Consider the following 57,671-nt stretch of genomic DNA (forward strand, 5'->3'; position numbering starts at 1 on the left):
CCAGGGCTATACCTTTGATGCTGGCATTCACTACATCTTTGGCACAGGGGAGGGGCAACCCTTCTACGAGCTGTGGCGCGAGTTGGGAGCCTTTGAGGGCGTCGAGTTTACCAACCAGACCGAGTTCATGCAGATCCACGGTGGCCAGGGGGAGGTGCTGCGAGTACACAGCCAGCCCGATAAGCTAGAGGCGCATCTGCGAGAGCTGGCTCCAGAGGATGCCAAGCTGATTGCAGGCTTCTGCAACGGCGTGCGCAAGTTCAAAGAGTTTGACCTGTCGATGCTGCAACAAAAGCCCAAGTCGCTGATGACGGCGGCAGACTGGGCGCGGATGGGCAAGCAGGTGCTGCCATTTATGGGGGTGCTGGGCAAGTGGAGCCAGCTCTCGCTAAGCGACCTGGCAGGGCAGGCAAAGAACCCCTTTCTGCGGAGGGCGATGCCCCACATGTTCGCCTGGCCCGATGTGCCGGTGATGGTGGGCATGTCGCTACTGGCTTATTTGGATAACGGCAATGCGGGCTCGCCGGTAGGGGGGGCGATCGCCTTTGCCCGCGCCATTGAGCAGCGCTATCTGGAGCTGGGCGGCGAAATCCACTATGCAGCGCCTGTGGATCGGGTGCTGGTGGAGAATGGGCAGGCTGTGGGGGTGCGCCTGGTCAACAGCGACGAGCACCGGGCAGATCGGGTGATCTCTGCCTGCGATGGTCGCCGCACCATCTTTGACTTGCTCAAGGGTGAGTATATCAACCGCAGAATTGAGAAGCTCTACGACGGGCACCTGCCCATGCACTCGCAGTTTCAGGTGTCGCTGGGGGTAAATATGGATTTTTCCCATCGGCCCCACTGGGTGACGCATTTGTTGGAGGAGTCGATCGCGATCGCCAACCAGCCCCACGCCGAAATTGGCGTCAAACACTATGGCTTTGATCCATCCTTGGCTCCTGCCGGCAAGTCAGTCGTGAGCTTTATGGTGACCACCCACTACAGCGATTGGCAAGGGAGCCATGCGGCCCATCCAAACCAAGCGGCGGAAATGCTAATTGGGCGCATGGAAGAGTTTTACACAGGTTTGGGGGCAGCTGTGGAAAACATGGAGGTAACCACCCCTCTCAGCTACGAAAAACTCACCGGCAACTGGCAGGGTGCTAGCTGCGGCTGGCTGCTGACCAAAGATACCCTGCCGCTGATGATCAAAGGCGTGCCCAAGCGCCTCCCCGGCCTAGACAGCTTCTACATGGTCAGCCAGTGGACTGAGCCCGGTGGCAGCCTGCCCATCGTGGCGCTGTCGGGCCGCAACATGATCTTTGAAATCTGCCGCGAAGATGGACGTGCCTTTGAAACCACCATGCCCAGCTAAGCCTGCGTGAGTGTTGAGATCCGAGTCATCAATAGCCCATTACACTCCCCCATCCTCTTCATCTCCCAACGCCCCGACGCTCGCCAGACTTCTCTCTGGCAGAAGGTAATGAAATGCGATCGCACATCAAGCTTCATTTCAGTCCTTCGCCCATCCTAAAACCCCGCAGGACAATGGAATTAAGGGAACCGGTTGCCAAGAACCATCCCTAAAGGTGCCACGCATCGGGGGGATCGGCCCATGCTATTCCTAGCTCTGAACTACCACGACACGTTATATCTCGCAACCGAACTCGGTGCCCTGGTGCTAGTGCTCTTTTTCTGCTGGCTAACACCCCACCTAGAGCACCATCGACCGCCGCCCTAGGTCACCTTGACCCACACCTAATCTGCTTCAGCGATCGGGAGGACACCCCATGTACAGCAAAATTTTAGTTGCCCTAGACAACAGCCCTACCAGCAACGCCTTATTTGACCAAGCCCTTGAGCTAGCCCAGGCCACTGATGGCGCACTCCTGCTGGTGCACAGCCTGTCAAATCAAGACGAAAGCAGCCCCCTGCCCATGTCGGCCCAGCTCGACAATATCTACTGGGCTCCTGGCACCGAGCTTGACCTAGAGGCCTGGCGACTAGCCTGGACACGCTACGAAAATGAGAGCCTCGATCGCCTGCGTCACTATGCCGCCACCGCCAATACGGCGGGAGTCCCCACCGAGTTTCGGCAGTTGATTGGCAACCCTGCCACTGTGATCTGCAAAGCCGCCCAAGAATGGGGAGCAGACTTGATTCTAATCGGCAACCGAGGCCGCACTGGCCTATCAGAACTGGTGCTCGGCAGCGTCAGCAACCACGTCATGCACCGCGCCACCTGCTCTGTACTGGTGATGAAAGCCAAAACCCCCAGCCCCACCAATACACCTATCACCGCAGGCGTCGCCTAACTCAAATTCCCTCGTAGTAGGAAGGTATCCTACACAGACATCGTGAGTTCCATGGACATACATCCGGGTGCCTCTACCAGGAAAGACTCCTACCTCCATGCAAGGTGCTTACGAAAAACTGTTCTGGCAGGTGTTTGGGATCCCATTTAGCTAAGAAATCTCTTCCCATCTCTAGCGAAAAGTGTAGGATTGCCTTACGGCAGCTATTTGGGATCCCATTTAGTCAATAGGAACTTCCATTCCTCAATAAAAGGTGTAGGATTATCTTAAAGAAGACGTTTGGGATCCCAATTGGCCCAAAAACCTCTTTCCATATTTAGACAAAAGGTGTAGGATTGCCTTACAGCAACCAAATGGGATCCCATTAGCCCATAAAAGTGTCCCATCCCCCAATAAAAGGTGTAGGATTATCTTAAAGCAGACGTTTGGGATCCCATTTGGCTAAGAAATCTCTTCCCATCTCTAGCCAAAAGGTGTAAGCTAGCCTCAAGCAGATATTTGGGATCCCAAGAGAGGCACAGTCTGAAGAAAATGTAACAATTTGTGATCATTTTCTTCAATATCCTTGGGGAAAACAGTGCAGAAACTGTGGAAAACCCTGTCTTTAAAGGGGATAACCTCTCGCTCTTGGTGGATATTGATGCAGTGGCTTCCAAGGGTGTGGAAACCTTAGATCTTTTTCCAGGCTTTTTCCCCAGCGAAGTTAGCAATGCAACCCATAGTTGCCAGACTTTTCAAAGGTTATCCACAGTTTTCACAGGCTCTACTACTACTACTACTATCTTTTAAATTTTCTTCTTCCGGAAGGCAGACCTTACTTAACAGGGGCCACACTGAGGGGAACAAAAAAGGGTGGTAGGATGAACGCCCAATCAAAAAGTATCTGCTTTCAAAAACGCTATAAAGCTTTTAGGCAAAGGGATCCAGCCCTTCAAAATTTTGTAAAAAGAACGGTTTAACCGGGAATCTATTGCAAAGGTGAGATACTGCTAGTACGGAATCAGTCCACCCTCGCAGATGAATCTTCTCGGGTGGCATTCCGCTCCAGTTGCGTTTCTTTTTTCCGTTGCCATGAAGTTTATCTGCCCCCAGAACGAGCTGAGTGCCCAGCTGTCGTCGGTGAGCCGTGCGGTGTCATCTCGCCCTAGTCGCCCTGTGCTAGCCAATATTTTGGTCAAGGCCGATATTGAGAGTCAGTCGGTTACCCTGGTGGGCTTTGACGAGGTGCTGGGCATTGAAAGCCGCTTTAGCGCCCAAGTCGAAGAACCCGGCACACTCACTCTGCCCTCTAAACTCTGGGGCGATATTGTTTCTCGCCTGGCCAATGAAGACATCACTCTAGAATCTGAGGGCGATAGCACTACCGTGACGCTTACCTCATCCTCGGGCCGTTATGAGGTGCGAGGCCTGAGTGCTGAAGACTACCCCTCGCTGCCCACGGTGGAAGAGGGCGAAGCGATTTCGCTTTCGGCTGATGCGCTGCTCAGTGGCCTACGCGGCTCGCTTTTTGCCACTAGCGGCGACGAAACCAAACAGGTGCTCACCGGCGTGCACCTGCTCTCTGAAACCGATGCCCTAGAGTTTGCCGCCACCGATGGCCACCGTCTGGCCGTGGTGCAAACCACCGACGAATCGGCTACCGATACGCCAGTGATGGATGTCACTGTGCCTGCTAAGGCGCTGCGCGAGCTAGAGCGCATGATTCAGGGCTATACCTCTAATGAGCCGGTGGCCCTACGGCTCGATGAAACTCAGGTGTTGTTTGACCTGGGGGCACAGCGTCTCACTACCCGTCTGCTCGAAGGGCAGTACCCCAACTACCGCCAGCTGCTGCCGAAGCAGTTTGCCCGTCAGGTGACAGTCGATCGCAAAGGGTTGATGTCGAGTCTGGAGCGTATTGCCGTGCTGGCCAGCCAGAAAAATGACATCATTAAAATCACCCTCAACCCTGGTGATCAGAGCATTGCTCTCTCGGTCGAAGCGCAGGAAGTCGGCAGCGGGCGCGAAGAATTGCCCGCCCAGGTGAGCGGTGACGAGCTGGATATCGCCTTTAATGTGCGCTATCTGCTGGATGGTTTGAAGGCGTTTGACACTACTGAGGTGCAAATGCAGTGCAATGCGGCGACTAGCCCGGCGGTGTTTGTGCCCCTGGGGGAAACTAAGATTACCTACCTGGTCATGCCCGTGCAAATTCGGGGGTAGTGGTTCATCCCTGAACCCCTTAGTGCAATGGTGGTAATGAGTGCCAGAATGGAACTATTTCGGTTGCATTCCAACTTTTCTATGCCTACCAACCTGACTTTAAAGAACATTCCTGATGGAGTGTATGAACGCTTAAAGGCCTCTGCTGAACGGCATCGCCGCAGCTTAAACAGTGAGGCCATTGTTTGCCTAGAGTCTGTGCTGTTGCCGAGCAAAATTTCGACCAGTGAACGGTTAGCCCGTGCCCGTGCGCTACGTAACGCATTACCGCAAAGTGAGTTTCGTGCCGAAGATATTGATGCAGCCAAGCGGCTTGACCGACCATGATCGTTGTTGATTCAAATGTGCTTGCTTACTTGTACTTGCCCTGCGAATATACGGCAGCAGCCGAGCAACTGCTGGAACGTGACTCTGAGTGGGCAGCGCCCATCCTTTGGCGCAGCGAGTTCCGCAATATCTTGGCTGGTTACTTGAGGCGAAAGATTATTACCTTTGAGCAGGCGAATGACTTGCAGGCTGAGGCTGAGTCACTGATGCAGGGTGCCGAATTTGAAGTAGATTCGCGATCGGTGCTGGAGCTCGTGCGTGATAGTGATTGCTCTGCCTACGACTGTGAGTTTATTGCGCTAGCCATACAGCTTGATACCAAGGTAGTGTCGATGGACAAGAAGCTAGTGAGAGCGTTTCCGAGCCGTGCAGTGGCTTTGTCTGGGGCATAACGTGCGGGCTATGCCTCAGGTGTTTACTCTCATTCGCTGCTGTGCTTAGCAATTAGGTGGTTGAGGTCGTGCTGCATTTTGTGGTGAACCTGCCAGTAACAGGTATCGACGTAGGTGCGATCGCGCGCCGCCTCTGCCCCATAACGCTCAAAATAGATCGGTGCGCCGACATAGGTGTCAATGGGGCGGGGCCAGGGAATATTGGGCAGCGGCCCAAAGGCAATGCCCCAAGGCAGCCCTAGGTAGATGGGGAACACCTCCGGATCGATGCCCAGTAGCCAGGGCATGCCCAACTCGTGGAGGCGTTCGACGAGGGGATAGATGTCGGCTAGCACCAGCAGCGTTTCGTGGGCACCCCAGGAGACCACCGGCACGATGGGAATCTGGCGCTGAATGGCGATTTTGACAAACCCCTTGCGATCGCCCAACTGAACTTGATCGCGCTGATAAAACGGACGAAACACATCCTGCGCCCCGCCGGGATATACCAAAATGCTGGCACCGCGATCGAGGGCGGCTAGGGCAGTTTTGGGGTGGGCGGCGATCGCCCCCGCCCGTTCTGCCAGCCAGGCCGCAGGGGGAGACGCCTGCCACACCTTAGGGTGCATCAGACCGTAGACCAGGCGATCGGTGCCAAAGCGCCGCACCCAGTCGTAGACCATCATAAACATGTCAGGTGCCGACAACCCGCCATTGTGAGAGCCCACCAGCATCACCTGACCCTCAGGAATCTGCTCCCACCCCGCGGTCTGAACGTGAAAGTAATGCTCGTATAGCCAGGCCCAAAGCGGCTGAAAGGCTTCAATAAATCGAGGATCGCGACGATCGAGTGACCAGCCTGGTTTCTGCATCGTCTTAGGGCCGTAATTCCTCATTTAATCGGTGTTTCCTGACCGGATCTAGGCGAATGCATTGTATTACTAAACGCTAGTCCAGAACTAGTACGGAGCCTCAATCGCTTCAAACATCATGTCATTGAAATCAAATAACATGGTTTCCTTTGTTAAGCCGTGTTTGCAGACTTGGGCCGCGTGAAGCTGGCCTGCGCTGGCCCAGACCAGCCGTTTATTGTCTAACTCGGCCCACTCCCAGTCTGGACAGGCTATGGCTATGGCTGAGCCAGGGCCAATCAGCTCATGCTCATCCCAATAGCAGCCTTTACCCACCGGAGCACCAACTTCGGCGTGGGCAATCTTGCGCAGTGTCCAGCCTTGACCAATGGGTTTCTCAAAGATATCTTTGTCTTGCCACTGTCTAACCTTGATGCGATCGACCCAAGTCCAACCGTCACGCAGTAGGCGAGGGTAATAGACGCTCAAGCATTCGCCGCCGCAGCCGCCCTTGGGCTGATACTGGGTGTCTCGCTGCAAAGACGATGGGTTAGATAATCCTGTATGGCCATAGCCGTCATTTAGCCAATATTTCGTCTTTCCCGTCCACAGGCCGCCACCGTGCCAGCAGTCGCCCTTCGGGAGAAATGCGATCGCCTTCAGATACGGCACCTGCGAAATCGCCGTCCACGCTCCCCGCGACTCCGACTGCCATTGGCCGTTCATCGCGAAATAGATGACATGCTTGCCATCGGGCGAGATGTCACTGCGACGCTCATAGATGCGGCCTTTCATCCATTGGCCAAGGTGAAAGGTGTCGCGATCGCGATTCCAGAGCATCGTCGCAACGCGCTTCGATGGCCCCCTGCGAATCACCAATCCAACGGGTGCCTGACTGGCCAACAGAACGTGAATACGAGGCGGGAACTGTGACACTGGGAACCACCGCAATTACTCTGGGTTGCTTCTTTTATGATGAGCTATAGATCGGCTTGCAAAATAGGCATACGCTATGGCCAGCCTTTATGAAACAGATTTCTATGCCTGGACTCAGCAGCAAACCCAACTGCTAGAGCAAAACCTGTGGGATAAGCTCGATTTGCCCCACCTTGTAGAGGAACTCGAAGACTTGGGACGGCGGGAACGGCAAGAATTGAGAAATCGGCTGAGTGTGCTGCTGGGGCATCTGCTGAAGTGGCACTATCAACCGGAGCGTCGGGGAAATAGCTGGCGGGCCCACCATTCGGGAACAGCGTACCCAAGTGCAGCTAGGGTTGAGTGACAACCCTAGTCTGAAGCCGTATTTGGCGGAGGCGCTGGCGTTGGCGAAGCCTCTCCCTTGGAGAATCGCCTATCAACTCGGCCAAGATTTAGCCGTGCAAGACACCGGCCTTGACTACAGCACTTTTCCGACTGACTGCCCCTACACCCTGGCTCAAATTCTCGACCCAACTTTCTTTCTCAATTTCTAGTTGAACACATGAAGATACCATCTGCCATAAGCTACAGTTCTGCCGCTAGCTTTGCCTTAGGTGAACTAACTCAGACCCAGGGTCAAACCCATCAGCGAGTAACCCCGCCTCGATCAATCTTCGAAGAGTCTGGTTTTTTGACTCCCCAGACTTGCTTACTGTCTCGATTCGGCGAACCGTATCAGCGTCAAATCGAAAGCAAAGGTGACTGCCCCGTGTCCCTGCCATTCCATAGGATTGACGGGCAGAGATTTTCGATAGATTGGGATAATTGAGGCCAAGCTCAATCAGTTGGTTAACGACTTTAAGATTGTAACGGTTGTTAGGGCCATCTTTAGGAAAGTACCACCGTTCGCCGTCACTACCGTTGGCAGTAGCCCACCGATCAATAGCAGTGTCTAGGGCGGCTGTAGTCTTGCACTGCCACTGCTTCCCGCTCGGGGGAGTGGCAATAGGATAGATACTCCAATGGCTAACAAAGGTACCTCTCTTAGCTAGCAGCTCAGAGATTTCCGCCGCCTCCTTGCCCTGCTCACGCCAAGCTATAATTTCCTGACGAGTAGCAGAGTCAAGTCCCTCTCGGCCCCCAGTATTGACAGTTAGCAGCGCCTCAATACCATGTTCCTCATAGTCGTTCAGCCACTTACTGGCACTTGACCAGGAAATGTCTACCATCTTTTGAGCAGCACTGGCACTCTTGGCAGCCCCAGTCTTTAGCAGTAGCAGAAGATTAAGACGCTTTTCGATTAAACGATTGGGCACGTCATCGCCATGCTTGTTTATAAGCTCTCGCAACTCATCAGGGGTTTCTTTTATATCGTCAGCCTTCCAGCGCCGACCCGGCGTTTTTTTAATGCCACTTTCATTTGCTGAAGTCATAAAGGAATGTGCTACAGAAAATATCATTCGACTCTGTAACCCAGAATTCCCACGCACCAGTTGACAAACACAGCAGTTCAATCTGCAACAAAAAACGCCCCAAAATTCTGGGGCGTTTCATACCTTCATTCGACCTGTTCACAGGATGGGCGAGGCGCTAACCCCGCCCCAGTTTCATAACCTAGCCGTTGATTACAGGAGCCTGTAGTGCAACGGGGGTGGCCTCACCGGCAGAAGCTAGGTCGAGGGGGAAGTTGTGAGCATTGCGCTCGTGCATCACTTCCATACCCAGGTTCGCCCGGTTGATCACGTCAGCCCAGGTGCCAATCACACGACCCTGTGAGTCAAGGATGGACTGGTTGAAGTTGAACCCGTTCAGGTTGAACGCCATGGTGCTGATGCCCAAGGAGGTGAACCAGATGCCAATCACTGGCCACGCACCCAGGAAGAAGTGCAGTGAGCGAGAGTTGTTGAAGCTGGCGTATTGGAAGATGAGACGACCGAAGTAGCCGTGGGCCGCAACGATGTTGTAGGTCTCTTCTTCTTGACCAAACTTGTAGCCGTAGTTCTGCGACTCGGTCTCGGTGGTCTCACGCACCAGTGACGAGGTCACCAGCGAACCGTGCATGGCGGAGAACAGGGAGCCACCGAACACACCCGCCACACCCAACATGTGGAAGGGGTGCATCAGAATGTTGTGCTCAGCCTGGAACACCAGCATGAAGTTGAAGGTACCGGAGATACCCAGAGGCATGCCGTCGGAGAAGGAGCCTTGACCCAGGGGGTAAATCAGGAACACGGCGGTCGCAGCAGACACAGGAGCGCTGTAAGCGACGCAGATCCAGGGGCGCATGCCCAGGCGGTAGGAGAGTTCCCACTGACGACCCATGTAGCAGAAGACGCCGATGAGGAAGTGGAAAATCACCAACTGGTAAGGGCCACCGTTGTACAGCCACTCATCGAGGGAAGCGGCTTCCCAGATGGGGTAGAAGTGCAGGCCAATGGCGTTAGACGAGGGCACAACCGCACCAGAGATGATGTTGTTGCCGTACATCAAAGAGCCAGCTACAGGCTCACGGATGCCGTCAATATCGACCGCTGGGGCCGCGATAAAGGCAATGACGAAGCAGATGGTTGCAGTAAGCAGCGTGGGGATCATCAGTACGCCGAACCAGCCCACATACAGGCGGTTCTCGGTGCTGGTAATCCACTGACAAAACTGCTCCCAAGCTCCCGCACTATCGCGGGCGCGAAGAGAAGTAGTCATAGTAAGAGTCCAATAAATAACAACGAAAAATGGATGATGGATGCGCCGCTAGAGGCCAAGTCCAGAAGTAAAAGATATCTGCGGGAAACTAAAGTCCCGAACTGGACTTGGTTAGAGTGACTCACCCATATGCAGTGTAAAGTTTCTCTTTTCTACAGAAAATGCTGAGAAAAGAAAGTTTATTTCGTTGCACAAAAGTAAATAACCTAGCCCGGCGGCCAATCTAGGCTACGTCCGCCAAGCAGGTGCAAGTGTAGGTGAAAAACGGTTTGCCCACCGTCGCTGCCGGTGTTGATCACTACTCGGTAGCCGTTCTCGGTTAAACCAGCTTGATCGGCCACCTGCTTAACAGTTAGCAATAGATGGCCCAACAGTTCTTTATCTTCAGCGCTTGCATCCGATAGCTTGGGAATGGGCTTTTTGGGGATGACCAGAATGTGGGTAGGCGCTTGGGGCGTGATGTCAGTAAAGGCGAGGCAGAGATCATCTTCGTAGACAATATTGGCTGGAATCTCTTTACGGATGATTTTGCCAAAGATAGTGTCGCCACTCATAGGAAAAGCTGGGCTAAAAGATGCCGCTATTGTCGCACGGGCCTGGGTGGGCTGGGGCGTCGTCTCAGCAGGGTTGTAGGGGCAATGGGCCGATTAGTTACAGGCTTTCTGCGCTAGTGGTTTGACGGTGGGGCTATGGAGAATCTGGCCGTCGCAGCTAAAGCGGGAGCCGTGGCAGGGGCAATCCCAGCTTTTCTCAGCCTGGTTCCAGGCAACGATGCAGCCTAGGTGGGGGCACACAGCAGAAACGGTGTGCAGCTGACCGTTGTCGTCGCGGTAGGCGGCGACTTTGGCCCCTTTGTGGGTGACGAGTTTGCCTTCTCCAGAGGTGACGCTATCGGTGGAATCAAACAGGCCTTTGAAGCGATCGCCCACCCAGTGCGACCCGACATCCAGATTTTGCTGAACTGAGGTCTTGGTGACTAAGGGCGTTGGGCGGGTGGCGTCGTAGAGGTCTGCCCAGGGATGCTTCTGACCCAAAATGGCGTCAGAGAGTACCATGCCTGCAATGACTGACTTGGTCATGCCCCAGAGGCTAAAGCCAGTGGCGACGTAGGTGTGCTGGTGGGCTAGGGTGAGCTTGCCAATGTAGGGCAGCTGGTCGAAGGATTTATAGTCTTGGCTTGACCAGCGATAGGCGGGTTCGACCCCAAAGTGGTGGCGCAAAAAGTCTTCTAAACGCTGGTAGCGTTCGTCGGTGGCATTGTCTTGGCCAACTTTGTGGCCCTCACCGCCGACTAGCAGCAGCAGCCTGCCGTCGTCGGTAGGGGCAGTGCGAATGGAGCGGTAGCCCTCGCCTACGCCAATGTACATGCCCTGGGGTGCGCGGTTAGCGTCGATGTGCCCCCCAACTAGGTAAGACCGCTGGGGATAGCTCTTGGCAAAGAAAAGCCCAATATCCAGGATGGACGGGTTGGTGGCAACTACCACGTCTTGAGCGATCACCGTAGGCCCGTTTTGGGTGATTACACGGCAGGGGTCTTCGTCTTTAACGGTATTTACTCGGGTTTGCTCAAAGACATAGCTGCCGTTACCGGGTAGGGTGGCTGCGATCGCCAGCATGAACTTGTGCGGGTGAAACTGCGCCTGATCAGGCAGCATGACGGCCCCAGTCACCGACAGGGGCAGGTCTACGCTCTCAACAAAGGTAACGGGAAGACCTAAACTCTGGGCCGCTTCTAGTTCATCTTTGATCTGTTCGAGCCCCGCTTGATCGGTGGCGAAGGTGTAATTGGCTTTACGTTCAAAGTCGCAGTCGATGTTTTCAGCGGCGATTAACTCGGCTAGGCGGGCGATCGCGGCCTGGTTTGATGCTCCATAGAGCCGTGCTTTCTCGGTGCCGTGCTGGGCAACCAGATCGGCATAGATTAGCTGTTGCAGGGCAGATACTTTGGCGGTGGTGTGGCCCGATGTGCCTTGGCCGATGCGATCGGCTTCAATCAGTGCCACAGTCTTTCCAGCCTGCTTGAGCAGCTTAGCGGTGATTACCCCCGCTAGTCCAGCGCCCACAATGGCTACATCCACCGTCACATCCTGGTTCAGAGCCGGGTAAGTAGAAGGCAATGTCGAATCAATCCAGTAAGAAACATGCCTTCCGGGGCGAGTCATAACAGAAAACCAGGATTGGGGAGATCACTGATCTTCTTAGACTTCGGTGTTATGCCCCTCATTCCCAGGGGGTAGATCAGACTGCGCCTGTTAACAGATGACTCCATCCTTTGACCGAGGCGATTAGAAGCGTATGACGAATCAGCAACCCACCGCTAAAACGCCTGTCGCAACTGTCCTAGCAGCACCCGTAACTGCTCCAGATTGTCCGCATCTAAATGCTCAAAACGCGCTTTCAGGTGAGCAACATGGGCTGGAAACACATTTTCAAAGACCCGGTTTCCCTCAGGCGTTAGCTGCACAATGACGCTGCGCCGATTGTCTGCGGGGGTCGATCGCTGCACTAGCTGCTTCTGCACTAAGCGATCGACCACCCCGGTCAGAGTACCCTTCGTGATCAGCGTTTTTTCGCCAATGTCGCCCATGGTCATGCCCTGGGTGTTACCCAGGGTAGCAATGACATCAAACTGGGCAGGAGTCAGGTCAAACTGCCGCACATGGGCGTTAGAGTAGGCCGAAAACGCCTGGTAGGACCGCGCCAGCTCCCGGATCACCGCAATAAAAGGCTCCTGAGCGGCTTGAGCAGGGGAAGCAGAGGCCATCGGCAGTAACCCATACAGTTCTAATTAGGTTAATTCTAACCTTGAGCTTCCTCTGAACTGTGGTCTGGGCCAAAGTAGTGGGGCACAAAGTTGCCGTGCAGACCGTAGGGGACGTGGTGGGGCAGCTTGAGCCGGGCCATAGGGCCAGCGGCAATGTCGCGCCCCTCTAAAATCACCAGGTCAGAGCAGCCGCGCTCGGCGTTATACATCAGCACCAGCACCCAGCCGTCATCGTCCCCCCGGCCCTGGGGGCGGGGCACAAACAGCGGCTCACCCATAAACCCGCGCGGGGCAGCGCTCCATAGCTGGGTTTCACCTGTGTGGGTATCGAGCTTGAGCAGGGCTTGCAGCGGTGCGTTGCCCTTAGACCCATGGGCTGTCCCTATAAATAGATGTCGGTAGGGCTGCCCCACAGCGTCGGGGTGCAGGGTGGGAAATTCCACACAGCGGGAAACCAGTGTGTCGACCTGGGTAGTACCTGCCGCCACATCCACTGTAAAGCGCCAGAGCTGCCCAGCCGGCACATGGTCAAAGTCAACCTCAAGAAAGTCGCTGCCGTCTAGAGAGGGGAAATTTTCGTAGCAGACGGAGTCGATCACCACCTGACCGTTTTGTTCAAAGGCATTGGCATGGTGAAACACAAAGCAAGGATCGGTCTCTATCACCTGCATAGGGTCGCCATTGCGGGGCACCAGCAGAATTTTGGTGGGCTGCTTGGGGTTGAAGCTAATGCATTCTGCCGCCCCTTTGAACCCGAGCAAGAAGGGCACTGGCCCAAAGCTCACCGGGTTTTGGAAGAAGATGGCGTAGTTGGGGGTCAGAGCAAAGTCGTGGATGAACGCGAAGCCAGGAATGCTGTGGCTGTGCTGACTGAGGGCATTGCCCTGGGCGTCGAGTTCGTAGAGGGTAATGGTGCTAGAAAGGCCGGTTTTAACCGAGAAACCCACCAGCCTCTGGTCGCCGTGGTGGCCAGGGTCAAGTTTAGGGTGGGCCGTGAAGGAGCCACCGGGGGCAATCAGGCCGTTCAGGTAGTCCAGCCCCAGGGTGTCGAGGGTAGCGGGATCTAGCCGATGGGGTTCGGCGGCTTCCCACAGGGCCAGCAGCTTGTCGGCCCAGTAGACAATGTTAGTGTTGGCGATGTTCTTCAGCTTCAGGTCAAAGGCGTTGGCCAAGGGGCCACCGGGCTTTTGGGTGCCAAAAACGCCTCTGTAAAGCGGTTTTTGGGCCTGCTGCTCGGCTACGTAGCCCGCCGTGCGCACAAAGCGGTTGCGAAAGTAGGCCCGTCCATTCTGAATGGCGATGCTGCTGATCATGCCGTCGCCATCGAAGGGGTGCTTGACGGGGTGGCCGTGGACATCGAGCAGGCCAGGGCCATTGCGAAATAAAGTGCCCTCTAGATCGGCGGGAATGGTGCCCTCGATGTCGTCGATCCAGTAGCTGTACTCGTGGGGTTGGGAGCGGTAGCCGCTGCCCCAGTCTTCGACAGAAAAGGTGGCGGCGGTGGGACGGGGTTGGGTCGCGGTCATGGTGGGGTAGTTAGGAAAGTAAAGGAGACGGAGAAAATAAGGCGGTAAAGGAGCTGGGGAAAAAACTGTGGAAAACTTTAGGGTTCATTCGCGCAGCGATGCAACATGTCTATCGATCACTCTTGTTTCGCGTAACGTTCTGATCCAGAATCGCCCACGGTTACTGGGTGCTCGGTTACATGGGTTGAGAATAAACTGGTTGAACCCACGGGGGGTTCTGCCGGGGGAAGGGTTTCGGCGTGTTCTTCGTTGCGATCGCCCACTCCCTGGGATGAGGTATTGGGCAGCAAAAACAGCAGGGGCAAGGGCAGCAGCGTGGTGAGATTGGTGATCAGTACCAGTTCCCACAGGTTGTCGAAGTTGGTTTCGGTGACGCTAAGCCAGTGGGTCAGCACCGCTCCCAGTTCGTGGGAGAGCAGCCCGGCTAAATTCACCACCGACATCAGCAGCGCAAATAGGGTGGCCTCTACGCCGGGGGGGCAGAGCCGCGCCGAGAGCACCAGCACCGGCATGAAGGCAATTTCGCCCATCACGGTGAGCACTAAACTGTCGCCGAGGCTAAACCACTCGTCGCCAATGCCCAGGTTGCGGTTGGCGTGGGTAACCAGCAGCAGCATGCTCATGCCGAGCACGCTGGAAAGCACCGTAGACCAAGCAAAAATGGTGCGAAAGGGCACTGTGCGCAAAAACCGCTGAAAGACCCAGATACCCAGGAGGGCGGCCAGACTAGTGACTAATCGCACCCGCCCCAAAAACTCGGGCTGAAAGCCTAAATCGTTGGTCGTGAAGAAAAAGAAGGCGGCATCAGCGGTGGGAGTAGCCTGCCAGAGAAATAAGAATAGAGCAGGCATCCAGATCGCCCGCTGGCGAACGGCCTGCCAGAGCTGTTTGACCTGGTTACCCACCACCGCCCAGCTAGGAGAATCGACTGGGTCTTCGATGATCAGCACCGCGACTAGCGACACAATCAGCGGAAAAGTGGCGGTGATGCCAAATACGGCGCGGGTGCTGATGTGCTGAAGCAGCGCGCCGCCTAAATAAGCGGTGAGAACTCCCCCTACCGCCGAGGTACCCCAGGCGAGGGATTGCAGCGTGCCAGCGTTGCCGAGGGATTCGCCCCTCGCCCGCTCTACCACAAGAGAATCCACAATTACGTCGCTAACGGCAACGGAGAGGGAACTGAGGGTGATGGCTGCGATCGCCGCCCATCCCGTCTGCACCACCGTAGCTAGCGCTAGCCACGCTCCCGCACCCAACAGTCCAGAAAGGATCAGGTAGGGCCGCCGTCGATAGCCGAAGATCGGCAGTCCATCCGACAGCAGGCCAAACACGGGCTTAATCGTCCAGGGCAGAGTGGCGATACCGCTGAGGGCAGCTACCTCGGCAGGGGTTAGGCCTAGGTCATCTTTGAGAAAAAAGCTCACCGCTAGCCGCGCCAGGCCCAAGATGCCCTGTACGAAGTACACCAGCAAAATGGCAGCCAGTTCTGAGGTTAGAGGCTGGCCCAGCAGAAGGCGCTGCTCCACAAAACCCTTGATGCCGCTAGAAGTGGGGGAAGAAGCCGTCATGAATAAATCAGTCTTGCTAAATAATCGTGCTGAAATTTGTTAAGAAATGTCAATGGTTTTCCCCATGATAACCCGCTGGTTGCGGGTGGGTAGGGTGGTAGGCGTTCCTAGCAGGTTGAGCAATGGGGCGAAAACCCGGTGCAGCAGCAACCTGAATGGAGCCACGATGTGCCTTGGCGCAGCCTTCGGCAGGAACCTTTTGGTTAGGAAATAAACGGCACAGATGAGACAACAGAGAAAACTTTGTCGAATGATTTTTAGGGAAATTGCCAGACATAGGCTGTGAGGTCTGAGTTAGCCCATGCTGTCGGTTGGTTTGCAGCGTCTAGCGTCACACGGCTATTTCGAGCTGTTAAAGTAGCTGACTTTTCGCCATATTTGGGGATTTGGAGCCAATATTTGCCTTTAGCTGTCGCTGGCCCTCGACCATTGACTCCCCTGACGAATGCTGCAATAGTTGAGCGTAATTCTCGGGTACGCACCAAATCTGGGTCAATCAACGGGTTTTGCGAGACAGCATTCGCCTGTTGTGCCTATGGACTTGGTACATTTGCCTAGCCTCCCGTTCTTTGCCTCCCCCGCCAAGCGATGCAGTATTCAGTCAAGCTTCTCGTTGCCGCACTGTTTGCCCTAAGCCCAGCCGTCCATCCAGAGCTGAGGAATTTTGCCCTCGCCCAGGTGGCCCAGAGCCCGGTCTTTTCGCTGCCTGAAACTGTGCCCTCAGGAACTACCCTCTCGATTCAGAGTTCCCCAAACTTGGGCTTTGCAGCCGATGCCCTCAAGCAGGAGTTTGAAGCGGCCTACGACGGCACTGAAGTGGACGTGGAGGTGACCAACAGCGATGGGGCGATCGCGGCGCTAATCGACGGTGACACTGACCTGGCGGCGATCGGGCGTCCCCTGACGGAGGAAGAGCAGGCGCAGGACTTAACCACGGTTGCCCTAGACCGGGCCAAAATTGCCATTATTGTTGGCCCCGACAATCCCTTCAACGGCAGCCTGACCTTTGCGCAGTTTGCCGCTATGTTTCGCGGCGAAATCACCGACTGGGCTGAAGTCGGTGGAGAACCTGGCCCCATTCGCTTTGTCGATCGCCCCGAAGACAGCGACACTCGCCGTTCGCTGAGCCAGTACGAGGTTTTTCGCGGCGCTGCGTTTGAGGCTGGCCCTAGCACCGACACGGTGGCTGAAGATGACACGGCAGCGGTGATTCAGGCGTTGAACGATGACGGCATTAGCTATGCGATCGCGCCCCATGTCACCGATCAGCCGGCGGTCAAAATTGTGCCCATGCACCAGACCCTGCCCGATGATCCCCGCTACCCCTACTCGCAGCCCCGCTATTTTGTCTATAAAGGTGAACCCAGCCCCGCAATAGCCGCCTTCTTGGGCTATGCCACCTCATCCACTGGGCAATCGGCCCTATCCGCAGCTCAGGTGGCCGAAGTGGGAGCGGTGGCAGCAGGGGTAACCGCCCCAGGCACTCCCGCTGCCGAAGACATTCCAGCGGCGGCTCCTGCCCCTGGTGAGACAGACCCCGCTGCCGAAGCCCCCGCCGAAGCCCCCGCCGAAGCGGCCCCGGTAGCCGACAGCAACGCTGGATTTCCCTGGTGGTGGCTGCTGCTGCCCTTAGCGGCTCTGGGTGGCTTAGCCTGGGCGCTCGGTCGCAGCAGACGCGGTTTGGCCCCAGGCCCTGACACCTCTGTGGTTGCTCCTCCCTCCGCCGAGCCCCCTCTCCCAACGCCAGTTGCGCCTTCTGCAATGGAGCCTCCTGTTGCTCCTGCCCCGGTTGAGCCGATTGTGGTGCCGCCCGTAGTAGATGAGCCCGTAGCCGCTGCTGTGCCAGAAGCGTCCGCGCCGGTTGTCGATCTTCTCGAACCTGCTCCGGTCGTGCCGCCTGAAGCTGAGGTCACTGTGGATGAAGTGCCCGCTGCCCCCGAACCGACAGTAGCCCCCGCGGAGCCAGAACCATCCGTGCCCGCTGCTGTCCCCGTGACGCTCGGGATCGCAGGCTTGGCTGCTGGGGCCGCTGTGTCAGAAGCAACCGCGCCGGTTGACGATTTTCCTGAATCTGCTGCGATCGCGCCACCCGAACCTGAAATTGTCACTGTAGATGAAGTACCCCTGGCCCCCGAACCCGTAATAGTTCCTCAAGAGCCTGAACCGGTTGCTGTAGATGAAGTGCCCGCTGCCCCTGAGCCGACAGTAGCCCCCGCGGAGCCAGAACCATCCGTGCCCGCTGCTGTCCCCGTGACGCTCGGGATCGTAGGCTTGGCCGCTGGGGCCGCAGCATCTTTGGCCAGCACCGAAGATCAGTCTGCCGTTGAGGCCAGTAAATTTAACGTGATTGGTCGCCCCACCGAAGGCGAGCTAGATCTATCTACTATTGATGACGGGTTGCCGCCCCTGCCCGACGGCTATGGCGAAAGCCGCATTGTGCTGATGCCCCGCGACCCCCAGTGGGCCTACGCCTACTGGGATACGCCCCACACCCACAAAGAAGAGTTGCGTCGCCAGGGCGGTGAACACTTAGCCCTGCGCCTCTACGATGTCACCGGCATTAACCTAGATGACCAGGCCCCCCACAGCCTGCAACAGGTTAGCTGCGACGAGATGGCACGGGAATGGTATATGCAGATTCCGGTGAGCGATCGCGACTACCAGGTCGAGATTGGCTACCTGACAGGCGATGGTCGCTGGCTGGTGCTGGCCCGCTCCAACACCATTCGTATTCCCCCTGTCTATCCCTCCGACTGGACAGAAGAACATTTCCTCACCGTCACCTGGGACGAAAACCTGCGCGGCAAGACCATCATGACCCTGGTTGACCCTCGCGTTAGGGGAGCCGATGCCGGTGGCCAACTGCACGAGCAGCTCTATGCCTTGGCCCAAGGGGGCGAAGCCCTGCGCGTTGATGGTTCGCTATTTGGCTCAATGCAGCATGTAGCGGGGTCAATGGCACCGCCAATTAGCTCCTTTATCTTTCCCTCGGGGGCTGGGCTGGGTGCGGCAGCGATGGTGCCGGGTCTGCCGACCATGTCCGGCATTTCAGGGATGACGATGTCTGGCATCTCAGGCCTAACCCAGTCGGGAGCGGGCCTAGCGGGGCTGACAACTTCCGGAATTGGGGCGTTTACGATGTCAGGATTCTCTGGGCTGACCATGTCTGGGGTTGGTTTCGGTGCTCTAGCGCCTCGCAATTTTTGGCTAGTGGCCGATGCCGAGCTGATTGTGTATGGGGCCACCGAGCCCGATGCCACGGTGACCGTAGCTGGCGTCCCCATTGAGCTTTCTGAAGATGGCACTTTCCGGTTCCACCAGTCATTCCAGGATGGCGTCGTTGACTACCCGATCATGGCCGTAGCGGCAGACGGTGAGCAGAGCCGCAACGTGCATCTAACCTTTGAGCGGCGCACCCCCGATCGCAACACCAACACCAAAGACGAAGCCCAAGATGAATGGCCGAATTCTTAGTTTTGGGTTGGATCTAGGCCTGGCTGATGGGCAAGGATGTAAGGCTTAGAGCCTAGGGTTTGTGTTTGCTCCCAAAACCTTGCACCCTATTAAAGCACTCGCCCAGAGGCGCTGCGGGGAAGGTATTCACCCATGCCCGATCGCCCCAGCCACTCATCCCCATCGACAATACACTGGCCCCGCAAAAAGACCTTTTTGACCTTGCCCGTCACCTCGCGCCCCTCAAACAGCGAGTAATCCACCAGAGAGTGGTGGGTGCTGGCGCTGAGGGTGTGGGTTTCATTGGGGTCAAACAGCACCAGGTCGGCGTCGCTGCCGACGGCGATCGTGCCCTTGCGGGGAAACAGGCCAAACATTTTGGCCGGGGCGGTGGCGGTGAGCTGCACAAAGCGGTTGAGGTTGATGCGCCCCGCCCTCACGCCGCCGTCGTAGAGTAGGGTGAGCCGCAGTTCTACCCCAGGGGCACCGTTGGGGATGCGGTTAAAGTTATCCCGACCGAATTGCTTTGACTTAAGAATCCCTAGCGGGTTTTCATTCATGCAGAAGGGGCAGTGGTCGGTGGCCACTAGCTGCAAGTCATCGAATTGCAGGCCTCGCCACAGGGCGTGCTGGCAGTCATGGTTCCTCAAGGGCGGCGTCATCACGTACTTAGCGGCTTCAAAGCCGGGGGCGTCGTACTCCGACTCATCGAGAAATAGGTAGTGGGGGCAGGTTTCGGCAAAGGCGTGGATGCCGCGATCGCGCGCCTCCACCACTGCCTCCAAAGCCTCCTTTGCCGACAGGTGAACGATGTACACCGGCACCTCCGCCAGCTCCGCAATGCGAATTACTCGGTGGGCGGCTTCCCCTTCCATCAGGCTGGGGCGAGTGAGCTGGTGGTATTTAGGCGAAGTGTTGCCCTGCTCCAGCGCTTCTTCGATCAGCGCTTGAATCACCACCCCATTCTCAGCATGGAGGTTGACCATGCCGCCGTGGTCACCCGTGCGGCGCATCGTTCTAAAAATGTCGGCGTCGTCAACCATCAACACGCCGGGGTAGGCCATGTAGAGCTTAAAGCTAGACACCCCATCCTGGTTGATCAGGTCGGGTAGCTCGGCCAAAGAGCTGGGGTTGATGTCGGTGAGAATAACGTGAAAGGCGTAGTCAACGCAGCACTGGGGCTCAGCCGCCGCCAAGCGTCTATCCAACGCGGCCTTAGGGCTGTCGTTGTGGAACTGCTGGGCAAAGTCGATAATCGTGGTGGTGCCGCCGAAGGCTGCTGACTTGGTGCCCGTTTCAAAGGTGTCGCAGGTGTAGACATCGTTGCCCATTGGGGTTTCCATGTGTACGTGCGCGTCAATGCCGCCCGGCAGCACGAGCAACCCAGCGGCATCGTGGCATTCAGCGTTCTCTACCGAGAGCTGGCGACCAATGGCCTCAATGCGGCCATCTTGAATGAGAATGTCACCCTGATAGTCGTCTACCGCCGTGACAATGCGCCCACCTTGAATCAATACCGATGTCATAGCAAGCCTTTGCAGCGAAACGGCTGGCCAAATTGGCCGACTGCCCACCCCGCCGAGGGGAGCGCAGCGTTGCTATGACTATAGTGAGTGACCTAAAATTCGCCCATTAAATAAATGTGCAGTTGTCGGGGTGGGAAAAAGTTCAGGGTTCAGATGCAAAGAGCCGCTGTGAACCCTGTGCCTTAACCCCCAGTGCCCTAGTTGCGGTAGTGTAGCTCTTCGAGCCAGGTGCGTAGCTCGTCGGCAGAGGCGTGATCGATCGCCATCTGAGTCATGGGGTCGTAGGCATTCCACAGGGTTTGGCCAGAGGTATCACTAGCTTTCCACACACGGGGTTCACTGGTGGCTTCGAGGTGGGCCAGCAGGTTTTGCCAGAGGGCACCGAGCTGGGCAACCAGGCCAGTAGGGTTGCCATGGTTAATCGGCCAATAGCTGCTATTCATAGGTAGATCTCCTTTAGTAATGCGACAGGGTTTTCACCCACAACCTAAGAATAGATTTCTGTATCTAAAATTACAAAAGCTTTCTGTCATGGTAGGCATGAATAACTTTCATGGGCGATTCGCGGAGCGTTCTGGAACCGACTCGAAACGAGTATCTGTTCCAGAATCGCTGGCCAGAGCCGCGCATATGCTCTCTATGTAGAATTGTCAAAAGCTGATATTTCCAAAAAACAGTAGCGTATTATACAAATATCAAGATAAATCGTTCATCTCCTCTGATATTGACCGGGTGCATTCCCCCTCAGGCACCCCAGTTAGGAGACGGAAGTAGGGACACTCCCGAAGGAACGCGCCTCACTACGCATCGCTTCTAGGAGGCGGCATTATGAAACTCACCTATCGCGGCAACAGCTACGACGCTCTATCTCAGCCTGCGCCCAAAATGGGCGAAACCATTGACACCGGCAACTATCGAGGTGCGCCAATTACCTTTGAGGCGTTGGCCGAACTGCCCGCTCAGCCTGCTGCCGATTTGACCTGGCGCGGTGTGCCCCATCGCACGGGTATTGCTGCTCCGGTGGCGGCAATCGCCCCGGTGGTCATCGCCGCAGAGTTGCCCGCTGTGGCCGCAAGCCTCGTTGCCCCTGCGGTCGAATCTGAACCTGCGCCCGTCAACCTTTCTGACTTGGCGCGCAATCTGTTTATTCGCCGTCACCAGCGTAGCCGTCGCCGAGAACAGGGCATGATGGTTCGCCTAGCGGCTGAAGTCGGTATCTCTGTAGAAGACGCGGCCCACTACGAAAGCCACATTCAAGGCAAAATGCCCCACGATTTCTCTGGCTACGATCGCGGCTCAGCCGCCATGAGCTAGCTCTGAGACGATACGGCAGATGGCCCGGTGCTCTGGCACTCCGGGCCATTTTTTTTGGCCAGGGCGGCGATCGCTACCCATTCGCGCTCGGCTAGGGGTTGGGCAATGAGCTGGCAATCAAAACAGTTCTCTGCTGCCTGGGTTAGCGATTCAATTATTTTGGAGATGGTCAACCCCTGTCGTACGGCCAACTGAGCTTGATTCGCTGGTGGTGCTGGCGTTTGAAACACCTGCTGCCACAGCTCATCATCGGTCATCAGCCCCATCGATCCGTGCTGAAGCAGGCAAGAACCGCGCCGCAGTTGGGCGCTGCCGATCGCCTTATATCCTTGGGCATCGACTAAATCGGCACTGGTAGCTAGGGCAAAGCAGTTGTGCGAACGTCCGTAGTCTCGGCTAGGCTGTCCAAACGCGAGGGCCACACCCAGCTTTGCCCAGCCCGTAATTAAAAATTGGCACAAAAATCGATAGGCCTGGTCGCGGCTGCCATCAATATTTGAAGTCACTAAGCCATAGGTCAAATCGCCCTGGTGCAGCACCCCGCGCCCGCCGGTTGGTCGCTGCACCAGCTCCACCGGCTGCCCCTGCCAAACCAGATCTTGCCAGTGGTCGGGCATCTGCCGCCGCTGGCTTGCCCCCAGGGAAATTGCCGCCGGATTCCACGCATAGAACCGCAGGGTGGGCGGATGGCCATGGTGCAGATGCTGATCGAGCAGCCAGGTATCGATCGCCATCTGCACCGCACCAGGGGCCTCCAGCCGTGGAATTAGCCGCCAGATTGCCTGACTCAAGGCGCTTCCCCAGCGTGGTAAGAACTGCGTACTAATGGCCCAGAGCGCACGTGCTCGAAGCCAAGTTCATGGGCGATGTCTCCTAACCGGGTGAACTCTTCAGGAGTCCAGTAGCGATCGACCGGACGGTGATCGAGCGAAGGGCGCATGTATTGGCCGATGGTGAGGCGATCGCACCCCACCCCGCGCAAATCCTGCATCGCCTCAATCAGTTCTGCCTCAGTTTCGCCATGGCCCACCATCAGCCCCGATTTCGTCAGCATGGTGGGGTCAAATTCCTTCACCAGTGATAGAACGCGGAGGGAGCGATCGTACTTAGCCCCACGCCGCACCGGGTCTTGCAGCCGCTGCACGGTTTCAAGGTTGTGGTTATAGCAGGCGGGCTTTGCCGCTACTACGGTTTGAACGCGATCGGCCTGCCCCGCATCCCGCGCGGTGCCCCCCCAAAAGTCTGGAGTCAACACTTCAATTGCCGTCCCCGGATTCTCGTGACGAATCGCCTTCATCACAGTGACGAACCAGCTCGCCCCGTGGTCGGGCAAATCATCCCGCGCCACTGAGGTTAGCACCACGTAGCGTAGGCCCAGCAGACGCACGGATTCTGCGACTTTGTCGGGTTCGTGGGGGTCGAGGGTCATGGGTGCATGGCCCTTTTCTACCTGGCAAAATGAGCAGGCGCGGGTGCACACCGACCCCATCAGCAAAAAGGTGGCGGTGCGGTTGGCGTAGCATTCGCCCCGGTTGGGGCAGCGGCCCTCTTCGCAAATGGTGTGGATCTGCCGCTCTTTGACAATGCGCTGCACCGCCGAAATCTCGCTGGCGTTGCCGATGGGGCGACGCAGCCAGTCGGGCATGCGCTCCAGCTCAGCCCTGATCTGCTGCCGAGAATTAGAAGAAGAAGTCATGATCCACCCTAGGTGGGCAGTGCCCACCAAATACTTTGTTGTCAGCAGGATGAACCACCCTACAGCCCAGGAAAACAACCGTTCGTCCCTACTGGATTCTATCGCGGGTAATTTCTACCGCCACCTGGCCGGTGTAGTCGGGGATGGGCGGTGTGAGCTTGGTGACTTTGACCGTCACCCGTTGCAGACGTGGATCGGACTCTAGGGCAGAGGCGGCGATCGCCCCCGCCAGCCGCTCAATCAGCGCAAACTTGGCTTCACGAATGATTTGCTGGGTGCCCGCAATTACGGTGCGGTAGTCGTGGGTGTCGGCGAGGCGATCGCTCTGGGTAGCCTCAGCCAAATCCAAATACAGGGTGAGGTCGGCCTGAAACCACTGGCCCAGCACGTTTTCTTCGGGCAGCGCCCCCGTGTAGCCATAGGCGCGAATATTGCTTAAGTGAATAGCATCCATAAAGTACGAGATTTTTGATTGAGAAATGAACGTCGCTACAGATCTGCTCCCCTAGATATTTCGTGCAGACATATCAACTAAAACCCCCCTTATTTAAGAAGGGCAGGGGGGATCTCTGGAGAGACCTTTAACCGCTGCCATCCTAAACGCGGGGGGCGGGAGATTTGGAGATGTGTCCTACCGAACGGTGTTGAGCTACTTGAGCCAACCTTTGAGACGAGCGGCCACCTGGGGCCGCCGCAGCTTTCGCATCGCTTTGGTTTGAATCTGGCGCACCCGCTCTCGCGAGAGGTTAAAAATGCCGCCCACCTCTTCTAGGGTGTGAGTTTCGCCAGTAGCCAGCCCGTAGCGCAGCGTAATGATATCTTTTTCGCGTTCGGTCAGCACCTCGCCCAGCACGCTGGTGATTTCCTGGCGCATCATGTTTTCGCTAATTTTAGACTCCGGCGTCTGGGTGCTGCTGTCTTCGAGCAGTTCCATCAGTTCGGTGTCTTCGCCTTTGCCAACGCGGTGGTTTAAGGAAAGCGATCGCCGCCGCACCTGCTGCAAACTTCTCAGTTGCTCAACCGTTACGTCTAACGCGTCGGCCAGTTCTTGCTCGCTGGGATTGCGCTGCAAATCGCGCCGCAAATCACGGTGCGCTTTCTTAAGCTTGTTTAACTTTTCCACGATGTGGATCGGCAGGCGAATCGTGCGGGCATCGTTGGCGATGGTGCGGGTAATGCCCTGGCGAATCCACCAGTAGGCGTAGGTTGAAAATTTGTAGCCCTTATCGGGATCAAATTTTTCAGTGGCGCGGTTTAATCCCAGCGCTCCTTCCTGAATTAAATCGAGAAAAGGCACTCCTCGATTCAAATAGCGCTTGGCGATCGACACCACCAGTCGTAGATTAGAGCGAATCATTCTCCGCTTGGCGGTTCTGCCTTCGTGGAGCTTTTGGGTAAACTCTGTTTCGCTGATCTTTAGTTTCTCAACTAGTTCTTGTCGGTTGGGTTTACGACCCAGCTCTTTTTGCAGTTTTTCACTAGCGGCTTCGACCTTAGATAAGAAACGTACCTGTCGAGCAAGCTCAATTTCTTCGCTCGGCTTCAGCAGTGGGTAGCGCGCCATCTCCTTAAAGAAAGCCCCAACGGCATCGTCGGTGAGAGTCTTGCTGTAGCCCGACATCCCCATCTCTGACATGGCTTCTGACTGAGAAAACTTTGCCAGAACCTCCCGATCTTCGTCCCAGGCGGTGAGGTCTGGGGTGAGTTGGCTATCGGCAGCAGATACCTTTTCTGCCACTCGATTTAAGTCGGTGTCAAACCCATCCATGGGTTCGTCGGCCCACGCAATAGAACTGTCTCTGTCGGAGTTATATGTAGTAGCCATGGGGTAAATAAAACTGTATACCTACGGGTCGAAGCATGCAGATTGAAGGCATGTATATTCGGAGTGCCCTGCCGGTGGCAATCCCTGACAAAACGCTTGATCCCGGGACTGGATCTTTAGGCTTATTTTGTGAGTCCACAATACGGATTTTTATGTGAATTCCCAGGCAATGTAACATTTCTTTGGCAACTTGCGTAGTGTAACAGCCAATCCAAAAAATGAACCGAAAATTTAAGGGTAACCTCAAGTATTTTTTGCTATCCTCAGACACTTTGCCTTGATATTGATTGCCGTCTAGGGATGGAGACGGGTATCTAGGGTCGAGGTCGGTTGCTGTTGCCCTGGGGTTAGAGATCTGGATTTTTTTCTCTTATATAGTTTGTCTCTGTTCTCCACAGAAGTTGCCTCTCTTTTCCACAGAATTTGGCCTTGTTTTCCACAGGAAGGGGAGAGTTTTCCACAGAATTATGTTTTGTGGAAAACCAAAGGGCTGAGGATGCAAACTCAGCCCAACCCAAGTCTGGCGGAGGAGAGTGATCGATTGGGACGGGGGAGCATCCCGATCGGGTTGGGGATAGACGGCGTTGGGGCGGCTAACGCTGTTAATAATTCTCAAATGGTGGATGGTGTCTGCCAGTGCTGTTGGCTAGAGTCGCGCAATCATGCTCTAAAGCGAGATGCCCGGGGCGGGTGGAATGATGTCGTATCAGTCTTCAGTCAGCCGGTCAGACAACCTCTTACACTGGCAGAGGTAACGTAGGTGGTGTAAAACACGTGGGTGGCGAGAGTAAACCCCAGCCTCAGTGGGTCAACGTTTTGGTGGACTATGGCGGCCAGCCCGCAGAATATACCTATACAGTGCCTGCTTCGTTAGAGGTGCAGGTGGGTGACATCTTAACGGTGCCCTTTCGTCACCAGAGTATTGGCGCGATCGCCCTTTCCCTTTCTCTAACTCCTCCAGCCAACTTGGTGGCTCACCAAATCCGCGCGGTCGAGGGCGTGGTTGAACAGCGGTTTTTTGCCCCGCCCTATTGGGTGCTGTTGCAGCGGGTGGCTCACTACTACCAGGTGCCGCTGATGCAGGTACTGAAGACGGCGCTGCCGCCGGGGTTGCTGGCTAAATCCCAGCGACGGCTGCGGCTGCGGCGCGATCGCCTGCCCCAGATCTCCCTAGCACCAGGGCTGAAGGAGCTAGTAGAGGATCTTCAGCGATCGCCCACGGGAGACTACACCTGGCCCTATCTACAAAAACGCGGCCACAGCTATCGCACTCTGCAACAGCTCATCCAGTTAGGCTGGGCCGAGTCTTACCTATCGCCGCCCCAGCCACCCCAGGCCAAGCGCCGTCAGGCAGTTACCCTGGTCTGCGGCAACATTGTACCCCCTGAATTGACGGCCCGTCAGCAAGACATTATGGCTACCTTGCGCCGTCAGGGCGGCGATCTGTGGCTGAGCGACGCTCTGCAACTGTGCCAAACCACCAGTCCTACCCTAAAGCGATTGGCGCAGTTGGGCTGCTTGGTGATCGAGCCGCGCGAGCAGCTGCGGACCGAAACTGGGCCAGCGCTGCTGCCCGACCGGCCCAAGCCCCTCACCCACTTCCAGGCTCAGGTGCTTGCTCCTATTAATAAGAGTCAGCAGGGGAGTCAATTTTTGCTGCACGGGGTTACGGGGTCAGGGAAGACTGAGGTGTATTTGCAGGCGATCGCCCCTCGCCTGGCCGCTGGACAGTCGGCCCTAGTGCTGGTGCCCGAGATTGGCCTCACCCCCCAGCTCACCGATCGCTTTCGCCGTCGCTTTGGCGATCAGGTGTGGGTCTACCACAGCAATCTGGCCGATGGCGAACGCTACGACACCTGGCGACAGAGTCTCAAACCGTCTAAACCCCTGGTAATTGTGGGCACTCGTTCGGCCATCTTTATGCCCCTGCCCAACCTAGGCCTGATCATTCTCGACGAAGAACACGACAGCAGCTATAAGCAAGACGTGCCCCCCTGCTACCACGCCCGCACCGTCGCCCGCTGGCGAGCAGAGTTGGAAAATTGCCCCCTGGTGCTCGGTTCCGCTACGCCCTCCCTCGATACCTGGGTGCAGTGTCAGGGCCTTGGAGATGCCTCCCTTCCAAACGATGGAGACGTAGGGTGGGCACTGCCCACTATCCACTTAGACCGTGCTGCCCAATCCCTTGCCAAGCTCCTGCCAAGCTCTCCAAATTCCCCAATGCTAGAGGTTTTAGAACTTCCCTCATCCCCCCATCACCCCACCCCCTCACCCCCCACTCTCCTACCCTGGACTTATCTTTCGCTGCCAGAGCGAGTGCAGGCCCAGCCGCTGCCCACCGTGAACGTTGTGGATATGCGCGACGAGCTGCAAGACGGCAACCGCAGCATTCTCAGCCGATCGCTGCAAACCGCTTTGGCTACCATGAAAGCCGAGGGCAACCAGGGATTGTTATTCATCCATCGGCGGGGGCACAGCAGTTTTGTGTCGTGCCGCAGCTGTGGCCATGTGATGATGTGCCCCCACTGCGATGTGTCGCTGTCGTACCACCAGCCGGGGGCAAATAGCGCTATGACCCTGCGCTGCCACTACTGCAACTATAGTCAGAGCCACCCCAAACACTGCCCGGCTTGCAGCTCACCCTACCTCAAGCACTTTGGCAGCGGCACCCAGCGGGTAGTTAGTGCCTTGGCCGAAACCTTTCCAGAGCTGAGCTGCATTCGCTTCGACAGCGACACCACCCGCACCAAAGGCGCTCACCGCGCCCTGCTCACCCGCTTTGCTGAAGGTGAAGCCGACCTGCTAGTGGGCACCCAAATGCTGACCAAGGGCATCGATCTGCCCCAGGTCACCCTGGTGGGCATCATTGCCGCCGACGGACTTCTATATATGAATGATTATTGGGCCAGCGAGCGAGCGCTGCAAATGCTGATTCAGGTGGCGGGGCGGGCGGGGCGCGGCACCCAGCCAGGGCAGGTCTTTTTGCAGACCTATACCCCCGACCATCCGGTGGTGGAAGCAGTCACTCACCATGCCTACGAGGGGTTTATCGCCGCTGAGTGGGCGCAGCGACAGCTGTTGCAGTACCCCCCCGCCGGGCAGATGGTGCTGCTGCGGCTCAGCAGTACCGATCCTAACGCAGTGCAGCAAACGGCTGAAATCTTCGCTCAGCATGTGACTCAGCTGTTAGCAGGATCGTCTTATCAACTGCTGGGGCCAGCGCCAGCGCCAATTCCGCGTGTGGCCCGCCGCTACCGTTGGCACCTGGTCGTTAAAGGCCCCCTAGATGAGCCTTTGCCTAACCTGCAAGATCTGAGACAGCACTGCCCGGCTCAGGTGAGCCTCACTATTGATGTCGATCCGCTAAATTTGGCTTGAATTCAATCTTTTAAGGATCCAAAGAACTATTTTTTGCTAGAGATATTGTTAGTATTGCTAACCCCTGTAACGACCAGTAACGATCTATCAAACGCCTTTGCAGACCCCTTGGGCTGTGATAGTTTAGATATATCGAAAACAACTGAATACCCCGCAAGCCTAACTCGGTTAACAGTCTTTACGAGCTGGTGCTTTAGTTAGTAACAAACTAAAATTCGCTTCAAAACAATCCTTTTAGAGGTGGTCATTCTTGACCTTAACCTACCCTAACTGCCGGTCAGGCAATGGATTGTGAAAAGCAACTGTAGTTTAGCGAGATTGCCCATTCTGTTGATTTTTTTTCCGTTCTTGAGGTGTTTAACTCAGTTAAGCAGCTTATTCCAGCCACGGCAGCCCCTAAGCATGTCTGGCCAACATAACGTAAAAGACTTAACGGAGAGTGGCCAAGATGGTCACTCTTCAGTTTTTTTAAAGGGTATTGCTGCGATCGCCCTACTCCTAAAACCTTCCAGCAATCAAAAGAACAGCGTCAGATACAGTTTTTGTCGCAAAATTTTCCTGTCTCGCCATCATCAATGGGTTTATGGGAACAGGTCACCAGGTTTGGTTAGCTTTAATAATTGGCAATAGCCGCTGGCATTGGGGTGCCTTTGAAAGCAAGGCTGACCCCCAGGGCGAGGGTCAATCAGCTTCGAGCGATCGCTGGCTGGGTTCGTGGCACACCGTTCACCTGTCAGAATCTCAGGTAGATGAACTGCATCGAGGCCACTTTGCGCTCTCGGCCTGGCAGCAGTTGGGGATTGAGACCGCCCTTCCCTCCGACGCAAACGACGGGAGCAGAGAGCTGGGAGAGCACCCCGAAATTTGGCTGGCGTCCGTCGTCGATGCCCCCCTCACCTGGCTGGCAGATTATTCCAACGTTCACTCCATCAAAACTGAACAGGTGCCGCTGCAAAACACCTACACCACCCTGGGGGTCGATCGCGCCCTAGCTCTGGTGGGGGCAGGGGATGTCTGGGGCTGGCCAGTCCTGGTGATCGACTGCGGCACTGCCCTGACGTTCACCGCTGGCGTCAATCAAGGTCTGATAGGTGGAGCGATTTTGCCGGGGCTGCGATCGCAGTTTCGCGCCCTCCACAGCCACACCGATCGGCTGCCAGCACTAGAGTTCAACTCAGAGATTTGGCCCCAGCGCTGGGCGACCAATACGGCTGAGGCGATCGCCAGCGGCATTTTGCACACCCAGCTAGCGGGAATTCGCGATTTTATTCAGGCTTGGCAGACTGACTGGCCCCAGGGGGCGATCGTGCTGACGGGAGGAGATAGCGCGGCTGTCTATCACGCCATAAAAAAGCAGACCCCGCCCCTGACCCAGCAAGTCAGGGTAGACCCAGACCTGGGATTTTGGGGGCTGAGGGTCTGCCGTCAGCAGCTCCAGCATTTGGAGACGCTATAGACCGCGAATGCGATTGCGGTAGGCGTTGGCATCGGTGCCCACCCCGTTGTTGGGATAGGTGCCAGCGCTGTTCATACTTTGCAGGTTGCTGACTCGGTTACCAGGGTTGGGGTGGGAACTCAAAAACTCAGCCGAAGACCCACCCTCTAGCTTCTGCATGAAGGTGATAAAACCCCTAGTGTCGTAGCCCGCCCGGCCCAGGTTGTTAAACCCACGGCGATCGGCGTCGTACTCAGCCTCGCGGCTGTTGGGCAGTTGTAGGGCAAGCTGTACCCCAATATTGACCAGGGCGTCTTGGCGCACCTCTAGGGCACCGGCCACACCACTGGCCAGCGCCTGCTGCCGCATCTGGTTAATAGCGTGGCGACCCGTAATATGGCCAATTTCGTGGGCCATTACCCCGGCTAACTCGGCTTCGTTAGCCGCTGCCTTGATCAGTCCGGTTTGAATGTAGACAAAGCCGCCTGCTGTGGCAAAGGCGTTGACGCTGTCGTCGTTGACCACCTGAAACGTGTAGGGGATGCCAGGGCGATCGCTATTTGTTGCCAGACGCTGGCCAATTTCATTGATATAAGCACTGACGCCTGAGTCGCGGTTATAAACTCGCACGCCCTGAGCCTTGAGCTGGCGATCAATCTGAGTGCCTAAGTTGACCTCATCTCGATCGGACAAATTGCCCAGCTGCACATAGCGAATGCCTTGAAAAATTAGGTCAAAAATGCTGGCCTGGGACGCCGTGGGAGTTGATAGGCCAATGGCGATCGCCATAACGGCGGCGAGTAAGCCATATAGCCCACGGCGCAAAAAAGAATTTTTGGTCAGTTGCGTGAGAGGAGAAAGCATAGGAGTGCCCCAAGTACCGCTAGGTACAGAACTATATCCATCTTGCCCCGCTAGAAGTTCGATGGCCACAGTCAGTGGTCAGTAATAAATTTGGCCTCGCTATCCTACGGGTACTAGGTGCAGGTGCGATTCGCAGAGCGTAAAGCCTATGGCATCCAGAAACGGGAACCGGCTCGGAGCGAGTATCCGTTCCGGAATCGCGCGAGGGGCCAGCTCACGACCCAAACGAGCCACCCTGTGGTTCAATGGGATCGACATTCTCCTCTATTAAAACCACTCACCTTTTCCCTCTGCGAGGGCACCCCAGCCATGACCCTACTTGACGCTAAAGGCCGCCTGTTCGGCAAAGTCAGCATTTTAGATGTTGCGGCGGCGCTGATTATATTGATGGTGCTGTTCGGTATTTTTCTGTATCCGGGCACCTCAGGGTCGGTGGCGCAGGTCGGGTCGACCACCAAGCCAGTGGAAGTAGATGTCATGGTGCGCGGTCTCACCTCCTCCGACCCCAAGCGGCTGTTCGAAGCCATTAAAAATTCTGAGACCACGAACATCATTATTCGCAACCAACCCTACGGCCAGGTCAAAATTAAGAACGCGGTGCTGCTACCCCGCAGTACCGTTGTGCCTCAGCCCGATGGCACGGTTATAGCACTGCCCGACCCTCGCCCCGAGCTGAACTACACCGTTGACATGCTCATCACCCTCGAAGACGAGGCCCAAATTACTGACACCGGGCCGGTGTTTGGCAACAGCAAGGTCAAGGTGGGTACTCAAATTGAGCTAGACGGCGATCTCTACAATTTCAACACCAGCACCGTAGACGTGCGGGTTTTAGAAGACAGCTAGGTAGCCTCTGCTCTGAATTCTGAGCCCCCTCAGTTGCCTAGACAAGAGCAACTGAGGGGGCTCAGATGAGACGCGTTGCCTGGCACAAGTCTTACTAAGATTCTTCGCCTGCTGAGTCTTGGAGCAACAGCTGCCCCTGGCCCCAGAAAGCTATAGCGACTTAATCTGAGACAATAGAAGCCTCATTCTCCCAAACCACTCACCTCATCGCTATGACTGCCACTTCTACTGTGACTTCCCGCGTCAATTGGCAAACTCTGGCAGACCAGGCTTTGGCTGGTGAGGTGCTGAGTCGAGAGCAGGCCCTTGCTGTCCTTACTGCTCCTGACGCGGAGCTGCTCGATCAGCTAGCGGCGGCCTATCGAGTGCGGCGACATTACTGGGGCAACCGGGTGCGGCTGCACTTTTTGCTCAATGCCCAGAGCGGCCTGTGCCCCGAAGACTGCCACTACTGCTCGCAGTCAAAAATCTCTGCTGCCGAAATTGAAAAGTACCCCTTCATGGCTCAGGAGAAAATTCTGGCGGCGGCTGAGCGGGCTAATACATTGAAAGCCGGTACGTTTTGTATGGTGATTTCGGGGCGATCGCCCTCCGATCGCGTCTTTGGCGAAGTGCTCGATGCCGTGCGCCAGGTCAAAGAACGCTACCCGATGAAAATCTGTGCCTGCCTCGGCCTGCTCGATGAAACCCAGACCCAGCAGCTAGCGGCGGCGGGAGTAGATCGGGTCAACCACAACCTCAACACCAGCGAAGCAAACTACAGCGAGATCTGCACCACCCACACCTTTGACGACCGGGTGAATACCATTCAGGCGGTGCAGTCGGCGGGCATGACCACCTGCTCTGGGGGCATATTCGGCCTGGGTGAATCGAACGACGACATTATCGACATGGCCCTTGCCCTGCGGCGTCTGGAGGTGACCAGCGTGCCGCTGAATTTTCTAATCCCCATTGAAGGCACTCCCTTTGAGGGACGCCACGAGCTGAACCCGCGCCAGTGTTTGCGGATTTTGTGTCTCTACCGACTGCTGCTGCCCTCCCAAGAAATTCGCATTGCCGGTGGCCGCGAAGTTCAGCTACGGCAGCTTCAGCCCTTAGGGCTTTATGCCGCCAACTCCATTTTTGTGGGTGATTACCTGACGACCCCTGGGCAAGCCGCCCAGACTGACTATGCCATGATTCGCGATGCTGGATTTATGCTGGAAGGCCCTGACGGTGAGGCAATCGAGCCGCCAGAAGCAATCTCCAAAGCTCTGTAGGATGGGCACTGCCCACCAAACTTGAGTTGCGTGAACCGACGAATTCTACTCAATTTAGCCGGGGCTCAACCGGGGTTGAGTAGATCAGCGCGACACCCCATTGGGAACAGTGAGGTTGAGAAATCTCAGGCAGCCTGCGATCGCGTCACCAGACTCACCAAACTATCCACCAAGCGCTTGGGCTCCATGGGCATGATGTGCTCGCCGTGCATCACGCTCTGGGTCATGATAAAAAATATCGTCGCGCCCAGCACCACCCGCGCTGTTGCCTCGGGGTCGGGCAAATCGAGTTCTGGGCAGCTCTTGAGGTAGTCGGTGAGCTGATCGGCGGCGGGTTTGGTGAGGTATTCCACAAAGGCCTGGGCCAGCTGTGGAAAACGACCCGACTCACCTGCCACCAGGCGCACAAAATTTTGATAATCGAGGTCGTGGAGCTCGCTCTCAATGGCGTTGGTAATCAAGCGCCGAATTACCACTTCGGGACGGCCCTCTAGGTTGCCGTCGCCCATCACCTGCGCACACCGGGCCTGGGCCACATACTGAATCAGCGCCCGAAACAGCCCCTCTTTGTCTTTGAAATAGTTGTAGACCGTTGGTTTAGAAACTCCGGCGGTGGCGGCTACTTTGTCCATGCTGGTGCCAGCGTAGCCATTTTGCAGAAACTCTTGCATTGCTCCCTGCAAAATTTGCACGGCTTTGTCATTTAGCACTGCCGGACTTTGAACCACGCGTTGCCACCTCTCTAACCCAATTGATTTATGTATAGCACCCGATCGCTGGACGACATAGCAACTCAGCCCCTGCGATCGCATTGAGCTAAGTCGCTGCTTACCCCAGAGCATCCCCTAGGAAGCAAAGCAATAGAGTATCGCTCTATACACCCATTTTAGCGAGTATTGACTAAATTTTACCAAACCGTTTAGTTTAATTTTATTCCCCTAGCAGCTTTGCCGCATCAACCTATGTCAACAACAGAATCTAGCCAGGACTTGGTGCTCCGCTTTTACAAAGCCTTCGATGATCGCGCCATCGATCGTGCCCTGGATTTGCTCGCTCCTAACTTTGTCGCCCACCAAGCAGGAATGCCTGAGCCCCTTGACGGAGAGGGCTTTAAGCGGTTTGGGCTGTCGTTTTATACGGCCTTTAGCCAGGGTCAGCACAGGTTTGATGAAATCGTTGCCGCTGGCGATCGCGTCATCACCTGCGGCATGTTTACGGCTACCCACCTTGGCTCCTTTCAGGGTTTGCCGCCCACCGGCAGGCAAATCAGCCTTGCGGTTATGCACATTGACCGAGTAGAGAACGGCAAGATTGTTGAACACTGGGGCCAAGGCGATGCCCTAGGGCTGATGCAGCAGCTTGGCGTTGTCTTTTTGCCCGGGCCTAAGCTGTTGCCCCACCTGCTACGCAGTGCTGTGACTCGATGGTTTTAGTGGGTGCGCCAGTTCTCAGATGAACAATAACAGGTTGGCAGCAGGCTCGCCGTGGCTAAGATTCCGTAAACAGGTTCCCCGACAGGGCAGCTGAGTGATTAAGCTAGGGTTGCCCTCGCTGCGCCCCCCCATGACCTCGTCTTCCAAAGCTAAGACTGCTGCCCTCGCCACTGGCTCTCAGATTACGGGCTGGGTGCAGCGACAGATCAAGCGAGATTGGGTAAAACTTTCGCTGGCTGGGTTGTGGCTGAGTTTCGTTGCGGCCCACGTGGCTACCGACTCGGCACCGGTTCAGCTAGTAGAACGGCGGCTGCAAACGGTCTTTTTTGAGATTCGTGGCCCTGTAGCGCCTCCCGATGACATTGTCATTTTGGCGATGGATGATGAATCCTTTGGGCAAGCTGAATATTACCGCGCCAACCCTGAGCAGTACAGCTATTTCGCTCCGATTTCGGGCAGCCCGTGGCAGCGATCGGCCCATGCGATCGCGATCGAACGCCTGCTAGAGGCCGGAGCCAAGGCGGTAGCGGTGGATATTTTGATGTTCTCGGATAGCAGCTACGGCCCCGCCGACGACCAGGCCCTAGCCGATGTGCTGGCTCGCTATGGCGATCGCGTCGTGCTGGCTACCCGCGTCGACGATGCCCAGCTGCGCCAGGGAGCCTTAATTAGCCCTACCCAGCCGCTGCCCAAACTGCTCGATACGCCCGTTCATACCGGCAACATCAACTTTTTCATCGAGCCCGATGGCCGTATTCACCGCCATGGGCGTGCCTACCTAGATGGACTGATCAAGAGCCAGGCGGATCTTGACCCTGGCGAGATCGGCAATGAGGCCGAGACTACCCAGTCCTTCGCTGAGGCCACCCTCAATGCCGCTGGGGTTGACCATCCCCGTTATCAGGGCGACTTCCTAGATTTCTACGGGCCTACTCGCAGTTTTAACCACATACCCTTTTGGCAGGTTCTTGACCCCGACCCTTGGGCTAATTACCTCGATAACGGGCGCTATTTTCAAGACAAAATTGTGCTGATTGGGGGCACTGCCAAGTTTCTGCAAGACTTTCACCAAGCCCCCTTCTCAGAAACCTTGCTGCACCCCGAGACCATGGCCGGGGTCGAAATTTTGGCTACCGATATCGCCAACCTGCGCGATGGTCAAGCCCTGCGCATAGGCATTCCTAACCCCTGGCTGCGGGGGCTGTTGGTGTTGGGTGGCGGGGCCGGGTTTATGCTGCTGCTGCGGCGGTTTAATCGCCCCATCGCTCGCCTGGGCTGGACGGCGGCCAGCCTAGGTAGCTGGTTTTGGGTGAGCTACGTCGCCTTTGTGGGGGCAGGCCTGTTGCTACCCACAGGCGCTCCTATTGTGGGGTTGATGGTGCTGGGCAGTACCTACATCGTGGCCGATATTGTGACTGAGCAACTGCGCAAACAGCGCCTGCGTCAAACCCTAGAGCAGTACGTCACCTCCCCCATCGTGCAGGAAATCATCAGCCAGCAAGACGATCTGCAAGACCTGCTCAAGCTGCGGGAGGCGGAGGTGATCGGCCTGTTGCTAGCCAACCGCTACCGCATTGTGCGGCTGCTGGGCTCAGGGGGCTTTGGCGAAACCTACGTGGCTGAAGACACCCAGCGCCCCGGTTCGCCCATCTGCGTCGTGAAGCAGCTGCGGATTATCAGCAATGATCCAAGGGCACACCGCTTGGGCCGACGCTTCTTTGAGGGCGAGGCCGAAACCCTCGAAAAACTAGGTCACCACCCGCAAATTCCCCGGCTTCTAGCCTATTTTGAAGTCCAAAATTCCTTTTACTTGGTGGAGGAAATGATCGAGGGTCGTCTGCTCAAGGATGAGTTCGCTTCTCGCCGACCCATGCCCCAGGCCTACGTGCTAGATCTGCTGCTAGGGCTGTTGCCGGTGGTGGCCTTTGTCCACGACCAGGGGGTGATTCACCGCGACATCAAGCCGTCGAATATCATTCGCCGCGAGGCGGATGGGCAGCTAGTGCTGATCGACTTTGGCGCTGTCAAGCTCATTTCTAACAAGCTGGCGGATACGGGGGTAAATCTCACTTCCACCTCTACCATTGGGGTAGGCACCCAGGGCTATATGCCCAGTGAGCAGTCGGCGGGGTTGCCCAAGTTTGGCAGTGACCTCTACGCCCTGGGCATTACTGCCATCGAGGCTCTGACTGGCATTCCGGCCTACGCCCTGCGCCGCGACGTGAATGGGGAACTGCTTTGGCGACATGAGGCTCCTAACCTCGATCCTAGATTTGGCGACATCGTCACTCGGCTGGTGCTTTACGACTTCACCGATCGCTACCAGCGGGCCGAGGAAGTGCTGGCTGACCTCAGCAGTGTTGAAGTGGTGGTGCGATCGCAGCCCCAGCCTGAGGGCCAGCCAGCCACCGGGGAAGACACCGCTGCTGGCCTGATTCCCTACGGTGTGCGCATCGACAGCGTGGCCACCGACAACATGGACGACCCCGAGGCCGCTGAGGACGACACCCGCATGCTGCCCGGCGACTGGTTTGCCACCGCTGAGGACGATGCCTCCAGTGCGGCTGGCAGTACTGAGGCTAGCACCTGAGCCAGTGCCCCTAGGTCTGGGGTGGGGGAATGGTGATATCGATCGGAGTAATCACCGTATTTGGGGCCAGGGCGTCGAGACCCGGCTGAATTTCTGCCGGATTGCCCACCACTAAAATCACCAGCTGGTCTGGGTTGAGCCGGGCCTGGGCCGCCGCTTGCACCTGGGCGATCGTTGCTTCACGCACCTGGTCTTGAAACTGAAACACAAAGTCTTGGGGATAGCCGTAGTACTCGTAGCGAATTAGCCGAGCCAGGGTTTGACCAGGGCTTTGGAAGTTAAACACGAAGCTGTTGAGCACGGCATCCTTGGCCTGCGCTAGCTCTGCATCGGTGATCGACGTGGTGCGGATGCGGTTGATTTCGGCCAGCGTGGACTGAATAAAGGGCACCGTAGCCTCAGAGCGGGTTTGACCCCCGCCAATAAACAGTCCGGGGTGGTCATAGCGAGGAGCCCAGAAGGCATAGACCGAGTAGGCCAAGCCCTGGCGCGATCGCACCTCGTTAAACAACCTGCCGCTAAAGCCGTTCATCACCTCATTCATCACCGCTAGAGCAGCATGGTCAGGGTAGTTAAGCTGCCCACCCAGGTGACCTAGCTCAACGTAGCTCTGGGTTAGCTGGGGTTGCGACACCATAAACACGCCAGCCTTGGCCTGCTCTACCGCTGGCAACGTATCCTCTAACGCCTCTCCAACACCCTGCCACTCGCCAAAATAATCAGCAATCCACTGCTTCATCTGAGCGCTGTCAAAGTCACCCACAATGCCCAAAATGGTGTGCTCGGGGCGAATAGAAGCCTGATAAAACCGCTCAATATCCTCTTTGCCGATCGCTGCCAGCGTTGCGTACTCAATGGTGCGAGCGTAGGGGCTATCGGCCCCATACACCAGCTTGCGAAACTCGCGGCTCGTAATGCCGTCGGGGTCGTCGTTACGGCGAGCAATGCCGCCACCATACTGGCGCTTGAGCAAATCGATCTTGTCGTCGGCAAAAGCGGGCCGCTGCACCACATCGGCAAACAGCGCAAATACCGCTGCGGTGTCTTCACTGAGGGCACTAAAACTAGCGCTGCCTTCACTCAGGTCAATGCCGGTTTCAATCGATGCCGCCCGCTGCTCTAGCTGCTGGTTGAGCGAGTCAGCATCTAAGCGGGTCGTGCCCCCCAGCCGCATTGCTTCACCCGTCAGATTGGCCAACCCGACCTTGTCCGCCGGCTCAAACCGCGCTCCGGTGCGAAAGGTAGCGCTGCCGCTCACCAGGGGCAGCTCATGGTCTTCCAGCAGATACACCACCATGCCATTGGGCAACTCGTAGCGCTCATAGGCCGGAATCTCAATACCCCGCAGGGCTGGAAACTCTAGCTCGTCGTAATGGCGCGGGGCCAGGGCGCTAGCCGAGGGCTGCCAGGCCAGCAGCAACACCCCCAACAGTCCGGCCAGGGCCAGCAGCGGCACCATGCCCCGCCGTAGGGTGCGACGGGTACCCATCAACCAGCTATTCGCGTTCATCACTGTGCGTCCCAATACCGTAGGTCTCAACTATGACTGTCTTGAAAGCGGCCCTGGGCCACTCGTCCGTTCTGGCGGCTGACTCAAATCGATCAGCTCCTCAGCTACTCGGCGGCTGCGGCCTGCACCAGCTTTCCTACGGTGCGGCTTTCAGGCCGAAATAGAGTCTGCGCGACTCGCTGAATATCTGCCGCCGACACCGCCTCAATGGCTTTGAGGTTGTTGAAGATGTTGCGCCAATCGCCGGTTTTAGCCTGGTACTCAGCCAGTAGCGAGGCCATGCCGCCATTGGAGGCCAAACTTTGCAGCAGCCCCGCCCGAGCCTGGGTTTTGACTCGATCGAGCTCCTCGGGGCTAACGGGTTCCTGCTTCAGCCGCTCTAGTTCCTGGGCAAACAGGGCGCCAATTTCCTCGGGGGTGTGGCCCGGGGCCGTGAGGCCATAGATTAAAAAGATATTGTCGTAGCGATCGCCCGGAAACCCGTTCAAACTGCCAATATCCAAAGCGATACGGGCCTCGTCTACCACGGTTTTGTAGATTCTAGACGTCCGCCCACCCACCAGCAGACTCTCAATCATGCCGTAAATCACATGATCCGGGTGGCGCAGGCTAGGCCGATGGTACCCCTCTAGATACCAGGGCTCCGAGGGCAGTGCCAGCGAAAATTCCTTGGGCGCAGTTTGGGCTGGTTCGTCAATGGCAGGCTCGGGTGGCACCGCCCGAGGGGTATAGCGGCTAAAGTAAACCTCGGCTAGACGCTTCACCTCCGCCGGGTCAACATCGCCCACCACTACAGCGGTTAGGTTAGCAGGGCCATAATAGGTGTCGTAGAACGTTTGCACATCCTCACGGGTGGCTACAAAGAGGTCGTCCTGATAGCCAATCACCGGGCGACGGTAGGGGTGGCTAACAAACACCTCCTCCAAAAATCGCTCGATCATGGTGCCAATTGGGGAGTTATCCACCCGCATACGCCGCTCTTCGAGAATGACGTCCTTTTCCTCGTAAAATTCGCGAAACACGGGGTCAAGAAACCGCTCCGACTCCAGCGACATCCACAGTTCCAGCTTGTTGGCGGGCAGGCTGTAAAAATAGCGCGTCTCATCGGCAGACGTAGTAGCGTTGAGGCCGACCCCTCCCGCCTGCTGAATGATTTGGCTGTACTGATTTTGTTCTACGAAGCTAGCTGCCTGCTTCTGCAACGCCACCAACTCCTCCTGTAGCGCAGCCGCTTTGGCCGTATCACCAGCAGTTTGAGCCGCTAACAGGTCGCTAAATACCGCATCGAGCTGGGCCATCACCTGCTGCTCGGCGGCAAAGTCTTTGGTGCCAATGCGGCTAGTCCCCTTAAATGCCAGGTGCTCTAAGTAGTGGGCTACACCGGTCTTGCCGTCGGTTTCATCCACCGCGCCGACGTTGGCGTGAATCATAAACGACACCACTGGAGCCTGGTGCCGCTCTAGCACAATAAACTTCATCCCGTTGGCGAGGGTAAACTCGGTCACGGCATCCGCTACCCGATCTAGGTAGGGCTGAATGGCCTGGGCCGCCTGCACGGGCTCCCGCGCCGCTGCTGGAGCAATGGGCCACCACAGCCAGAGGCTAACTAGCGCTACTAAACCCACTAAAGCTGGGCGAAGGCGGTGTCTTGACCTGGCCCAAAATTTTGGGGCGATCGCCAGTGTTCCATTCATAAGCAGCACTCAAACGGGATGGGCTCGACTCCGTTCTTTAGGATAGTGGAGTCTCCTAGGCAATGACCACACTCCGCCCTCTAGGGCGATGGTTTCTTTGGCTAGACCTTCAGGCAGTTGTCAAAGCCTCAAATCCTCAGTAAAGTTCCCATAGACCCACGGTTGAGTGGGCCTTAAACCCCTCTAGGATGAGTCTTAAGTTAGCTCGCTCTTCAATGGGCGCGATAATTAGGCGCGATCGATACAAGCCTCTTTAGGGTCAGCCTTTCCCAGGCTCCCGGTGAACTCAACTTTCCGATCACTTACGTTCCAATAAAGGGGTCAGGCCTTGACACAGGCGGCAAACAGCTCAAACCTGAAGCAGTGGGCTCAACGGGCTCTAGCAGCGACCTTTTTAGCAGGCCAGGTCGTTATTCACTTGATTTCTCGTCCGGTGCATCGGCGTAACACCCTAGATCAGATGGCTGCTGTGGGCCCTGAGTCGCTGCTGATTGCTTTAATCACCGCTGCCTTTGTGGGCATGGTGTTTACTATTCAGGTAACGCGAGAATTTTTAAGCTTTGGGGCTGGAGCAGCCGTGGGTGGCGTGCTGGCCCTCACCCTGGCCCGCGAGCTGGGCCCGGTGCTGACGGCGGTGATCATCGCGGGTCGGGTCGGGTCAGCTTTTGCAGCTGAAATTGGCACCATGCGTGTCACTGAGCAAATTGACGCCCTGCAAATCCTCAAAACTGACCCCATCGACTATCTAGTGATTCCTCGGGTGATTGCCTGCGCCCTGATGCTGCCGCTGTTGAATGTGCTGTCGTTCATTACCGGCATGACCGGCGGGCTGTTGATTGCCACCAGTCAGTACGGCATCACCTATTCAGTCTTTTTAGATTCAGCCAAAAACTTTTTGACAATTTGGGATTTGGTGAGCTCGCTGATCAAGGCGTTTTTCTTTGGCATTTTGATTGCCGTCATTGGCACGAGCTGGGGCCTGACCACAACCGGCGGTGCTAAAGGCGTTGGGCAATCGACCACCACTGCCGTCGTGACAGCGTTGCTGGCTATTTTTATCAGCAACTTTTTCCTCTCGTGGATCATGTTCCAGGGCACTGGCAGCGCTGTGATGAATAACTTTTAGGGGCGGCTGATTCAGCGATTGCCCCCCAGCCCGAGGAGTAGATGCTCCTATACTTTACATAGCCCTCATCTTTGCGAACCGTGACTTCTACCCCTACAGCGACCCATACCGACCTACCTCCCAGCTACCGCATCCCCCTAACCGTGATCGGTCTTGGAATATTGCTAGCGCTGGGGAAAATTTGGTTAGGAGCATTGGTGGGTAGCTTTGGCCTGTTCTTGCTGGTGCAGGCCGTGACGCTGACGCTGCGGTTTACCGACAGCGCGCTAGATATTTACCGACGCAATACGCTGATTCGTCACTTTCTCTATGAGGAGTGGCAGCATTGGGAGATTTTTTGGAAACCGGTGCCAGTGCTGTTCTACTTTCGTGAGATCAACAGCATTCACTTTTTGCCGATCATATTTAGCCCCAACGAACTGCGCACCTGTCTCGAAACCCACTGCGCGGCTGCCCAAGCAGAGTGACGGGTTAGCAGGGGGCGAACCAAGCCCTCATCTGATAGGCTGACAACAGGGCTAGGGGAACCGCTATGACCGCAGAGGAGCTATCACCATCGAGTCTGGGGCCGGATGGCACCAGCGGCTACGGCAGCCCTGAGGCTAGCTCCGCTTTGGGTGCTGATTCAACCGGTCTCAAGTCAGACTGGAGCAATCGCATTGATGCTCTACGCCATCAAGAGACTGACCTCAAGCGCAGCATTGCTGACCTGCAAGCCACCTATAACCGCTTGACCCAAGACCAGTTCCAAAAAATCCAGGCTGACATTGGTCGCATGGTGCAGCAGGGCACGGCAGACCTAGAGCAGCGCAAGCGCAATCTGCAAAAAGAAATTGAAACGCTGGAGCGTCGCCAGGAGCGGATTCAGGCCGAAATGCGCACTACCTTTGCCGGGGCATCCCAAGATTTAGCGGTGCGGGTGCAGGGCTTTAAAGACTATCTGGTGGGTAGTCTACAAGATCTGGCGGTGGCGGCAGAGCAGCTTGATATCACTCCGGCAGCTCGCTCCACCCCAGCGTCGGGGATAGACGCTAGGGGCGATTCTGCAAGGGATGCTCGTTTCGAGTCGGGTGCCGAACGCTCCGCCCCTCGCACGTCTCCTCGCCGAGCTGCTGCCGAGTCGGCGGCTCAGCCAGCCTTTGCCTCAAATGCCTTTCAAGATCAAACGGAGCGTATTCGCAGCCTGCTTGACCAGTACCGCATGCGCCCCGATTACTACGGCCCTCTTTGGCAACTGCGCCGTACCTTTGAACCTATTCACGCCGAGCGGGTATCTAACTGGTTCTTTGCCCAGGGCGGTCGGGGAGCGGTTAAGAGCATGGGCAGCCGCCTGCAAAACGTGCTGGTGGCCTCGTCTGCGCTGTCAATTTTGTATGCCCTTTACGGCAATCGCCTGCGTACTCTAGTGCTCTCCAACAGCCCCGAGCGATTGGGAGAATGGCGGCGAGGCTTGCAAGACTGTCTGGGTATTTCCCGCGCCGATTTTGGTACGGGTCAGGGAGTCATGCTGTTCGATGCCCCAGAGCCGTTGGCTCAACGGGCCGATCGCATCACCGCCGACAACGGTCTACCCTTTATCGTGGTGGACGAAGCCGAGTCGGTGATCAGTCTGGCGCTGCTGCAATTTCCGCTTTGGCTGGCCTTTGCCCCCGACCCCATGAACCCGGTAGCTGAGTACGACTATTAGCCTCTTTCCTCGCGCTGGAGAAGTGAGGATCGCAGCTGTTGAGTGTCTTGGGTTTAAAGGTTCTGTAGCCTAGGAACTGAATACCTGCGTCAAGGTTTCGACTACCCGATCAAGGGCGACCGATCGCGAGGCCTTGAGCAAGACGCGATCGCCCGGTTGCAGCATCCCTTGCAAATGCTGGGCTAGAGACTGGTGATCGGCAAAGCTCGCGGTCTTAACGCCCGCTGCTCCCTCCGCTAATGCTAAGGATTCATCAGGATCGGCCAGGGTTAGTAAGGCGTCCAGTCCCAGATTGTCCACAACCTGCCCGACTTGGCGGTGCAAATCGAACGATCGCTCCCCTAGCTCCTTCATCGTGCCCAGCACAGCAATCCGGCGTTGACCAGGGGTTTCAGCCAGCAGGTGAAGGGCCGCCGTCATCGACTCCACCCCAGCGTTGTAGGTTTCATCGAGCAGCACGATGTCATTGGGGAGAGAAATTTGTCGGGCACGACCGCTGGGCAGATCCACTGAAATGCCCTGGCTGAGCACCCGCCAGTCGAGGTCAAGGGCCTGCATAACGGCGATCGCTGCCAACAGGTTCAAAGCATTGTGGCGACCCGGTAGCGGCAGCGGTAGACGTACGCCTTGCACGTCCAAGGTTTCAGGATTTACTAGCTGACCCTGGATGTCGCCGCCCTCCAGGCCAAAGGTGATGGTGCGCCCAGCCCACACCGTGCGGGCGGTGGCTATCAGCCTAGCGTTGTCATGGTTGAGCACGGCAATAGCCTGGGGCGACTCGGCCAGCAGTTCGCACTTAGCGTTAGCAATGGCTTGCTCTGACCCTAGACGGCCAATGTGGGCCGTACCCACGTTGGTAATGACCGCCACGTCGGGAACGGCAATGCGGGCCAGCCGGGCAATTTCCCCTGGCCCCCGCATGCCCATTTCGATCACTCCAAAAGCGTGCTCGGGCTGGAGCTGAAGCAGCGTTTTGGGCACCCCAATGTCGTTGTTGTAGTTGGCCTGGGTTTTGTGCACCGCCCCCTGGGTGCCCAAGGCCGCCGCAATCAGTTCCTTGGTGGTGGTTTTGCCCACCGACCCAGTAATCGCCACGATGCTGGCCTGCTGCTGAGTACGCCACCAGTGCCCCAGAGCCTGGTAAGCCACCAGGGTATCGGCCACCGGCAGGCAAGGCAAGTGGGGGATGAGCTTATCCTGTTCAACTACCGCAGCGAGGGCACCTTGGGCGATCGCCGCTTCAACAAAGCCATGGCCATCAAAGCGATCGCCCGTTAGCGCGATGAAGAGGGCATTTTCCCGGACATCGCGACTATCAGTGGTAATATTTGCTACAAAGCTTTCTTGGTGAGTAGGCGGCACATAATCTAGAGGTGCCTGCATAGCTGCGGCCAGGGTAGCTAGTGTTGAAAAGCCCATAGAGTCGATAATAGTAAGCTGTAGCGATGCCAGGGTGTGCCGGGTTCTGGCCCGCTCCCGTCGCAAAGTGTTCTGATTGTAAAGGAATTCTGTCCCGGGCCGTCAGGCAGCTTCTTCAGTGCAGGGGCAGACTTTGGCTGTAGACTAGCAAGCTGCCTGCGTTTAAGTGGTTTAGTTTAGGCTCAACGCTTGAACCCAATATTTTGCGGTGAATGACACTAGGGGATGGGTATTCTAGTCATAACAGGGTTTACTACTAGCTCATGATTGAGTAAAGAACTTTACCAGAGCTTCGTTAACGCTCCCGACATAATCCCAGAAACTAGAAAATTCACGCAGTAACCTTAAGGTACGCAAACGACAGCCTAGTGTAAAAACTGACGCGACCGGGTCTGTCTATCGTCTTTAATGAGCCTAAGGACTGTTGCTGCCATCAAAACCGTGCATCTTTTGAATTCGTACTTTAGTCAGTAAATTTAGCATCGAAAGTTCTTCTCATCGCAGTCCGTATGGGCTTAGTTTGCTAAGTGCATCTGTTGGTGGGGCAAGGGCGGTAAAGCCGTGAAGACAAAAGCGACCCATAACAATCGAATTACCACCGCTGACGAGCAGCGTCTCTATAGTCATCTGCTGGCCTGCGTGAGCGTTGAGTCTCCCGATGCCATGATCGATCGATTTCAGGCGCTCTTCCTTGACGGATTTGGCTACCCCGATCGCGATGTCGTGGCGGCCCTCGATCGCTTGCTCGCCTGCCAGGAGATCGAAGAATATTTTCGGTTCATTCTCAACCGTTGCTGCCACATTCTCATCAACCGCTGGCAAACTAATACTCAGCTGCAGCCGGCTATTCCTGTCTTGATTGAGCTGCTGGAGTCTGTGCCTGCCGATCGGGTGCCGGAGTTGTCGCGATCGCGGCCCATTCGTCGCTTGCGTCAAGTCACTCACGACTTTCGAGACACGGAGCAATATTTTGCCCTCAAGCGGCTGGCGCGGGTTATTGAAGCTCGCCATTCTGCTTTACCCCGCAATCGACAGGCCGAAGCGGTTCCGCTTGGGTCGCTGATCAACCGCTATCCCTATCTTTACGAGCACTGCCTGGTGACTGAAGACAGTGACCTCCAGCATCAGCAGTATGTGCGCCACATGCAGGTCGAGGCCCAGCATAAATTTGAGGTTGACCTCAGCCACTACGTCACCTACCGCGTGCGGCGGGGGCGACTGCATCGTCAGGGGCAGACAGACTTTGCCGATCGGCTACGGATGGTGCCCAATCCCACGTTGTTAAACGACAAAGAGCTGGTCTTGTCGCTCAAGCACTTTGCTCGCCGCCGTGATCATGGCCAAAGCTATCGCGACGGAGCCCAGCGGTTTTTGCTTCACCACAACCATGGGGGCTCGTTTCGCCAGTTCAAAGAAGACCTGCTTGACTACATCGTTGCCGATGTCAATGCTGACTACAGTCAGCGACAGTTCAGAGCCATGCTGCAAGACCACCTGCTGTCTACCTTTACCGACAGCGACAGCAACCCAATGGATGACTTTCTCAAGGTGCGCACCTGTAGCAACCTGTTCAACTTTTTGGTGGTTGACCCCAGCGCTGGTCGGCAACACTACGTCTTTCTTGACTTAATCAACAACCTAGGGCCAGTGCACACCACGGGGCTGCTGCTCAGAATTTTGTTGATTTGTCAAAAAGTCAGGCCTTTCTTAGAGCGGCGGTTTTCGCTGTTGTTTAACCACTACGAGACCGCCTCCAGTGAAACGGTGGCCTGGTTGATTAATATGTTTGAAAACATCAATATTGCTCTCAGCCTCAACTTCGGCAGCGTTGATCTGTCCCATGCTGGTGCCCGATAAGGTGCGGTGGTTGTGTCAGCCGCTGCGATCGCCCTTTAGCTGACAGCCTACTCGAGTCTAGCCCGAGTGCAAATGCTAGAGTCGTACCACGCGCAGATCTCCATTGCCTACCTATGTACGACCTTGTTTCTGCTGCCCTTGGGGCTCAGCAGCTGACCCAGGCAGCCCAATTGATTAAGCAGTGGCAGCAAAAAACGCCTCAAGATCCCTGGCTTAAACTGGCCATGGGACAGTACTGGGAAGCTAAAACCGAACTAGAGAAAGCCCAGATCACCTATACTCGGCTGCTGCAAAGTACCGCCAACACTAAGGTGCTGAGCCAGGCGCGGGAAGGGGTGCAACGGGTGCGCGACCAAATGGCCCAGCGTCGAGAGCACGATCTGCTTGCGGCCAAGCAGCAGCCAGGCGCGGCGGCGACGGCTATGCTGGTGCTAGAGCCGGTAACGGGCGATCGCCGAGAACCGGCGGCCCAGGGCCTAGCCCGAGTGATGCGAATTGATGCTTATACGGCTAGAACTCGGCTACCCAGTAAGCACTGGCGACTGCTGCGGGTTGGGCCAGCAGGAGAAACTCAGTATTTTTGTGAACAGTTGCGGTCTGAGGGCACTCCCGCCCGCTGGGCTACGGTGGATCAGGTTAAGGGAGTGGATACCTTTCGGGTGCAGTCGATTCGCGCTGTGGAGCCAGAGTTGACGGTGGTTTGCCTCAACAGTGCAGGCCAGCAGGGCACCATTCAGCTCACCTGGGGGGATATTACCCAATGGGTCGTGGGGCAGCTGCCTATTTATGAATCGGTGGTGGATTTAGACGTGCGTGGCAAGCTCAAGCGCAAAGATGCCACCCAAGACTACGGTGAAGTAATTGACTGGCACCTGCACGGGCGCGGCTGTGTGCTGCGGCTGTGCGATCGCACCTATAAGTTTCGTGAGGCAGTGCCGATGCCCCCGGTGGCAGCATGGCCGTCGCCCTTGATTGCTGCCACTGCCTGGAAGGCTATGAAAAGCTACTTTTCGGCCCAGATCGCTTCAGCCCCGCTTACCGATTTCAGCGGCTTTGGAGAGAGCGCTCTAGATTTAATCGAACTGCTGCCGTCCTTTGAGCACCAGGTGGAGATGGGGCGATCGCTGCCCTCGCCTTGGGATGCCGCCTTTCACCTCTATAGCGGTCTCCGGTTTGTGGTAGAGGGAGGAGCGGGAAATTCAAAAAAATAAAGTTCAGGGTTAAGGCTAACAACGAGCCATCAACCCCGAACTTCCGGATCATCCCTAGTGCACGCGTAGAGCGTTGGTCTAGCGGGTCTTGACCTGCTTAGCCATATTTAGAAAAGGAGACAGGCTAGGGCCGGGACGACGACGACGGGGTAGAGAAGTACCCACGGTGGTGAGGTAGGTAGAGGCAAAGGCGGTAGGTGCTGGCTCAGCAGGTGCCGTTGCTACAGGAGCAGGAGCCGGGGCAACTTTTGCTGGAGCTTTGGGCGCTGCTTTGGCTGAGGCCTTGGCCGGAGCTTTAGCTGCGGCTGGGGTCACCGCTTTTGCTGGAGCAGTAGACTTAGCCTCGGCAGGGGCCGTGAGAGCGGCTGCCGGTTGGGCGCTGTTGTCAGACTCATCGAGTTCCATGAAAAACTCAGACTTTTTGCCCAGACCTACCAGGCCGCTAACGGTTTTGAAGATGCCGCCAAGCAGCCCAAAGATGGCCCCAAAAATAGACTTAATTAAACCCATGGGTGTGTCCTTGATTTATCTGCGTTTCTAAATTAATTATCAAGTTCCATTACGCCCTCTCACAAGGTGCAGCGACAACTAGATAAAAAAGTTAACACGGCCCCTCAGAATCCCCCATAGGTCACAGCTCTATCATGCAGGCTCCGTGCCCCAAGACGAATACCAACTGCCGCAGCACCGCTTAGCTACCAGCCCACGAGGGTTAGAGCGTGCGATCGCCCCCAACAAAACTTCCCTGGGGCTCCGAGGCGCTAAATAGCTCGGATTTTGGCGCGACGTTTTGAAATGGTCAAGCAACCGGTTGATTTAATTGCTGCGCCTGAGCTGGAGCAGCATTTTTTAGTGAAAAAAGCAAATTGGGACAGGCGAACCCTTTACTTCCCTTGAAACTTCGTTACGATAATTAATAACGATGTTAAGTTTTCTAAATCCTATGATTGCTCAGCAACGCGTTCTAGCCTTGGGAAGTCTTGCGCTTCAGCCCAATCAGTCAACCAATACCGCTTTTCAGATTTCTTGGACAATTCTGAGAATCGTCGCTGGCGTTGTCATGGTTCACAACGGTCTTGACAAGTTAGCCAACATCGAGAGTTTTGCCAATGCCTACGTAGCCTACCTAGGGCTGCCCTTCCCCATCACCCTGAGCTACATGGCAGCGTTCACTGAGCTGATCGGTGCTCCTCTTGTGGCTCTAGGCTTGTTCACTCGCCCTGCTGCTATGGGGCTGGTTTTCACCATGCTGGTGGCGATGTATCACCACATCAAGGTAGCGGGTTTTAGCATTCCTTACCTGGAACTGTCTGCCCTCTACGCTGCCACTTTTCTGTTTTTTGTCATCAACGGCGGCGGTCAATTTTCGCTGGATGCGCTGCTAGCTAACGTGTTTAACAGGATGCGCACTAACCAAACCGATGGCAAGCGCGCGTCCTTAGAAGATGTGTTTCAGCGATCGGATGAGGTTAAGCCTGGCACCAAGTCGGCTTTGTAATCGGTCATGGTAGTTTCTTAAAGCCTCCTGACACTGTGCCAGGGGGCTTTTCATTGGGCGCTAGGTGTGAGGCTCCCCAAACAGCACGAGGGAACAGGTGGCTTCGTCGTCACCAGCAGCAGCACCGTGAAGGCCACGATGGGGCTATCGGGCAAAAAGCTGAGCAGCCCTGCTGCGCTATCTCCGGTTGTCAATGCAGCCATGGGTGCTCCTGAAATGAGAGAGGGCGCATTGACCTGGCCTCTCCTAGGCAGGTGAGGCCAGGTCAACGCGCATTAATTAGCGCAAACTCTCGCCAAAAAGTCTTAGGTTGTCTGACCCGTCAGTTATGGGCCGAGCGTTTTGGCTCAGATCCCTAGACGTTGGTAAACCTGGTCGAGGTTGCGCAGGTGGCGATCGGGGCTAAAGCAGAGGTCAATTTCTGCCTGAGAGAGGTGGGCCGTCACCTGCTCATCGGCCTCAATCAGCCCGCGAAAGTTGCCGTCGTCGGTGTTCCAGGCCTGGTGGGCGCAAGACTGCACGATCGCATAGGCCTCTTCCCGCGCTAGCCCCTTATCCACGAGGGCCAGCAGTACGCCCTGGCTAAAGACGACGCCGCCGTAAACATTCATATTGCGGGCCATATTTTCGGGGTAGACCAGCAGATTTTTGATCAGCTCAGTGGTTTCTACCAGCATGAAGTGGGTGAGAATGCAGCTGTCAGGAAAAGCCACCCGCTCCACTGAGCTGTGGGAAATATCGCGCTCGTGCCACAGGGCCACATTCTCTAGGGCCGCCATGGCGTTGCCCCGCAGCAGTCTCGCCATCCCCGTCAGCCGCTCTGAGCGAATGGGGTTGCGCTTGTGGGGCATGGCCGATGAGCCCTTCTGCTTTTTAGAGAAAAATTCCTCTACTTCCAGTACGTCGGTACGCTGCAAGTTGCGAATTTCGACTGCAAACCGCTCGATCGATGCCCCTAGTAGAGCTAGAGCGTTCATAAAGTCGGCGTGGATATCGCGGGAGAGCACCTGGGTGGAAGCGGTGTCGGGGCGCAGGCCCAGGTTTTGGCAAGCTAGGGCCTCAATTTTGGGATCGATGTTGGCGTAGGTGCCCACGGCACCAGAGATTTTGCCAACGGCGATCGCATCCTGTAAATGAGTCAGCCGCTCCCGGTGGCGCAGCATCTCAGCCAGCCAGCCAGCCAGCTTAAAACCAAAGGTAATCGGCTCCGCGTGGATGCCGTGGGAGCGACCAATCATCACCGTATCGCGGTGCTCCTGAGCCCGGTAGCGAATCGCCTGAATCAGGCTCTCCACATGGGTCATGATCACCTGTAGGCTATCCACCAGCTGCAGCGACAGGGCCGTGTCAAGCATGTCGGAGCTGGTCATGCCCAGGTGAATATAGCGGCCCGCGTCACCCACATATTCGTTGACGTTGGTGAGAAAGGCGATCACATCGTGACGCACCTCTGCCTCAATCTCAAGAATGCGCTTGGGGTCAAACTTGGCCTTAGCCTTGATTTCTTCGACCGCTTCCTCGGGAATGTAGCCCAGCTCGGCCTGGGCTTCGCACACCGCGATTTCGACCCGCAGCCAGGTTTTAAATTTGTAGTCGTCGGTCCAGAGATCGCCCATTTCGGGCAGGGTGTAGCGTTCAATCAAGGCTTTGGTCAGAATACAACCGTCCCATTCTACCCGGCGGCCCCAGCCTGTGGAAAATCAGCAGCACTATACTTCATGACCGAGGCATCAGATAGCGCTTTCCCAAGGGCATATTGGCTAAAAGTACGGGCTGGTTAACTAGCTGACTGGCAAGCGTCTGCATAACCGCTGTGGTGGCTAGGCAGTTTGGCCTCTCGCTATAAACTCGGGTTTTCTAGACCAGTTAGGCACTTTAGGATTCGCCATGGGTTGCGATCGCAACCCATGGCGAATCCTATCAGGCGGGTTGACTACGACTACTGAGCGTTTTGCCGGGCATAGTTAAGGTTGGGCTGATAGTCAACCGCCTTTTGCTGGGCCGTGGCGTAGTTGGGGTCAGAGGCGGGCACTCGCTGCATCAGAGCGATCGCTTGGGCCCAAGCGTCGGCTACCTCCTGCCATTGGGCCGGGGTAGTAGCAGTTTGAGCCTGGTTGGCGGCGGTTTGAGCCGCATTGACCGCTTGCCTAAACAGATCCTCTTCGGGTACAGCCGCTGGGTCAACCGGAGGTGGCGCAGCAGGTTCGGTGATGACGGGATCTCCCCCTGGGGTAGGCTGCTGCAAGCGACTGCGGATGAACAGCAGGCCAACTAGAGCTAGAGCTAGAACCCCCAGGCCCACCAAAATCAAGCGCATAGGCAAGCCAGACCCTCCACCTGACCGGCGGACACTGCCGTCGTCATTAAACTGGTCTGGAGTGAGGGCTACGTGGGTAGAGGGGTCGGAACCAAACTCCTGAATGAAGTCGTCGGTAGCGTCGGGTTCATCATCTGTTAAGACCACCCCATTGCGGTCTTGGATAAAGCCGTTACTATCTAGGGCACTCTCGCTAAAGGCTTCATCATCAAAGCCTTCATCATCAAAGCTTGCATTCCCAAAGCCTTCATCAGCAAAACCCTCATCGGCAAAACCCTCGGTGCCGAAATCGGTCTCAAAGCCTGTGTCGCTTAACCCTGCGGCCTCAAAACTGGGGGACTCAAACTCGTCGTGGCCAAACTCGACGGGCTCAAAGGCTGGATCCCCTACGATGTCATTGCTGCTGAGGCCAGCAGCCGGCATGGCCTCAGCAGAATAATCCTCGGGCTGCTCTAAAAAGGCTGCGTCAACGTTGCTCAGATCGTCAGACATGGCGAAGTCAGCCATAACGTCGCCCTCAACAGTTTGGTCTAACTCCATGGTTGAGAAAGGCAGATCGGCATCGGCCCCAAAGCCTGCCTCGTAGGAGTCGGCTGCAAAGGGATTTGGCGTGGCGTAGGGATCCTCAGCTTGAGAATCGAAGGTTAGGTCAGGATCGAAGGCACTCTCCGGTTCAGCCCCGAAGTCAGCCGGGGAGTCTAGCACTAAGTTAGGGTCGAAGCTATTGTCTTCCGCTGCCCACGGCAGAGTATTGGCCTGGGAGACGCTCAAGTCGCCCTCTTCGGGGGGGAAAGCATCCATGTCGAAGGGTTCTAGAACTGGATCTTCGGCCCCGGCTTCTAAATCAAAATCGCTGGAGAAGGGGGTGCCGATCGCTACATCATTCAGATCGCCCTCGGCTAGGTCAGCAGTGCCCAGATCGTCGTAGGTACCTAGGTCGTTGTAAGTGCCTAGATCGCTGTAGGTGCCCAGGTCAGCGTCAGCATCGACAGTGAGATCAGGCTCCTCTGCAGTCCAGTCGCTGCCTGCAAAGGCAGCGGGTTCCGTCAGGTCTAGATCAGCAGCTGCGCCTAAATCCTCAAACACCAACTCTTCTGGGGTCAGCAGGTCGGAGGGTAGAGGCTCTAAACCCGCTTCTAGGCTTGAATCGGCGCTGTCGCTGCCTAGATCGAGGTCAGGAAAGGCATAGGCATCGGGTGTGCTTTCCTCAGCTATCGGTGCTTCTAAATCAAATCCTGCATCCAGTTCTAAATCTAAGCCAGCATCGAACTCAGTAGCCGCTAGAGGGTCTGGTTCTATCTCAGAAAAATCTAGATCGCTGGGAATGTCCTCTAAGTTGGTGAGATCGTCGGCGAGAACGGCTTCGCCGCTCAAACTTTCGTCACTCAAGTCGTCGTCAAAGTTGCCTAAGTCATCCATGCCAGACAAATCGTCGGCCCAAGGGGCGGCGGTACTGTCTGCCGAACCTGCGGCGGAAGCGATGCCCAGATCTGGGCTGGCGTCGCCACTGCTCCAAAGGTCGTCTAGATCGATGTCGGGGGCAGTGGGGGAAGACGCAGGGGCGTTGAGATCGAAGTCGAGGTCATCGGCTGCGATCGCAGCCTGATCCCCAACTGTCTCACTCAGGTCTGGGCTGCTCTCAAAGTCGAGATCAAAGTCTGCAATCTCATCAGGGCCACTGTCGGCGGCCCACTGCTGGGCTTCTAAATCCAAAGCAGCCTGATCGGCAGCGGCAAAATCTAGATCTAGGTCGCTGGCGTCCGTGCTCAAGTCAAAGTCGAACCCATCGCCTGCTCCGGTAGGCACATCATTGGGGCCAAGATCTAAATCTAATGCATCAGTAGTGAGGGCGTCTTCGCCGTCTATGTCAAAATCTAGACCGGTGTCAGCCCCGACAGTGGGTGATGGGTCTGGGCCTAGATTTAGGTCTAAATCATCGTCATTGAGGCCAAGATCCAAATCCAACGCATCAGTAGTGATAGGGGCTTCGTCGTCTAGATCAAAATCTAAATCGGTGTCAGCCCCAACAGTGGGTAATGGGTCTGGGCCTAGATTCAGGTCTAAATCATCATCTGAGGCCTCGGCAACTTCGCCACCCATAGCGGGGTCGTCCATGCCTAAATCGAGGTCAAAATCGCTTGCTGGAGCACTTTCCTCAGGCGCATCCATGAAGTCTAAGTCAAGGCCTAGGTTGTCTGCGGTACCGGCGGGTGCCTCTTCAAGGTCTAGGTCAAAGTCCAGCTCAGTATCGTTGGGTGCGGCGCTCGCCGAGTCTTCGGTAAGGCTCAGGTCAGTCGCGGGGGCATCGGCCAGGGCCAGGTCGAGATCAAAATCAGCGGCAGACTCAGTAGCGGTAGGCTCTGAGAACTCTAGGTCAAAGTCTAGATCGGTGGCCTCAGCCTCGCTCGGCTCTTCACTAAGACCTAGATCAAAATCGAGATCGCTGGCGTCGGCAGTGTCGGTGAACTCTAAGCCAAAATCATCGGTGGCCCCCAAGTCAGTACCGCTTTCGGAGAGGCTGGTGTCGGTCAGATCGAGGCCAAAGTCGCTGGCGCTATCGTCGGTAAAGCTCAGGTCAAAGTCGGACGGGGCATTGAGGTCGAGATCGCTAGGGCTATCGGTAAACCCTAAATCGAGGTCGGCACCGCCAAAGTCATTGCCTAGGGATGCGTCAAAGTCGCCTAGCTGATCGAGGTCAAGGTCAGCACTGCTAGGGCTGTCGAGGTCAAACCCGAGATCGAGGTCATCGCTGGCGGGGGTGGGCGCTAGACCTAGGTCAAAGTCGAGATCGCCAACCGGGGAGTCTTGCAGCACCAGGTTTTCACTCCAGGCGCTGGTGTCAGCCCCCAGTTGTTTACCGCTAACGGTCAGTTGTTGAACGGTGGCTAGCTCCAGTCCGGCAACGCCTTTTTTAACATAGGCGACCAGATCGGCCTGGTTAGGGATTTGGGCAGCCTCTAGGTTTACCTGAAGGGTGCTGTCGTGTTGCACCACGTGGGCAGTGATACCCTGGGCCTCTAGGTGGCGATTCATCAGAGCCGCGATCGCCTCTGGGTCACCCTGACGGGCCAGTTGCAGAACAGTGGGGGGCGTATTAGACATAGGGGTCTATTGAATTCGATGAATTCAGCGCACAGGCCGGAGAATTCCCTATAGTATGCCCGTGGTGGCTGATATTGACACAATCATTGGCTCACAGGGCGTAAACCTGAGGTAATGTCGTCCCAAATGTTACGGATTTTGTTGATTTAGCTCCTGTAAAGCACGCTCTAGCTGCTGCTGGGCTTCGCCGTAGCGCTGCCAGTCGCCCTGTTGAAGAGCCTGTTGGCCACTCTGGTACGATTCCAGCGCCGACTGCACCAGATCGGATACTGTGCTAGGCGGTGCCGGTTCGGTACCGGGAACAGCGGGGGTGGGCGGTGGGGCAACTGCATCACCAAAAATAGCGTCTAGGCTTTGGGTCAAGGTTTCTCGCATGACCACGCGATCGCTGTAGGCCACAATCACCCGTTGCAGCGCGGGCAGCTCGCCCTGATCGGCCCGCAGGTAAATGGGCTGCACATAGAGCAGTGATTGCTCGACGGGGATCACCAGCAGGGTGCCGCGAATGACCCCTGACCCCTGCTGGCTCCAGAGGGTGAGCTGCTCAGAAATTTCGGGAGTTTGGCTGATGCGGGCCTCGATCTGGGTGGGGCCAAACACCAGCTCTTGCTTCGGAAATTCGTAGAGCAGCAGCTTGCCATAGTTGTCGCCGTCGGAGCCACCTGCCATCCAGGCGATCATGTTGTCGCGGTTGGCGGGGGTAAAGGGGAGAATTTGCATAAACTCCTCTCCCTCTAGCTGGGGCAGCTTCATAATCACGTAGTAGGGCTCCATAGGCTCTGCTGCGCCCTCTTCCCCATGCTCTGGAAAGCGCCAGAGGTCTTCACGGTTGTAGAAGACTTCTGGGTTCTCCATGTGGTAGGCGCGGTACATCTGGGCCTGCACGGTGAAAATGTCTAGGGGGTAGCGCAGGTGCTCGCGGTAGTTGGCGGGCAGCTCTTCGATGGGCTTAAACAGGTTGGGGAAAATTTGGCTGTAGGTGGCCAGCAGCGGGTCGTCGCGATCGCGCGCATAAAACTCCAGGCTGCCGTCGTAGGCATCGACAAACACCTTAACCGCATCGCGAATGTAGTTGACGCCGTTGCGCATCAGGGGGTTGGTGTTCTCCACCAGCGAGACCATGTCGGTGCGGCGGTTGAGGGGCTCGGAGTAGGGGTAGCGATCGCTGCTCGTATAGCCATCCAAAATCCACTTGATACGCCCATCGATTACCGCCGGGTAGGGGTCGCTGTCGTAGGTGAGAAAGGGGGCCACCTGTCGCACCCGCTCAGTGATCAGCCGGTGGTAGTGAATGCGGGTTGTGGGGCTGAAATAGTTGGAGATCAGCACTCGCACGTTGCCCAGATCAAAGGCATAGGCCAGCCGTCGCAGCCACGAGTTGAGCGGCACGCCGCCTGCCCCGGTGTAACGGTAAGCCGCGTTGGTGTCGCCTTGGGGATAATCAAACTCGTCGGTATTGGCCCCGGTAAAAATGTAGTTGTCGGTGCTTTCACCATAGTAGAGGCGGGGCTGGTCGAGGGGCAAATCGACGGTGGAAACCGGGGGCACGTTGCGAATAAAGAAATCGGGCAGCCCGTTGGGGGTGACCTGGTTGACCGGGCTCATCACGATGCCAAAGCCGTGGGTAAATTTGAGCTGACGGTTGATCCAGTTTTGGGCCTCAGGGGGCAATTGCTCGACCGGCAGCTCGCGGGCCGAGAGGGTGACCTGGCGGTAGTCGCCGTTGAGGGTGTAGCGGTCAACATCCACATCCTCAAAGTTGTAGTAGAGGCGAATCTCTTGCAGCTGCTTGTAGGTGCTGAGCAGGGGGGCGTAGTCCCACAGGCGAATGTTGCCGATGGTAGGCTCATTGGCGTCGATCACCGCGCGATCGAGGCTATTGTTGGCGGGGAATGGCTCTGACACCACGCTGGTGAGGTTGTAGGCCTCGCGCGTGAAGGCAATGTTGTGCTCGATGTAGGGGCGCTCCATGGTGAGTTCGTTGGGCTCAACCACAAAGTTTTGCTGAACCCAGGGGTACATGCCATTGACCAGCACCAGCACGCCCAGGTAGATGACAATGCCAAAGATGGGCAGCGAAAAGCCGCTGCGCCCTAGGGCAATCAAAAACAGCGCCGCCACCGCCAGGGTGACAAACCCCATTAACCAAAACGACTGGAGCCGGGCGTGGACATCGGTATAGCCCGCCCCAAAAATGACGCCGCTGTCGGAGTAGAGCAGCGAAAAGCGATCGAGCCAAAAGCCTACCGCCAGCAGGGCCGCGATCGCCGCCAGCAGCAGACACAGGTGAGCTTTAGCTTCCCCGGTGAGAAAGTATTTCCAGCCGCGCTCAGGGCGCACCTCACCTTTGAGGGCATACACGGCACTGGCCAGCAGCAGCGACCACACCAGCAGGCCCAGCAAATTGTCTTGTAACCCCTGCCACAGGGGCAGCTTAAACATGTAAAAGCCGATGTCGCGCTGAAAGATGGGGTCAGGGGTGCCAAACTCAGTGGGGTTGAGAAATTGCAGCACCGTTTGCCAAGCCGACGATGCCCGCAGCGCCACCCCCAGCGAGAGCAGAAACACCAGCCCTGCCACTCCCAGATGGGTAAAGCGTTCGATCTGCTGGCGCTGGGCTGGGTCACTGTAGCGACTCAAAAAGCGGTAGACGCGATCGCGGGTGATCTGCCGCGCGATCTGATAGTTGGCCCACAGCACTCCGCCGTAGACGACAAACGACCCCACCCCCAGGGCGAGCTGCCACTTGATGCGTACCCAAAACACCGACGCGTAGCCCACCGACTCAAACCACCACGACTCGGTGAGCAGATGCACTAGGCTGCCCGAAAACACTAGCAGCAGCGTGATTGCCACCACCCAGGGCAGCAGCCGACGGGCCTTGAAGGATTTAGCAGGGGAATAGGTCACAGGTATGGCGGGTAGGGGCAGAGTGTGGCCAGGCAAAACCTCTAAACATAGCGCCTGAAGTGCCGTTGCTTCTCAAGTCTAGCGATCACACTGCTGAGACAAGCCGCCTAGACCCTCAGGCTTAACCTTTTTTTAGGGCGCGATCGCCCCAATGGCCCCCATCCACTAGCCGACCAACCCACCTGCCGATAGATGGT

47 protein-coding genes and 1 riboswitch (1 of these 48 running past the window's edge) are annotated in these 57,671 nt (G+C 56.5%); of the genes, 22 read left to right on the plus strand and 25 right to left on the minus strand.

The annotated features are described in order from the left end of the window. The 6 genes from H6G07_RS11865 to H6G07_RS11885 all read left to right on the plus strand — a co-directional run. A protein-coding gene (locus H6G07_RS11865; protein WP_073608200.1) for a phytoene desaturase family protein crosses the window boundary here: on the plus strand, positions 1–1,357 show its 3' portion. The gene continues 143 nt to the left of window position 1, outside the view; 1,357 of the gene's 1,500 nt are visible here — the last part of the coding sequence; its start codon lies beyond the left edge, outside the window; its stop codon occupies positions 1,355–1,357. 240 nt (positions 1,358–1,597) lie between these two features. Then, positions 1,598–1,723, plus strand: coding sequence for a hypothetical protein (locus H6G07_RS26690; protein WP_277882068.1), 126 nt, complete (start codon positions 1,598–1,600; stop codon positions 1,721–1,723). Positions 1,724–1,772: 49 nt separating this feature from the next. Continuing rightward, positions 1,773–2,297 carry a universal stress protein gene (locus tag H6G07_RS11870; protein ID WP_073608199.1) on the plus strand — a complete coding sequence of 175 codons (525 nt, stop codon included), beginning with the start codon at positions 1,773–1,775 and terminating at the stop codon, positions 2,295–2,297. A 1,071-nt stretch (positions 2,298–3,368) separates the two neighbouring features. Next, a complete protein-coding gene (dnaN, locus tag H6G07_RS11875; RefSeq protein ID WP_073608198.1) occupies positions 3,369–4,499 on the plus strand; it encodes a DNA polymerase III subunit beta in 1,131 nt (376 codons plus the stop codon). An 81-nt stretch (positions 4,500–4,580) separates the two neighbouring features. After that, on the plus strand, positions 4,581–4,826 hold the full coding sequence (locus tag H6G07_RS11880; RefSeq protein ID WP_073608233.1) for a FitA-like ribbon-helix-helix domain-containing protein: 246 nt from the start codon (positions 4,581–4,583) through the stop codon (positions 4,824–4,826). Further along, entirely contained in the window at positions 4,823–5,218 is a 396-nt protein-coding gene (locus H6G07_RS11885; protein WP_073608197.1) for a type II toxin-antitoxin system VapC family toxin, read from the plus strand. The genes H6G07_RS11880 and H6G07_RS11885 overlap by 4 nt, the downstream gene beginning before the upstream one ends. A 29-nt stretch (positions 5,219–5,247) precedes the next feature. On the opposite strand, the gene H6G07_RS11890 is transcribed toward H6G07_RS11885, so the two are convergent. Then, positions 5,248–6,069, minus strand: a complete 822-nt coding sequence (locus tag H6G07_RS11890) for a lysophospholipid acyltransferase family protein (protein ID WP_242026738.1) — start codon at positions 6,067–6,069, stop codon at positions 5,248–5,250. Between the two features lie 87 nt (positions 6,070–6,156). Then, complete coding sequence (locus H6G07_RS11895) at positions 6,157–6,888, minus strand: hypothetical protein (protein WP_199312041.1); 732 nt, start codon at positions 6,886–6,888, stop codon at positions 6,157–6,159. 172 nt (positions 6,889–7,060) lie between these two features. Between H6G07_RS11895 and H6G07_RS26885 the strand changes: the two genes are divergently transcribed. Then, positions 7,061–7,330, plus strand: coding sequence for a DUF29 domain-containing protein (locus H6G07_RS26885; protein ID WP_338420697.1), 270 nt, complete (start codon positions 7,061–7,063; stop codon positions 7,328–7,330). Beyond that, the gene (locus H6G07_RS26890) at positions 7,311–7,520 is read left to right on the plus strand and encodes a DUF29 family protein (RefSeq protein ID WP_338420698.1); all 210 of its coding nucleotides are present in this window, start codon (positions 7,311–7,313) and stop codon (positions 7,518–7,520) included. The genes H6G07_RS26885 and H6G07_RS26890 overlap by 20 nt, the downstream gene beginning before the upstream one ends. Positions 7,521–7,565: 45 nt before the next feature. Here H6G07_RS26890 and H6G07_RS11905 read toward each other — a convergent pair whose 3' ends face one another. The 7 genes from H6G07_RS11905 to H6G07_RS11935 form a co-directional block, all read right to left on the minus strand. Further along, entirely contained in the window at positions 7,566–8,426 is an 861-nt protein-coding gene (locus tag H6G07_RS11905; protein WP_139297008.1) for a helix-turn-helix domain-containing protein, read from the minus strand. 154 nt (positions 8,427–8,580) lie between these two features. Beyond that, positions 8,581–9,666, minus strand: a complete 1,086-nt coding sequence (gene psbA, locus H6G07_RS11910; RefSeq protein WP_190740709.1) for a photosystem II reaction center subunit D1 — start codon at positions 9,664–9,666, stop codon at positions 8,581–8,583. 206 nt (positions 9,667–9,872) lie between these two features. Then, positions 9,873–10,220 (minus strand): histidine triad nucleotide-binding protein, encoded by a 348-nt coding sequence (locus tag H6G07_RS11915; protein ID WP_073608192.1) that lies wholly within the window; start codon positions 10,218–10,220, stop codon positions 9,873–9,875. Positions 10,221–10,313: 93 nt separating this feature from the next. Continuing rightward, entirely contained in the window at positions 10,314–11,783 is a 1,470-nt protein-coding gene (locus H6G07_RS11920) for an FAD-dependent oxidoreductase (RefSeq protein ID WP_242026739.1), read from the minus strand. A 200-nt stretch (positions 11,784–11,983) separates the two neighbouring features. Continuing rightward, positions 11,984–12,430, minus strand: coding sequence for a MarR family winged helix-turn-helix transcriptional regulator (locus H6G07_RS11925; protein WP_073608190.1), 447 nt, complete (start codon positions 12,428–12,430; stop codon positions 11,984–11,986). Positions 12,431–12,465: 35 nt separating this feature from the next. Continuing rightward, positions 12,466–13,956, minus strand: a complete 1,491-nt coding sequence (locus tag H6G07_RS11930; protein WP_073608189.1) for a carotenoid oxygenase family protein — start codon at positions 13,954–13,956, stop codon at positions 12,466–12,468. 116 nt (positions 13,957–14,072) lie between these two features. Next, positions 14,073–15,524: a folate/biopterin family MFS transporter gene (locus tag H6G07_RS11935; RefSeq protein WP_084173069.1), complete on the minus strand. Its 1,452-nt coding sequence runs from the start codon at positions 15,522–15,524 to the stop codon at positions 14,073–14,075. Positions 15,525–16,112: 588 nt separating this feature from the next. On the opposite strand from H6G07_RS11935, the gene H6G07_RS26895 reads away from it, so the two are divergent. Further along, the gene (locus H6G07_RS26895) at positions 16,113–18,998 is read left to right on the plus strand and encodes a DUF4912 domain-containing protein (RefSeq protein WP_073608188.1); all 2,886 of its coding nucleotides are present in this window, start codon (positions 16,113–16,115) and stop codon (positions 18,996–18,998) included. An 89-nt stretch (positions 18,999–19,087) separates the two neighbouring features. On the opposite strand, the gene hydA is transcribed toward H6G07_RS26895, so the two are convergent. Continuing rightward, complete coding sequence (gene hydA, locus H6G07_RS11945; protein WP_073608187.1) at positions 19,088–20,503, minus strand: dihydropyrimidinase; 1,416 nt, start codon at positions 20,501–20,503, stop codon at positions 19,088–19,090. Between the two features lie 197 nt (positions 20,504–20,700). Next, entirely contained in the window at positions 20,701–20,946 is a 246-nt protein-coding gene (locus H6G07_RS11950) for a hypothetical protein (protein WP_073608186.1), read from the minus strand. A gap of 261 nt (positions 20,947–21,207) precedes the next feature. After that, positions 21,208–21,300, plus strand: a riboswitch (Glutamine riboswitch). Positions 21,301–21,331: 31 nt separating this feature from the next. Between H6G07_RS11950 and H6G07_RS11955 the strand changes: the two genes are divergently transcribed. Next, positions 21,332–21,817: a DUF4278 domain-containing protein gene (locus tag H6G07_RS11955; protein WP_073608185.1), complete on the plus strand. Its 486-nt coding sequence runs from the start codon at positions 21,332–21,334 to the stop codon at positions 21,815–21,817. Here the strand turns inward: H6G07_RS11955 and H6G07_RS11960 are convergent. The 4 genes from H6G07_RS11960 to H6G07_RS11975 form a co-directional block, all read right to left on the minus strand. Beyond that, the gene (locus H6G07_RS11960; RefSeq protein WP_242026740.1) at positions 21,814–22,608 is read right to left on the minus strand and encodes a lipoate--protein ligase family protein; all 795 of its coding nucleotides are present in this window, start codon (positions 22,606–22,608) and stop codon (positions 21,814–21,816) included. The genes H6G07_RS11955 and H6G07_RS11960 overlap by 4 nt on opposite strands. After that, positions 22,605–23,513, minus strand: a complete 909-nt coding sequence (gene lipA, locus H6G07_RS11965) for a lipoyl synthase (protein ID WP_073608231.1) — start codon at positions 23,511–23,513, stop codon at positions 22,605–22,607. Before lipA ends, H6G07_RS11960 begins: the two co-directional genes overlap by 4 nt. Positions 23,514–23,601: 88 nt before the next feature. Continuing rightward, the gene (gene folB, locus H6G07_RS11970; RefSeq protein WP_073608184.1) at positions 23,602–23,967 is read right to left on the minus strand and encodes a dihydroneopterin aldolase; all 366 of its coding nucleotides are present in this window, start codon (positions 23,965–23,967) and stop codon (positions 23,602–23,604) included. A gap of 195 nt (positions 23,968–24,162) precedes the next feature. After that, on the minus strand, positions 24,163–25,338 hold the full coding sequence (locus tag H6G07_RS11975) for an RNA polymerase sigma factor, RpoD/SigA family (protein ID WP_073608183.1): 1,176 nt from the start codon (positions 25,336–25,338) through the stop codon (positions 24,163–24,165). Between the two features lie 774 nt (positions 25,339–26,112). Here H6G07_RS11975 and priA point away from each other — a divergent pair. Continuing rightward, entirely contained in the window at positions 26,113–28,716 is a 2,604-nt protein-coding gene (priA, locus tag H6G07_RS11980; protein WP_073608182.1) for a primosomal protein N', read from the plus strand. Between the two features lie 583 nt (positions 28,717–29,299). Next, positions 29,300–30,172: a pantothenate kinase gene (locus tag H6G07_RS11985; protein WP_073608181.1), complete on the plus strand. Its 873-nt coding sequence runs from the start codon at positions 29,300–29,302 to the stop codon at positions 30,170–30,172. Here H6G07_RS11985 and H6G07_RS11990 read toward each other — a convergent pair. Further along, complete coding sequence (locus tag H6G07_RS11990; RefSeq protein WP_073608180.1) at positions 30,167–31,015, minus strand: M48 family metallopeptidase; 849 nt, start codon at positions 31,013–31,015, stop codon at positions 30,167–30,169. The genes H6G07_RS11985 and H6G07_RS11990 overlap by 6 nt on opposite strands. A gap of 309 nt (positions 31,016–31,324) precedes the next feature. Here H6G07_RS11990 and H6G07_RS11995 point away from each other — a divergent pair, with 309 nt between their 5' ends. Next, complete coding sequence (locus H6G07_RS11995; RefSeq protein WP_073608179.1) at positions 31,325–31,861, plus strand: DUF4330 domain-containing protein; 537 nt, start codon at positions 31,325–31,327, stop codon at positions 31,859–31,861. 212 nt (positions 31,862–32,073) lie between these two features. Beyond that, on the plus strand, positions 32,074–33,120 hold the full coding sequence (gene bioB / locus H6G07_RS12000; RefSeq protein ID WP_073608178.1) for a biotin synthase BioB: 1,047 nt from the start codon (positions 32,074–32,076) through the stop codon (positions 33,118–33,120). Positions 33,121–33,245: 125 nt separating this feature from the next. Here bioB and H6G07_RS12005 read toward each other — a convergent pair whose 3' ends face one another. Then, positions 33,246–33,848 (minus strand): TetR/AcrR family transcriptional regulator, encoded by a 603-nt coding sequence (locus H6G07_RS12005; protein ID WP_073608177.1) that lies wholly within the window; start codon positions 33,846–33,848, stop codon positions 33,246–33,248. 234 nt (positions 33,849–34,082) lie between these two features. On the opposite strand from H6G07_RS12005, the gene H6G07_RS12010 reads away from it, so the two are divergent. Together H6G07_RS12010 and H6G07_RS12015 are read left to right on the plus strand one after the other, a co-directional pair. Further along, a complete protein-coding gene (locus H6G07_RS12010) occupies positions 34,083–34,553 on the plus strand; it encodes an ester cyclase (protein ID WP_073608176.1) in 471 nt (156 codons plus the stop codon). A gap of 130 nt (positions 34,554–34,683) precedes the next feature. Further along, on the plus strand, positions 34,684–37,143 hold the full coding sequence (locus H6G07_RS12015; protein ID WP_139297007.1) for a serine/threonine-protein kinase: 2,460 nt from the start codon (positions 34,684–34,686) through the stop codon (positions 37,141–37,143). A 10-nt stretch (positions 37,144–37,153) separates the two neighbouring features. On the opposite strand, the gene H6G07_RS12020 is transcribed toward H6G07_RS12015, so the two are convergent. Both H6G07_RS12020 and H6G07_RS12025 read right to left on the minus strand, forming a co-directional pair. Further along, the gene (locus H6G07_RS12020; protein ID WP_073608174.1) at positions 37,154–38,653 is read right to left on the minus strand and encodes a M16 family metallopeptidase; all 1,500 of its coding nucleotides are present in this window, start codon (positions 38,651–38,653) and stop codon (positions 37,154–37,156) included. A 104-nt stretch (positions 38,654–38,757) separates the two neighbouring features. Further along, positions 38,758–40,347 carry a M16 family metallopeptidase gene (locus tag H6G07_RS12025; RefSeq protein WP_084173065.1) on the minus strand — a complete coding sequence of 530 codons (1,590 nt, stop codon included), beginning with the start codon at positions 40,345–40,347 and terminating at the stop codon, positions 38,758–38,760. 328 nt (positions 40,348–40,675) lie between these two features. On the opposite strand from H6G07_RS12025, the gene H6G07_RS12030 reads away from it, so the two are divergent. The 3 genes from H6G07_RS12030 (at position 40,676) to H6G07_RS12040 (ending at position 43,160) form a co-directional block, all read left to right on the plus strand. After that, positions 40,676–41,473, plus strand: coding sequence for an MlaE family lipid ABC transporter permease subunit (locus H6G07_RS12030; RefSeq protein ID WP_073608173.1), 798 nt, complete (start codon positions 40,676–40,678; stop codon positions 41,471–41,473). Positions 41,474–41,553: 80 nt separating this feature from the next. Then, on the plus strand, positions 41,554–41,940 hold the full coding sequence (locus tag H6G07_RS12035; RefSeq protein ID WP_338420699.1) for a DUF3119 family protein: 387 nt from the start codon (positions 41,554–41,556) through the stop codon (positions 41,938–41,940). Between the two features lie 65 nt (positions 41,941–42,005). After that, entirely contained in the window at positions 42,006–43,160 is a 1,155-nt protein-coding gene (locus tag H6G07_RS12040; RefSeq protein WP_073608171.1) for a DUF3086 domain-containing protein, read from the plus strand. A gap of 69 nt (positions 43,161–43,229) precedes the next feature. Here H6G07_RS12040 and H6G07_RS12045 read toward each other — a convergent pair whose 3' ends face one another. Beyond that, positions 43,230–44,543: a UDP-N-acetylmuramoyl-tripeptide--D-alanyl-D-alanine ligase gene (locus H6G07_RS12045; protein ID WP_338420700.1), complete on the minus strand. Its 1,314-nt coding sequence runs from the start codon at positions 44,541–44,543 to the stop codon at positions 43,230–43,232. 597 nt (positions 44,544–45,140) lie between these two features. Here H6G07_RS12045 and H6G07_RS12050 point away from each other — a divergent pair. After that, positions 45,141–46,436: a Sll1247 family protein gene (locus H6G07_RS12050; RefSeq protein WP_073608169.1), complete on the plus strand. Its 1,296-nt coding sequence runs from the start codon at positions 45,141–45,143 to the stop codon at positions 46,434–46,436. A gap of 113 nt (positions 46,437–46,549) precedes the next feature. After that, on the plus strand, positions 46,550–47,647 hold the full coding sequence (locus tag H6G07_RS12055; protein ID WP_073608168.1) for a hypothetical protein: 1,098 nt from the start codon (positions 46,550–46,552) through the stop codon (positions 47,645–47,647). A gap of 78 nt (positions 47,648–47,725) precedes the next feature. Here the strand turns inward: H6G07_RS12055 and H6G07_RS12060 are convergent, their stop codons facing one another. Continuing rightward, positions 47,726–48,157 carry a hypothetical protein gene (locus H6G07_RS12060; RefSeq protein ID WP_199312042.1) on the minus strand — a complete coding sequence of 144 codons (432 nt, stop codon included), beginning with the start codon at positions 48,155–48,157 and terminating at the stop codon, positions 47,726–47,728. A 433-nt stretch (positions 48,158–48,590) separates the two neighbouring features. Between H6G07_RS12060 and H6G07_RS12065 the strand changes: the two genes are divergently transcribed. Next, positions 48,591–49,145: a DoxX family protein gene (locus H6G07_RS12065; protein ID WP_073608167.1), complete on the plus strand. Its 555-nt coding sequence runs from the start codon at positions 48,591–48,593 to the stop codon at positions 49,143–49,145. A 50-nt stretch (positions 49,146–49,195) separates the two neighbouring features. On the opposite strand, the gene H6G07_RS12070 is transcribed toward H6G07_RS12065, so the two are convergent. The 4 genes from H6G07_RS12070 to H6G07_RS12085 all read right to left on the minus strand — a co-directional run bounded on the left by H6G07_RS12070 (position 49,196) and on the right by H6G07_RS12085 (position 57,474). Beyond that, positions 49,196–49,348, minus strand: coding sequence for a hypothetical protein (locus H6G07_RS12070; RefSeq protein ID WP_171972990.1), 153 nt, complete (start codon positions 49,346–49,348; stop codon positions 49,196–49,198). A gap of 144 nt (positions 49,349–49,492) precedes the next feature. Beyond that, the gene (purB, locus tag H6G07_RS12075; RefSeq protein WP_073608166.1) at positions 49,493–50,788 is read right to left on the minus strand and encodes an adenylosuccinate lyase; all 1,296 of its coding nucleotides are present in this window, start codon (positions 50,786–50,788) and stop codon (positions 49,493–49,495) included. A 296-nt stretch (positions 50,789–51,084) separates the two neighbouring features. Continuing rightward, entirely contained in the window at positions 51,085–54,564 is a 3,480-nt protein-coding gene (locus H6G07_RS12080; protein ID WP_073608165.1) for a hypothetical protein, read from the minus strand. 129 nt (positions 54,565–54,693) lie between these two features. Beyond that, positions 54,694–57,474 carry a UPF0182 family membrane protein gene (locus tag H6G07_RS12085; RefSeq protein ID WP_073608164.1) on the minus strand — a complete coding sequence of 927 codons (2,781 nt, stop codon included), beginning with the start codon at positions 57,472–57,474 and terminating at the stop codon, positions 54,694–54,696. Positions 57,475–57,671: the final 197 nt, after the last annotated feature.

Origin of the sequence: Phormidium tenue FACHB-1052, from assembly GCF_014696675.1 — a bacterium.
Lineage (GTDB): Bacteria > Cyanobacteriota > Cyanobacteriia > Phormidesmidales > Phormidesmidaceae > Nodosilinea > Nodosilinea tenuis_A.

Coding starts and splice junctions, on each gene's coding strand:
- H6G07_RS26690 (WP_277882068.1), top strand. CDS start 1,598: ATGCTATTCCTAGCTCTGAACTACCACGACACGTTATATCTCGCAACC.
- H6G07_RS11870 (WP_073608199.1), top strand. CDS start 1,773: ATGTACAGCAAAATTTTAGTTGCCCTAGACAACAGCCCTACCAGCAAC.
- dnaN (WP_073608198.1), top strand. CDS start 3,369: ATGAAGTTTATCTGCCCCCAGAACGAGCTGAGTGCCCAGCTGTCGTCG.
- H6G07_RS11880 (WP_073608233.1), top strand. CDS start 4,581: ATGCCTACCAACCTGACTTTAAAGAACATTCCTGATGGAGTGTATGAA.
- H6G07_RS11885 (WP_073608197.1), top strand. CDS start 4,823: ATGATCGTTGTTGATTCAAATGTGCTTGCTTACTTGTACTTGCCCTGC.
- H6G07_RS11890 (WP_242026738.1), bottom strand. CDS start 6,069: ATGCAGAAACCAGGCTGGTCACTCGATCGTCGCGATCCTCGATTTATT.
- H6G07_RS11895 (WP_199312041.1), bottom strand. CDS start 6,888: ATGCTCTGGAATCGCGATCGCGACACCTTTCACCTTGGCCAATGGATG.
- H6G07_RS26885 (WP_338420697.1), top strand. CDS start 7,061: ATGGCCAGCCTTTATGAAACAGATTTCTATGCCTGGACTCAGCAGCAA.
- H6G07_RS11905 (WP_139297008.1), bottom strand. CDS start 8,426: ATGATATTTTCTGTAGCACATTCCTTTATGACTTCAGCAAATGAAAGT.
- psbA (WP_190740709.1), bottom strand. CDS start 9,666: ATGACTACTTCTCTTCGCGCCCGCGATAGTGCGGGAGCTTGGGAGCAG.
- H6G07_RS11915 (WP_073608192.1), bottom strand. CDS start 10,220: ATGAGTGGCGACACTATCTTTGGCAAAATCATCCGTAAAGAGATTCCA.
- H6G07_RS11925 (WP_073608190.1), bottom strand. CDS start 12,430: ATGGCCTCTGCTTCCCCTGCTCAAGCCGCTCAGGAGCCTTTTATTGCG.
- H6G07_RS11930 (WP_073608189.1), bottom strand. CDS start 13,956: ATGACCGCGACCCAACCCCGTCCCACCGCCGCCACCTTTTCTGTCGAA.
- H6G07_RS11935 (WP_084173069.1), bottom strand. CDS start 15,524: ATGACGGCTTCTTCCCCCACTTCTAGCGGCATCAAGGGTTTTGTGGAG.
- H6G07_RS26895 (WP_073608188.1), top strand. CDS start 16,113: ATGCAGTATTCAGTCAAGCTTCTCGTTGCCGCACTGTTTGCCCTAAGC.
- hydA (WP_073608187.1), bottom strand. CDS start 20,503: ATGACATCGGTATTGATTCAAGGTGGGCGCATTGTCACGGCGGTAGAC.
- H6G07_RS11950 (WP_073608186.1), bottom strand. CDS start 20,946: ATGAATAGCAGCTATTGGCCGATTAACCATGGCAACCCTACTGGCCTG.
- H6G07_RS11955 (WP_073608185.1), top strand. CDS start 21,332: ATGAAACTCACCTATCGCGGCAACAGCTACGACGCTCTATCTCAGCCT.
- lipA (WP_073608231.1), bottom strand. CDS start 23,513: ATGACTTCTTCTTCTAATTCTCGGCAGCAGATCAGGGCTGAGCTGGAG.
- folB (WP_073608184.1), bottom strand. CDS start 23,967: ATGGATGCTATTCACTTAAGCAATATTCGCGCCTATGGCTACACGGGG.
- H6G07_RS11975 (WP_073608183.1), bottom strand. CDS start 25,338: ATGGCTACTACATATAACTCCGACAGAGACAGTTCTATTGCGTGGGCC.
- H6G07_RS11985 (WP_073608181.1), top strand. CDS start 29,300: ATGGGAACAGGTCACCAGGTTTGGTTAGCTTTAATAATTGGCAATAGC.
- H6G07_RS11990 (WP_073608180.1), bottom strand. CDS start 31,015: ATGCTTTCTCCTCTCACGCAACTGACCAAAAATTCTTTTTTGCGCCGT.
- H6G07_RS11995 (WP_073608179.1), top strand. CDS start 31,325: ATGACCCTACTTGACGCTAAAGGCCGCCTGTTCGGCAAAGTCAGCATT.
- bioB (WP_073608178.1), top strand. CDS start 32,074: ATGACTGCCACTTCTACTGTGACTTCCCGCGTCAATTGGCAAACTCTG.
- H6G07_RS12010 (WP_073608176.1), top strand. CDS start 34,083: ATGTCAACAACAGAATCTAGCCAGGACTTGGTGCTCCGCTTTTACAAA.
- H6G07_RS12015 (WP_139297007.1), top strand. CDS start 34,684: ATGACCTCGTCTTCCAAAGCTAAGACTGCTGCCCTCGCCACTGGCTCT.
- H6G07_RS12020 (WP_073608174.1), bottom strand. CDS start 38,653: ATGAACGCGAATAGCTGGTTGATGGGTACCCGTCGCACCCTACGGCGG.
- H6G07_RS12025 (WP_084173065.1), bottom strand. CDS start 40,347: ATGAATGGAACACTGGCGATCGCCCCAAAATTTTGGGCCAGGTCAAGA.
- H6G07_RS12040 (WP_073608171.1), top strand. CDS start 42,006: ATGACCGCAGAGGAGCTATCACCATCGAGTCTGGGGCCGGATGGCACC.
- H6G07_RS12045 (WP_338420700.1), bottom strand. CDS start 44,543: ATGCAGGCACCTCTAGATTATGTGCCGCCTACTCACCAAGAAAGCTTT.
- H6G07_RS12055 (WP_073608168.1), top strand. CDS start 46,550: ATGTACGACCTTGTTTCTGCTGCCCTTGGGGCTCAGCAGCTGACCCAG.
- H6G07_RS12060 (WP_199312042.1), bottom strand. CDS start 48,157: ATGGGTTTAATTAAGTCTATTTTTGGGGCCATCTTTGGGCTGCTTGGC.
- H6G07_RS12065 (WP_073608167.1), top strand. CDS start 48,591: ATGATTGCTCAGCAACGCGTTCTAGCCTTGGGAAGTCTTGCGCTTCAG.
- H6G07_RS12070 (WP_171972990.1), bottom strand. CDS start 49,348: ATGGCTGCATTGACAACCGGAGATAGCGCAGCAGGGCTGCTCAGCTTT.
- H6G07_RS12080 (WP_073608165.1), bottom strand. CDS start 54,564: ATGTCTAATACGCCCCCCACTGTTCTGCAACTGGCCCGTCAGGGTGAC.